Genomic DNA, 56,376 nt, shown 5'->3' with positions numbered 1-56,376 from the left:
GAAATGGGTATCAAGACGGTCGCCGTCCATTCGACGGCGGATGCCGACGCGATGCATGTGCGTCTCGCCAATGAGAGCGTCTGCATCGGCCCCGCGCCTGCAAGCGAAAGCTATCTGAACATTCCGGCGATCATCTCGGCTTGCGAGATCACCGGCGCCGACGCGGTGCATCCCGGCTATGGCTTCCTCTCCGAGAATGCGCGCTTCGCCGATATTCTCGCGGCCCATGGCATCACCTTCATCGGACCCACCGCCGATCACATCCGCCTCATGGGCGACAAGATCCAGGCGAAGGTCACGGCCCGCTCGCTCGGCATACCCTGCGTGCCGGGTTCCGACGGTGCCATCACGACCGACGAAGAAGCCTACAAGGTCGCCGAGGAGACGGGCTATCCCGTGCTCGTGAAGGCGGCGGCCGGCGGCGGCGGACGCGGCATGAAGGTCGCCCGCTCGCGCGACGAGCTTTCAGGCGCGCTCTCCACGGCCCGCGCCGAAGCAAAGGCCGCCTTCGGCGACGACGCCCTCTACATGGAAAAATATCTGGGCCAGCCGCGCCATATCGAGATGCAGGTCATTGCCGACGCGCATGGCAATGTCGCCCATCTCGGCGAACGCGATTGCTCGCTTCAGCGTCGCCACCAGAAGGTGCTGGAAGAGTGCCCCTCGCCCGCGCTCAACGCGGAGCAGCGTCAGAAGATCGGCGACATTGTTCGCAACGCCATCGCCAAGCTCGGTTATCTCGGCGTCGGCACGATCGAGTTCCTCTATGAAGACGGCGAGTTCTATTTCATCGAAATGAACACGCGCCTTCAGGTCGAACATCCGATCACCGAAGCCATCACCGGCATCGACATCGTGCGCGAGCAGATCCGCATCGCCGCCGGCCTCGAAATGAGCTTCACGCAGGACGACGTGACGTTCTCCGGCCACGCCATCGAGTGCCGCATCAATGCCGAAGATCCGGCAACCTTCACGCCCTCTCCGGGACGCATCACCGGCTTCCACACGCCGGGCGGCCTCGGCGTCCGCGTCGACTCCGCGGCCTATGCCGGCTATCGTATACCGCCCTATTACGACAGCCTCATCGGCAAGCTGGTCGTGCATGGGCGCAATCGCAACGAATGCCTGATGCGTCTGCGCCGCTCGCTGCATGAATTCGTGATCGACGGGATCAAGACGACGATCCCGCTCTTTCAGGACCTCGTAAACGAGCCTGACTTCATCAACGGCGACTATCACATCCATTGGCTTGAGAATTATCTCAAAGCGAAATCCTGACGTCTTGCATGCGTTCATTGGGCGCACACCTGCGAATGCGCGCCCAAGCGGAAAACCGGCATGAGTAATGTTGATGCGGATGTGCTGCTGCGTGCCTATGCCTATGGGGTCTTCCCCATGGCGGAGTCGCGCGACGATCCGGAGCTATACTGGATCGACCCGGAACGCCGCGGCATTCTCCCGCTCGACGGTTTCCACCTGCCACGCCGCCTGAAGCGCACTGTCCGCTCGGCCCCCTTCGAGGTCCGCATCGACACGAGTTTTCGCGGCGTCATGCTGGCTTGCGCGGAGTCCGCGCCCGACCGAGAAGGTACCTGGATCAACGACCGCATCCTCGACCTCTATGGCGAGCTTTTCGCGCGCGGCAACGCCCATTCCGTCGAATGCTGGCAGAGTGGCCGACTGGTCGGCGGTCTTTACGGCGTCTCTCTGGGCGCTGCCTTTTTCGGCGAAAGCATGTTCAGCAGGGAGACGGATGCGAGCAAGGTCGCCCTCGTCTATCTTATCGCGCGCCTCATCGCGGGCGGCTACAAGCTCCTCGACACGCAATTCGTGACGGAGCATCTGAAGCAGTTCGGGACGATTGAAATTCCGCGCGACATATATCGCGCGCGCCTGCATCTGGCGACGCTGGAAGAGGCCGACTTCTACCGGTTGCCGCTCGACGCAGGCCCGGAAGAAGTTTTGCAGGTGTTGAGCCACACGTCATAAACGGGGTGCTCGAGCGCGTTGAGGCCCGGGTTCTCCGCAAACATCCAGCCCTTGAAGATCGGGGCCTGAATGACCTCGTTCTTCTCCTCGTTGATCTGCCGGATCTCGACATAGGCCGTCGTGCGCGGCTGCTCCTCGGGGGGCTTCTTGTCGCAAGCCCTGACCGTCACTTCCAACGCCCCGAAGCGCGTGGGCTTGCCGATCTCGGCGCTGAACTTCGTCACCCGGGCCGTCGTCTTGTCGAGGCCGCTGAAAACCGCGACCGGATAGGGATCGGCAAGCGCGCCGCCAGCAAAACCGGCAACGAGCGAGGCCGCAACGATGATGCGAATGAACTTGCGCAAGGCCACGCCTATTTCGCGGGAGCGGCGCCGGACGACTTCTTGTCGCCCTCCTTGCCGCCAGTGGTCGAGAAGATCGCCTGGCTGATGAGGCCCATCAGGTCCACCGAGCCTTGCGTGAACTGAATCTCGCTACCGTCCTTGAGGTAATCCGGGCTGCCACCGGGCGTCACCGAAATATAGTTGGAGCCGAGAAGGCCCTCGCTGGTGATCTTCGCGCTCGAGTCGTCCGGAATCTTCACATCCGGCGCGAGGCTCAGCATCACGACCGCCTGATAGTTCGACGGGTCGATCTTCTGCCCCACCACGGTGCCGATCTTGATGCCGGACAGGCGCACGTCGCTGCCATTGGCGAGCCCGTCCACGCGGTCGAACTCGGCCTTGACGTGGTAGCCAGCCGTGCTGCGCATACCGGAGCTCGAATAGCCGTAGAACAGAAAGACGCCGGCGATGACGACCACGATAGCGCCGATCAGCGTCTCGACGAGATTGCTTTGCATGTCATCCTCTAATCCCGTCCGGGGTTCACTTCAGGAGTGCGTTCGAAACTTGCACGGCACCGCCGCTCACTCGGGGCGCCAGGGCTCGTAGTCGCCCGTCGCCTTGGGACGCTGACCGCCACGCATGATGCTGCCCTTCGGCCTGTAGGCGAGCGGCGTGCCCGTCATGTTGGGCCTGTGCGCCTGCTGCCAGGGTTTGGCCGTATATTCCTCGGCGGTCGGCGGCACGTCGACCGTGTTGTGCAGCCAGCCATGCCACTCCGGCGGTACGCGGGAGGCTTCGGCCAGACCGTTATAGAGCACCCAGCGGCGCGGATAGCCGCCGACGCGGGCGCCGTCCTTGGCCTCGAAATAGCGGTTGCCCTGACTGTCGGTCCCGACCAGACGGCCCTTCTTCCAGGTGTAGAAGCGCGTGCCCATCGTCTGGCCTTGCCACCAGATGAAGATTTCGGAGAAGAGACCCATGAAATCACCGTCACAGGACCGCGGCGGACGCGGTCAACCATCATTGTTTGCCCGCCGGAGACGGGCGATTCCGCTCGAGCAGAAAGCGGGCCGAATATGGCACCGGCCCGCGCGATGGTCCAGTCTTGTCGGGGATTTGCGGGTGTTTTAGGCCCCCTGGGCCTCAATCGACGGCCCAGACGGCTGAGGCGGGCCGAACCTCCGGGCTGGGCTTCGGCTTGCTTGCGCCGCCCAGCTGCATCTCTTGCCGCCAGATGTCACCGGCCTGCTCGAAAGGACGGTCATCCTCCAGCACCCAGCTGATCCGCTGCAACAGGTTGGCGGGCGTCACCGGCTTCACCAGAAGCTGCGTCGCCCCCTGGTTGAAGGCCTCCTCGATGATGTCGCGCGAGGCATGGGCCGTCAGCACGATCACGGGCACGAAGCAGGAGGGCTCACCCCCCACCCGCCGCAAGCGGCGCAGGAATTCGCCACCATTCATGGGGGCCATTTCCCAGTCCGAGATGATGAGCGTCGGCGCCCGCTCGGCGATTTGGGCCAGTCCCGCCGTACCGTCCCTCGCCTGCCTGATCTCGGCAATGCCGAAGCCGCGCAGAATTGTCCGCAGCAGGGTGTGCATCTGCGCGTTGTCGTCGACAATCAGGATATCGAGATCCCTCAGCGAGACGCCGAAGGCCGTGCTGATAGGTGATGCCATGACGATCCCGCGATCTCCCGCCTGTCCGCCCTTCCGTTTTAAACGCGGATCCTTACCAGCCGAATAACGGGTGTTGGCGTCCGGCTAGCCCGCCTATTCCACCAGCTTGGAGGAAGACTGGCCGATAGGCTTGACGCCCGTGCCGGTGCAACTGTTGTTGAGGGTCGCGCCTCCCTGAAATTCGAGACGCCAGGCCACAAGCTGCGTACAGGTGGCGGCGGTCTTCGCACCATTGTTCATGATGAGCTTTTGCGACGGGAAATAGAGCGCGCCGCTCAAGCTCATGGCCGCGCCGCCCTGAAGGATATTGCTGCCCGAATTGGGCGCATTACGATCCTGATAGAAGAGCAGGCCGGCCATGGTGCCGGAGGTCGGCGCGCTCAGTGTGACAGTGACGCCATTGCCGATATTCGCTGTGGCGTAATTGCTGCCGCTGCCGGTCAGCACGATCGTGACGCCGCTGCCCGTGATCTTGATGCCGCCGCCGAGCGTAAATGTGCCGCCTTTAATGATGTACACGCCCGGATTCATCACCACGTTCGGAATGCCGTTGGCGATGTTCATTCCACCGCAATAGACGCCGGGAGAGAGCGTCAGGCTGGTCGTCCAGCCCGGCTGATAGAGAGTGCATCCGGAATAGGTCGGAACATTGACACTGGCATAGGGGTCGGCCATCGCCGGCTGGTTGGTCTTGATTCCATTGGTGACGCTGATGTGGCCACCATTGTTGACGGTTGTGGTGCCGCTCACCGACACCGTGCTCGCCGTGAGCTTGGCACCGCCATTCACCGTTACCGCCGTGCTGCCCGTGGCGTTCGCCCCCAGCCCGCATTGGCTCATGTTGACGGACGCACCATTGCTGATGAGGACGCCTGTGGTGGAGCTTGTGTCGAGCTGGAGGGCGCAATAGCTTGCGCTGCTGCCGGAAAGCGCGACGGCCCGCGCGGCCGGGATCCAGGTGCCGCTATAGATCAGTGACGCGATTGGCAGGGTCTGCGGCTGCTTGACGATCACCTCCACGGCGCCGCTATTGGCCGTATGGGTGCCGGTGAGTGGCGGGTTGTTGACAGTGACAGTCGCGCCGTTCACGCCATTGGTAAAGCCGTTCGCGGCCGCGACCGCATCGGCCGCCAGCGTCACGTTCTCGCTGGCACCGAGCGCCGTCGCACCGGCCACGGCGGCCGAGTCGGCGGCCGTCTGCATCCTCCGCTGCGTCAGGAGCACCGATGTGACTTCCACGCCCAGGGAAACCATGCCGAGGATGACGACAATCGTCAGCGCCACCTGAAGCGCAACGCTTCCCCGCTCATCCGGCCATCTCAGGATCTTCCGCAAAAGCGCTCGTATGCCCGGCATCGCTTCATCACTCCGCTTGTTGCGCGATCGCAGATTGAACTCTCGCGCATACCAAGGCCCCCGAAGCATGGTTAGCCCCTCGAAGCCGCTTGTCCAGAAGGCTGGCTCACACGATGACAACGCGGGAATCCTCAAGATGCGGCCTCGGGCTTCCCGAGCCCGATTCGATGCGCGCGCGCCTCCGCCCCCTCCCCGCGCCTGCGCTATATGTCGCGTTCTATATGGCTTTCGCTACTATGCCTTGACGCCGGGGTTGGCTGGACTAGGATTTCCATCGGTTGAGGGGCGGCAAGCGAGGCCAAGGCAAGTTCACCAGCAAGCATAATGACCGGGCGGTCGAAAGTTTTTTGAATTCAGGGGTTTAGGGGCCCTGTTCAAAATGCGGTCGAACGCGGCGGAGGAGCCTTGCCCGATGAATGCCGGTCCGCTGGTCCCCGACCTGAACATGAGCTTAAGCCGCGCCCTGGCCACGGGGCGCGCATATGAGAGCCGGGGGTCAGATGCGTATCCAGCGTTGCTTCACCGTCGAGGGCCAATCGCCCTATGCAGGGATTTCCTTCCGCTCGGCCACGAGCGAAATCCGAAATCCCGACGGCTCGCTGGTTTTCCAGCTCGACGAGATCGACGTCCCCGCCGACTGGAGCCAGGTCGCCTGCGATATCCTCGCGCAGAAATATTTCCGCAAAGCCGGCGTCGCCGCCGTGCTTCGCCCCGTGCCCGAAGAGGGCGTGCCCGAATTCCTCTGGCGCCATGAGCCGGACATCGAGGCGCTGGAAGTGCTACGTCCCGACGATCGCTTCGGCCCGGAGCGCGACGCGCGCCAGGTCTTCGACCGCCTTGCCGGCACCTGGACCTATTGGGGCTGGAAGGGCGGCTATTTCGAAACGGAAGAAGACGCCGCCGCCTTCCGCGACGAGCTTGCCTATATGCTCGCCGCCCAGATCTCGGCGCCCAACTCTCCGCAATGGTTCAACACCGGCCTCCACTGGGCCTATGGCATCGACGGCCCCGCGCAGGGCCACTACTACGTCAACCACCGCACGGGAGAGACGGTCGGCGCGACCAGCGCCTATGAGCGCCCGCAGCCGCATGCCTGCTTCATCCAGAGCGTGAATGACGATCTCGTCAACGAGAACGGCATCATGGACCTCTGGGTCCGCGAGGCGCGCCTCTTCAAATATGGCTCGGGCACGGGCTCGAACTTCTCCAGCCTGCGCGGCGAAGAAGAGAAGCTTTCGGGCGGCGGCAAGTCGTCGGGCCTGATGAGCTTCCTCAAGATCGGCGACCGCGCGGCGGGCGCGATCAAGTCGGGCGGCACCACACGCCGCGCCGCCAAGATGGTCATCGTCGATGTGGACCATCCCGACATCGAGAATTTCATCAACTGGAAGGTCATCGAAGAGCAGAAGGTCGCCGCCCTCGTCACCGGCTCGAAGATCAACCAGAAGCATCTCAACGCGATCATGCGCGCCTGCGTGAATTGCGAAGGGCACAATGACGACTGCTACGACCCGAAGAAGAACCCTGCCCTGAAGCGCGAGATCGTCGCCGCGCGCCGCATGCAGGTGCCGGAGAACTACATTCAGCGCGTCATCCAGTTCGCGCGTCAGGGCTACACGGATATCGACTTCCGCACCTATGACACCGACTGGGATTCGGAAGCCTATCTGACCGTCTCCGGCCAGAACTCCAACAACACCGTCCGCGTCGAGGATGGTTTCCTCCGCGCCGTCGAAAACGATGGCGACTGGAACCTCGTCCGCCGCACCGATGGCCGCATCTCGAAAACGCTGAAGGCGCGCGAACTCTGGGAACAGATTGCCCATGCCGCATGGGCGTCCGCCGATCCGGGCATCCAGTTCCACACCACGATCAACGACTGGCACACCTGCCCCGCCAATGGCGATATCCGCGCCAGCAATCCGTGCTCGGAATATATGTTCCTCGACGACACGGCCTGCAACCTCGCCTCGCTGAACCTGATGACCTTCCGCGAACAGGGTGGCCGCTTCGACGTCGAAGCCTTCGAACATGCGGTCAAGCTCTGGACCATCGTGCTCGAAATCTCGGTGCTCATGGCCCAGTTCCCGAGCCGCGAGATTGCCGAACGCTCCTTCAGGTTCCGCACGCTCGGCCTCGGCTTCGCCAATATCGGCGGCCTCCTGATGTCGCTCGGCCTCGGCTACGATTCGAAGGAAGCCCGCGCGCTCACCGGCGCGATCAGCGCCATCATGACCGGCGTCGCCTATGCGACCTCGGCGCAGATGGCCCGCGAGCTCGGCGCCTTCCTCGGCTACCCGGAAAACCGCGAGCATATGCTGCGCGTCATGCGCAACCACGCCCGGGCCGCGCATGGCGCCGTGGACGGCTATGAAGCCCTCAGCATCGCGCCCGTGCCTCTCGACCACGAGAACTGCCCGCAGCGCGACCTGATCGACCATGCCCGTGCCGCCTGGGATCTTGCCGTCACCATGGGCGAGCGTTTCGGCTATCGCAACGCGCAGGCGACCGTCATCGCGCCCACGGGCACGATCGGCCTCGTCATGGATTGCGACACGACCGGCATCGAGCCCGACTTCGCGCTGGTGAAGTTCAAGAAGCTCGCAGGCGGCGGCTATTTCAAGATCATCAACCGCGCCGTGCCGCAGGCCCTTCGCACACTCGGCTATACCGAAGCCCAGATCGACGAGATGGTGAACTACGCCGTCGGCCTCGGTACGCTGGAACGCGCGCCCGGCGTCAATCATACGACGCTCGCCGCCAGGGGCTTCACCGACGGCAAGATCGCGGCGATCGAAGCCGCCCTCGGTACCGCCTTCGACATCCGCTTCGCCTTCAACAAGTGGTCGCTCGGCGAAGACTTCTGCACCGGCGTCCTCGGCCTCGATTCAGACGCGATGGACGATCTCGACTTCGATCTCCTCGCCGCCATCGGCTTCACCAAGGCCGAGATCGACGCCGCGAACCTTCACGTCTGCGGCACCATGACGCTCGAAGGCGCGCCGCATCTGAAGGACGAGCACCTGCCCGTCTTCGATTGCGCCAATCCCTGCGGCCGCACCGGCACGCGCTTCCTCTCGGTCGACAGCCACATCCTGATGATGGCCGCCGCCCAGCCCTTCATCTCTGGCGCGATCTCCAAGACGATCAACATGCCGAATGCGGCAAGTGTCGAGGATTGCAAGGCGAGCTACATGCTCTCCTGGAAACTCGCGCTGAAGGCCAATGCGCTCTACCGCGATGGCTCGAAGCTCTCCCAGCCGCTGAACTCCCAGATTTTCGAAGACGAACTTCTGGACGACGAAGAGCCCATTGCCGAGCGCCTCGCGCAGGCCCCGCAGCAGGAACGCGCCCGCGTCGTCGCCGAGAAGATCGTCGAGCGCGTGGTGGAACGCGCCAAGGAGCGCGCCAAGCTTCCCGACCGGCGCAAGGGCTACACGCAAAAGGCCCTTGTCGGCGGCCACAAGGTCTATCTTCGCACCGGCGAATATGAAGACGGCAAGATCGGCGAAATCTTCATCGACATGCACAAGGAAGGCGCTGCCTTCCGCTCGCTGATGAACAACTTCGCCATCGCCATCTCGCTCGGCCTGCAATATGGCGTGCCGCTCGAGGAATATGTGGATGCCTTCACCTTCACTCGCTTTGAGCCCGCCGGCCTCGTACAGGGCAATGATCGCATCAAGAACGCGACCTCGATTCTCGACTATGTGTTCCGCGAACTCGCCGTCTCCTATCTCGGCCGCTCCGACCTCGGCCATGTAGACCCCAAAGACATCGGCTTCGATGCCATGGGCAGCGGCTCCGACGAAGGCAAGCTTCCGGCATCGAGCGTCGTGAGCCCCGGCTTCACGCGCAACACACAAATGTCGAACCTCTATATCGTCCGCGGCGGTGCCGCGACGATGCGAGCCCAGGTCGCGGGCGCGACGGCCACGGCCGCCATCCTCGACGCCGCCGAACACGCCGAGGAAATGGCCGTGCAGGCGACGCTCCGCACCGAAAGCACCACCGTCTCCTTCTCCCGCGTCGCCGAAGCCCGCATGAAAGGCTATGAAGGCGAAGCCTGCAGCGAATGTGGCAACTTCACGATGGTGAGAAACGGAACATGCCTGAAATGCGACACCTGCGGCTCGACGAGCGGCTGTAGCTAAGCCATCATTCTCCGACGTCATGGCCCGGCTTGACCGGGCCATCCACGTTTTTAGTGAATATCAAGCGCGGGAGAGCCGCCATGCACGAACTCGTCACCTACGAAGACATCTCGCTCCCCGCCGATGCCGTATGGGCCGTGATCGGCGATTTCGTCCGTATCGACAAATGGGCGAAGCTCGTCACTGACGCAAAGCTTGAAGAGACGCCGGAGGGCAAGTTCCGTGTACTGACGCTTCAGAACGGCCAGAGCTTCCGCGAGCGGCTGGTTGACGAGGGCCCGCACCACTACACCTACACGCTGCCGCGCGCGGGGATGAAGACCTATCTTTCCACCGTCTCGGTGAGGCCGGTTTCAGACAGCTCCTCCCGCATCGAACTCATCATCCGGTTCGAGCTCGAAGACGAAGCCTCGCTCGACGAGCAGACCGCGCAGATGACTGCCTTCTGCCGGAGCAATCTCAAAGCCATGAAGCGCGCGCTCGGCGCGGCCTGACATCGCCCGCATCTATCGCAAGCGCGGCTGAATCTCGGTCAGCATCACTGTCTCATTATGGTCGAATTGCGCGGCTGGCTTGAAAGGCGTTAAATCAGGTGCGGCGATCCCTTTTCTCGCCGTCCTGCCGTCGCCCAGGTTCACCATGTTCATGAACAACAGACCCCGAGGCACAAGAAAAATGTCCGCCAAATTCAAGACGCTCCTTGCCGCCGCCGCCTTCCTCGTGGCGGGCGCCGCCCCTGCCTTCGCCGGCACAATCTATGACGCGCTGAAGGCCGATCCGCGGTTCTCGACGCTCATTCAGATCATCGACGCCAATGGCGTCAAATATCAGTACACGGCAAAAAGCCCGCGTACCGTTTTCGCGCCCACCAATGCCGCCTTCGATGCAATCAAGGGCGGCTATGACGATCTCATCCATCCGGCAGCGAGCGACCGCAACAATGTGCAGGCGCTGATGCTCTATGAGATCGTGCCCGGCCACATCACGCCCGCGAGCGTGGGCAGCGGCGTGACGATCAACACCTTCCAGAAAGATCCGGTGACCATCACCCCCATCGCCAATGGCCTGCATTTCGGCGGCGAGTTCGGTGCCGATCAGTCCGGCCCCGCCATCGAGGCCTCGAATGGCATCATCGTACCCGTAGGCACACTACCGACGCCGGTTTTCTCGCAGAGCGAGGATTCGAGCGCGCTTCCGCCCTCCGGCGAGACGCCTCCCGCCGGCGGCACCCTGAAGGCCCCGGGTCAGTAAAACGCCAGTCGCTTCGCTCCCTCACCGGAGGGGGCGAAGCGCCACGCCCTCTCCTTGAGCCCGCGGGCCCTGCGGCTCCATCCGCACGGTGCATGCCTTGACCGACAAAGACTTTGAGTCTGACCCCTGGTTCCGCTACCGGCGCGAGGGCGACGTCACCCTGATTGAATTGAAACTTCTCAGGGTCGAACAGCTCTTCAATTCGCTCGACCCGTCACCCTTTCACGAAAAAGACCTCGATCACGACGCCGAGGCCTATATCGTCGAGTCGCTGCGCGATCTTCAGCCAAGGACGCCGGTAAAGCTCGTCGTCTACCTGCCCGCCGAAGCCATGATCGAGCCGGAGGCCAAGGCGGCGCCGGATGCCATTCGCCACTATTTCGATTATTGCCACGACGCGACCATGAGGCGGCTGCGACTGCTGCTGCGCGAGGGCCGCACCACGCTCCTGCTCGGCCTTGTCTTCCTCTTTTCCTGCATCGCGCTTCGGCAGATATTTCTGCGGGTGCCCACGACCACCCTCGAGGACATCCTGTCCGAGGGCCTGCTCATCCTCGGCTGGGTCGCCATGTGGAAGCCGGTGGAAATGCTGCTTTACGACTGGTGGCCGCTGCGGCGCCTCGCGCACATCTATGCGCATCTCGCCTCGATCGATGTCGAGTTGCGTCCGCGCGAGCAGATGCCCGCGGCAAAGGGTCAGCGCCAGAGTTCCGCGGTCAGGTAAGCATGGAGTTCGACAGGCGTGAGCTTCGTCAGATCCTTGTGCAACTCCGCCTTCACCCGTTCCTTCGTCTTCTCGTCCAGTGCGTCGCGCAGATCGCCGAGCATTTTGGGCGGCGCGGCGATGATGAGTTCGTCAAAGGCGTCCTCGCGCGTCTTCCCATAGAGAAGCTCCGCGATTTCCTCCGCGAATGTCCGCTTTGCCTCGCGGTGCGGATCGACGCGCGGCTGAACGCTGTGCCTCAATTGTCCGACGCTTTCATGGCCACGTCCGGGCCTCTCCGTTCCCTGCTCGCGGGAAGGCGGATTGATCATCCTCAGCTCATAGGGAACGCCAGGGTCGAGCTTCGCGGTTCGTCCGTGAGCCGAGAAAAAGCGTGCCGTCTCACCGTCGGCGACAACGATCCAGATGTGCGGAGGTTTCATGCCGTCTTCCTTTGCAGGAGTACCCAGAAGCCGAACGGGCGATAGGCGCCCCGGTCATTTCCCGTCGAGGAGAAAGGAAATCTTCGCATTGATGCGATAGGTCACGATCTTGTTGTCTTTCACCGACGCTTCCATGTCCTGGATATAGATGGACTTGATGCCGTGAACGGTCTTGGCGGCCGCCTTCACGGCGCTCGCGGCTGCGTCTTCCCAGCTCTTGTCAGATTCAGCGAGAACTTCGATTACCTTGAGCATGGCCGGCTCCTTGTTTCTACTCAGATTGAGAGAACTGATGCCGCCGCCGTCTCCTGGCGACAGGAAAAGGCTCGCACGCCTTGCCGGTTGAAAACTTGATCGGGATCAAACAAGCCCGATCATGCAGTCTCGCGCCGACGAACGGGTCTCGCCCAGTCATACACAAGGTAGAAAACATAGGTGTAGACGAAGTAGACCGCCGTGAAGGCGAGGTCCGCCAGAAAGGCGACGAGCCAGCCCTTGCCGCTCATATAGGCGATGATCGGCACGGCGAAGATCGTGATCGTGGTCTCATAGAGCGAGGCATGAAGCAGGCGCAGGACGAGCGTCTTCTGATGCGCGGCAAGGCCCGTCCATTTGAGCAGCAGCCGGTCGAAGATCGTGTTGTAGATCGCCGACCAGACAACGACGACCGCCGAAATCCACGCCATCGTCACGAAGGAATTGTCGAGCGGCAGTCCGAGAGCGAAGCTGTAGGCAGGCGTCAGGATCGCGAGCCCTATGACCTCGTAAAGCGCGGCCTGAAAGAACCGTTCCTTGGTGCTCCGCAGCATCGTATTCCCCTTAAGAAAAAGGCCGGAGCTTGCGGCTCCGGCCCCTGTTCTTGTCCGTGAAGCCCTCAGCCCTTTTTCTCGAGCGGCGGCACCACGCGGATGGAAAGTTCCTTCAGCTGCTTCGGCGTCACTTCCGAAGGCGCCTGCATCAGCAGATCCTGCGCCTGCTGGTTCATCGGGAACATGGTCACCTCGCGCAGGTTCTCGACGCCGGCGAGCAGCATGACCATGCGGTCGATGCCCGGTGCGAGGCCGCCGTGAGGCGGCGCGCCATATTTGAAGGCATTGAGCATGCCGCCGAACTTCGTCTCCACCGTTTCCTTCTCGTAACCGGCAATGGCGAAGGCCTTGTACATGATCTCCGGCTTGTGGTTCCGGATGGCGCCCGAGGAGAGTTCCACGCCGTTGCAGACGATGTCGTACTGATAGGCGTTGATCGTCAGCGGGTCCTGATTTTCCAGCGCTTCGAGGCCACCCTGCGGCATGGAGAAGGGGTTGTGCGAGAAGTCGACGCGCTTTTCATCCTCGTTCCACTCGAACATCGGGAAGTCGACGATCCAGCAGAACTTGAAGATGCCTTCCTCAATGAGGTTCAGTTCCTTGCCGATGCGGGTACGCGCCGCGCCGGCAAAGGCGGTGAAGTTCTTCGGCAGGCCGGCGACGAAGAAGACGGCGTCGCCTTCCTTCAGGCCGAGGTCGACGCGAAGCTGTTCCGTTCTCTCAGGGCCGATGTTTTTCGCAAGCGGGCCAGCGCCTTCCAGCGTTCCGTTCTCGGAGCGGTAGAAGATGTAGCCGAGGCCCGGCTGGCCCTCGCCCTGCGCCCAGCCGTTCATGCGGTCGCAGAAAGCGCGGTTGCCGCCGCCCGGCGCCGGGATCGCCCAGACCTCGACCTTGAGGTCCTTTTCGATCATGCCGGCGAAGACCTTGAAGCCCGAACCGCGGAAGATATGCGTCGCATCCGACATCTCGATCGGGTTGCGAAGGTCCGGCTTGTCCGAACCGTATTTCCGCATCGAGGTCGCATAGGGAATGCGCGGGAACGGATAAGGCGTCACCACCTTGCCGTCGGCGAACTCTTCAAACAATCCATGAAGAATGGGCTCAATCGCAGCAAAAACATCATCCTGGCTGACGAAGCTCATCTCGACATCGAGCTGGTAGAACTCGCCCGGCGAGCGGTCAGCGCGGCCGTCCTCGTCGCGGAAGCAGGGCGCGATCTGGAAATAGCGGTCGAAGCCCGCGACCATGATGAGCTGCTTGAACTGCTGCGGCGCCTGCGGAAGCGCATAGAACTTGCCGGGATGGATGCGGCTCGGCACGAGGAAGTCGCGCGCGCCTTCCGGGCTCGACGCCGTCAGGATCGGCGTCTGGAATTCATTGAAGCCCGCTTCCGTCATCCGGCGGCGCGCCGAGGCGATGATCTTGGAGCGCAGCAGGATGTTCTTGTGCAGCGTTTCGCGGCGCAGGTCGAGGAAGCGGTAGGTGAGGCGGATGTCTTCGGGGTAGTCCGGCTCGCCGAAGATCGGCAGCGGCAGTTCCAACGCCTCGGAGAGAACTTCGAGAGAGGTCACCTGAACTTCGATCTCGCCGGTCGCAAGGCCAGGATTCACCGTCTCGTCCGAGCGGGCGACGACCTTGCCCTCGACCTTGATGACATATTCCGCGCGAACCTTCTCGGCCATGGCGAATGCCGCCGCGTGGTCGGGATCGAAAACGAGCTGGGTCAGCCCGTAATTGTCGCGCAGATCGATAAAGAGCAGCCCGCCATGATCGCGCTTTCGGTGGACCCAGCCGGAGAGGCGGACGCTCTCGCCGACATGAGACTTACGGAGCTCGCCAGCAGTGTGGCTGCGATAGAGGTTCATAGCTGCAAGGCCTTGATAATCAATAACGAATCTCCGCGACGCAACTCATGACCACGCCCGGATGGAGGGGAAAGTGCATGGAAGGCACCAACTTGTCAAAGTCGACAATGCGTTACACAGGCCTGAGGGGCCCCTAACGCTTCCCGCGCCCCCCGTCGCCGTCCAAATCGCGTCCGCCTGTTATGATCTCGAAGACCTTCTGCCGGGCGCTATCCCGTCTGCCGCCGCCGGTTGGAGCACTCGGCTCTTTGGACCTCACGTCCAGAAACCGCACGAGATGACTCCGCAACCTGTGGAGATGCGCCATCAATTCGGCATGGTCGGTCAGCCATTTTCTATCGACGAGGGAAATGAAGACATCCATCCGGGTAATCGCGGCGCCGAGCCCGTCGCTCTCGGCCTCGATCTCGAAAGCACGCCAGAGTAGGCAGCGCGCGGCAATCGTAAGCGCCATGTCCAGATCCCGTTCATGTTCGTCGTAGCATAGATTCGCTGCCGCAAACATCAGTTCGGCAAGCTTCACATCCCGCTCGACGGAACTGCACTCCACAGACGAGAGAATTGCGGCGCCGATGCGCCAGGCGAGCGGAGACTTCATGGTCAGCGTCTCGCGCTCGTCTGCCGTCGCCGCCGCCAGCACCCCGCGAATGGCGCGCAATGCCGGCTCTAGAACCGACAGCGGATTTTCGTGCGACGCGCCCACCCTTCGAACTCCTCAAATTAGCCCGATATCGGCATTGCCCCCGCGATTTCGATAAGATTTTCAGCAAAGGCGGGCTAAGTCCGAAACAGGCCATTTACCTTCGATTCCATTCCACGAACACAGCAAGGCTTTCCGTGCTAGGCTTCATCCCGTCGCGTCACAGTTCCTCAGTAATGGATCAAAGTTGATCCTTTTAGGATCACATAAGATGCGTTATTGGTAAACTCTATCGTTTACCATATGGGGGTCAAGGGATTTCGATCCGCAGGGATAGAGATTTCATCCGCAAGGATAGATGCCGGATCAAATGCTGACTCCAGAACACATTCGAGCCGCACGTGCTCTGCTTGGCTGGGGCCAGTCGGAGCTTGCCAAGGCTGCAGACCTTTCCGTCCCGACGATTAAAAGAGTCGAAGCGTCGCAGGATGTTATTCAGGCGACTTACGCCACCGTAATCGCAATTCAGACGGCGTTCGAAGCAGCCGGAATTCAGTTTACCAATGCCGCCGACGGCACCATTGGCGTGATGCTCAAGAAGGGCTGAGCTACGCTCATCGCCTCCCCCTCTTTACGGTTCTGCCCCTATTCCGATTTCGCGTCGAGACAGCGACTGTTTGAATCGGCTATAGAGGCTCTCCATGAACACCATTAAAGATACCGAAACCCTGGCGGCCGTCTGCGCTCGCCTCTCCACCGTCGGCTACGTGACGGTCGACACGGAATTCATGCGCGACTCGACCTTCTGGTCGAAGCTCTGCCTGATCCAGCTCGCCGGTCCCGATGACGATTTCATCATCGACCCGCTGGCGCCGGGCCTCGACCTTGCGCCCTTTTACGAGCTGATGCGCAACAAGCAGGTCGTGAAGGTCTTCCATGCCGCGCGGCAGGACATCGAAATCTTCTGGCATGAAGCCGAGACGATCCCCGACCCGCTCTTCGACACCCAGGTCGCGGCCATGGTCTGCGGCTTCGGCGACTCTGTGGGCTACGAGACGCTGGTGAAGCGCCTCACCGGCGGCAGCGTGGACAAGTCCTCCCGCTTCACCGACTGGGCGCGCCGCCCCCTTTCCGACAAACAGCTTCAATATGCGTCGGGCGACGTCACGCATCTGCGCAAGATCTACGAGGTTCTCGCCCGCCGCCTGACCCAGACGGGCCGCGCCCGCTGGGTGGCCGAGGAAATGGCGATCCTTCAGGATCCCGAGACCTACACGACCCGCCCCGAAGATGCCTGGAAGCGGCTCAAGGTGCGCTTCAAGGGCAGCAAGGGCCTTGCCGTGCTGGTGGAGGTCGCCGCCTGGCGCGAGCGTCAGGCGCAGGATCGGGACCTGCCCCGCTCCCGCGTTCTGAAAGACGACGCACTGGCCGAGATCGCGACACAGATTCCCCGCTCGCTCGAAGAGCTGGACCGGCTCCGCGCCGTGCCCAAGGGCCTGTCGAACAACCGCTCCGCCGCCGCCCTGATGGAAGCGATCGAGCGCGGTCTCAACATGCCGGAAGATCAGATCCCCGTGGTGAAGGATGCCGAGCCGCTGCCGCCAGGTATCGGGCCGCTGGTCGAGTTGCTGAAGGTGCTGCTCGCCATGCGCTGCGAGGAGCACGAAGTCGCCCAGAAGCTCATCGCCAAGGTCTCCGACCTCGAGCACATCGCCGCTCATGATGAAGCCGACGTCCCGGCTCTCAAGGGCTGGCGCCGCGAAGTCTTCGGTGCCGACGCACTGCGCCTCAAGCGCGGCGAACTCGCCATCGGCGCCAAGGGCAAACGCATCATCCTGATCGAGCCGGGGAAGAGCGCGAAATAGCCTCGCCCTTAGCGGCACGCTGCTGCCACAGGCGACGTCCTAATGCCATCATAGGCTTCTCGTACATCACAAAGGAGATGTACGAGACAGCCACAGTCAACCCGCTCAACCCGACAAACAGAACGGGCGGCGCGAGAAACGCAGCGTCGTGTTTAACGAAGACAGATTCAGCGACGGGCACCAGGCGTTTGCCCAAGACCCGAAATATCGGCATGTGCCAGACATAGAGCCCGTAGGAAATGCGCCCCAAAAATAGTGGCACGCTACGTGTGAGGAGCCAATCGAGCGGCTTCAATCCCGTTAGAATTGCAATGAGCAGCGTGGCAAAAACAAGATCGAGCACCGAGTAAAGCCATATCTCCGCATAGTGCCCATAGATGTTGACCCCGAAAGCGCCGCGGAGTCCGCCAAACCACGGAACAGCCAACAGAATGTAACATCCGAGGGCCGCAGTCGAAGCGAACGTGAGATACATCAAGCCACGGCTTGAAGCCCGAATGCGTGCCTCAAAAACGGCTACGAGTGCGCCGGCAGCAAAAGCGTCGAAATGTCCAAAAGAAAACTGATAAACGGCGTTACCGGCGCCTCTCGACATTTCATCGCTCGCCCCCCCCAAATCAGATGGCGCGCCTCCATACAACATGCTGACCAGAAGTCGAATGCAGGGTGATAAAATCAGTACAAAGATCAATGCCCTTGGCAATCGGCCAATTCCAAGCCCGATCAGAAGCACAGGATAAAAGAAATAGAATTGCTCCTCAATGCTCAGGCTCCAGAAATGCGAGAAAAATGAGGATGGAAGATAGGAGTCACTGATGCGGTAGAAATTGTAAGTGAATGTGAGCAAGTATGGAATATGCTCCGCATACGCCAAGCCGTTTCGTGAAAGAGCTATCTGACCGGGCTGATACCTAATGACAAAAAAGCAGGTCAGCGAGAAAAGCGCCACCGCAGCAAGGTAGAGAGGAAGAATGCGAAATGCCCGCTTCATGTAGAAATGCGCGAGCCTTTCTCTTACGCCAAGCCCTGCGTGACCGTCTGCCAAAAGCGATCTGGTAATTACAAATCCGGAAATGACAAAGAAAAGCCAGACGCCAATCCAGCCAGCACTGAACAAATTGGCGTGGAACAGCACGACACCAAATATTGCCAAAAACCGGAGCCCATCGACCCCCGGCACAAACGATGCGCCCGACATCAGCACTCACCTGCGGCTTATGAAGCTTTGTTTCAGGCTAGGCCGCAGATTTAACTAACGCAATGAGCAAAAACAAAATCGTCAGCCTGCGTTATACGCCCGCGCTGGATGCCGCCAGGCGGCTTTCTACCGCCCCACCCGCATCTCGCCCTTGCGGTCCACCGCGCGGGCAAACGCATCATCCTGATCGAGCCGGGGAAGAGCGGGCGCTGACGCCTCGCGCCCTACTTCGTTCCCGCGCGCTCAAGCGAGGGATCCCATATGACCGTCCGATTCCGCCCCCGCGCCTTGGCCGCATAGACGGCAAGGTCGGCGCGTTCGATGGAATCCATCACCGGCACATCGGGATCGAGTATGGCGATGCCGAATGACGCGCTGATGAAGAACGGCGCATAGCCGGGGCTGATAATTTCGATCTTCTCCAGCTCGCTTCGAATCCGCTCGATCATCCGCCGGACAGAAATCATATCCGTATGAGGGGCATAGAGCAGAAACTCCTCGCCCCCGTAACGAAAAAGCCGGTCAAACGGCCTCGTATTGCGCATGACATGATGCGCGAAAGTCGCCAGAGCCTGGTCGCCGATCGAATGACCGTATGTGTCGTTAACGTCCTTGAACTTGTCGATATCCATCATGACGATGGCGCAAGTCTCAAGCTTGCGCTTGACCAGTTCGTGTTGCTCCCGAAGCTTGGTGAGCATGCCGACCCTGGTGCTTGCGCCCGTCAGCTCGTCGACATTGTATATTTCATCTTCAAGCTCGCGCTTGAGCGTCTCGATCTGAAGGCGCAGTCGTTTCAGCTCATGCGTGAACTGCTCATAATCCGCCATCGGAATTTCCTGGCGGGAGGCCGAAAGCCCCAGCAGATGGGCGGCCCGTCGATGCACCTCGCGATGCGCCTCTTCCAGCTCTGTGAAATTTGGATTGGTCCGAACGACGCGCGTGTTCTCGTTGTAATACCATTGCCCGAGGCGGCATTCGCGGTGTGCGTTGGGGCTTAGATCCCGTTCATCGGGGCGCAGATGACAGATCAGCGTGATGTTGAGAGCATCGGTCCATTGCACGTGATTGAATAACGCTTGCTCGAGCACCGAGATGGCATCCCGGATCTCGCCATGCGAAATCGGCTCCTCGCGCTCCGTCGCGGCTGGACTCTTTTTCTTCGGCACGCCCCCCTCCATCGGGATATACGGCAACGCACGCGAAAACCCGGCGCCCGCGACGCCACGATGAGGTGAGGCCCGGGACAGCGCCGGAACCGGAACATAGTCCTCACTATGCGGCCTTTCGGACGGCATGAAAACCCTTAGAGGCAACAAACATACCGGGCAAGGCTATCCGGACTTCAATATTCGCCCTTTCGGGCAAAGCCTACCGCCCCACCCGCATCTCGCCCTTACGATCCACCGCGCGGGCAAGCGCCGCAAGACGGCGCTGCACGACTTCGCCGAGCAGCGGCTCGTAGCGACGAGGCACAACAAGCGTAACCGTGCTCTTCGTGACCTCGAGCTTCGTCTTGGGCAGCATGCCCGTCGTCGCCGCGCAAAGCGTGAAGGCAAGCCGGAGCGCGAGCCCCAGCACCATGGCGCGGTAATTTTCCGTCTCGGTCAGAATGCCCGCGAGATTGCCGATAAGTTCCGGCTCGCCCCTGCCCTCATGCCGGTGATAGCCGACCCGCGCGAGGAAAAGCCGCCCGGAGTGATCGACGCCCGAAAACGGTGCGAGCAAAATCTGCGTCAGCGAATGATGCGCCCTGTAGTCGGGGTGCACATACCAGCCGATATCGGCAAGGATGCAGGCGGCATGGCGCAACCGCGCCTGTTCCGTCGTTTCGCCCAGCACCTCGTCACGGAAAAGCGGCGCCGTCCAGGGCGTCAGCTCGTCTCCATGTTCTGGAAAGCGCGACAGCAGCTTTGCCATATCGCGGCAGCCCTCGATCAGCGGATCCTTCGCCTGCGTGCGCTTGTCCAGCCGGTCAAAAAGAATGCCCTCGCGAAGCCCATAGGCCGAAACCACGACCTCCTTCGCCTTCATCGCGGCAATGACGCGCTCCAGCACCAGCGCGCCGAAGGGCAGCGTGTCGATACGGCGCTCGGAAATGTCGGGGATCTGCGCGAGCGTCTTCGGCCCTAGCTTCTCGATAAGCTTGGCAAGGTCCGCCGCGTCGCGCGCCGGGATCACATATTGGTGGAGCACATGAATCGGATAGTGCCGCTGCGCCATATGAATGCGCGCGAGATTCCGCCAGGCGCCGCCCACGACATAGAGCCGCTTGCCCTGATTCTCCCTGAGAACGTCGAGCCCCTTCAGCGCCTTGTCGACAATGGCTTCCGCCGCGACCAGATTGTTCTTCGACTGGTCGATGATGCGCAAAGGCCCGATCGGCAGCGTCGAGCCGACGCCGAGCCGCTTGCCGCCCGACACGCCGACCAGTTCGAGACTCGCGCCGCCGAGATCGCCCACGACGCCATCCGCATCCGGAATGCCCGACAGTACGCCCTGCGCCGAAAGCCGCGCTTCCTCAACACCGGAAACGAGTTCGATCTTGAAGCCGCATATCTTTTCGACGCGGGCTATGAACTCGGGCCCGTCGGTCGCATCGCGCACAGCCGCCGTAGCTGCAACGATCAGCGTCTTGATACCGATCTGTTCGCGCAGCGCGATGAAGCGCCGGATTGCGTCGAGCGCGCGCTCGATGCCCTTCGGGTCGAGCTTGCCGGTGCTCGAAAGCGTGCGGCCAAGACCACACAGCACCTTTTCATTGAAAACGAGCACGGGACTGCGCGCGGCCGCCGCATAAACGACGAGACGCACGGAATTGGAACCGAGATCGACAATGCCGAACCGGCCGGTCGACTTCCTGCCGCCGTTCAAGATAACCCCACAGCTATTTGGCCTCTGAAGGGGAAACTAATGCTTGTCCGGCCCGCCGTCACCACTATTGACGGCAAAAGTCGGAGGAAGATCGCCGCGCAGGGATTTCCCGCGGCCCGAAAGGCTCGCATTGTTCATGAAATAGGCGTGCGCATTGAAGGGTTCGCCCCCTTCAGGCACGGTAATGCGCTCATATGACCCATCCGCCCTCAACTCCCAGCTCTGCTGATTGTCCCTCAGATTCGCAACCATGATCTGGTCGAGAACCTGGTCGTGGACGGTCGGATTGAGAATCGGGACCAGAACCTCGACCCGGCGGTCGAGGTTGCGCGGCATCCAGTCGGCCGAGGAAATATAGACCTTGGCCTTGTCGGAGGGCAGCCCGTGGCCCTTGCCGAAGCAGATGATGCGCGAATGTTCGAGGAAGCGGCCCACAATGCTCTTGACACGGATGTTTTCCGAAAGCCCCGGCACGCCCGGACGCAGGCAGCAGATGCCGCGAATGACGAGGTCGATCTTCACGCCCGCGCAGCTCGCCTCATAAAGCGCGTCGATAATCTCGGGATCGACCAGCGAGTTGAGCTTGACCCAGATCGCGCCGAGCCGCCCGGCCTTCGCGTGCTCCATCTCGTCACGAATATGGCCAAGAAGCCGCGCGCGCAGGTTGATCGGCGAAACCGCGAGCAGGTTCAGGTGCTTCGGCTCCGCATAGCCAGTGATGAAATTGAATATCTGCGAGACGTCCGCCGCCAGCAGCGGGTCGCAGGTGAACATGGAAAGATCGGTATAGATCTTCGCCGTCACCGGATGGTAGTTGCCCGTCCCGAAATGAACATAAGAGCGCAGCGCGCCCGCCTCGCGGCGCACCACAAGCGACAGTTTCGCATGCGTCTTCAGCTCGATGAAGCCGAAGACGACCTGCACGCCTGCGCGTTCGAGGTTCCGTGCCCAGACGATATTTGCCGCCTCGTCGAAACGCGCCTTGAGTTCCACGAGCGCCGTCACCGACTTGCCCGCTTCCGCCGCCTCGATCAGCGCCTGCACGATGGGGCTGTCTTTCGAAGTGCGATAAAGCGTCTGCTTGATCGCGACGACATCCGGGTCCGCCGCCGCCTGCCGCAGGAACTGCACCACCACGTCGAATGACTCATAGGGATGGTGGACGATGATGTCCTTCGAGCGGATGGCGGCAAGACAATCGCCGCCATGATCGCGAATGCGCTCCGGGAAGCGCGCATCATAGGGTGGGAATTTGAGATCGGGCCGGTCGTCGACGATGAGCTGGTTCGTCTGCGCCAGGCCGAGCAAACCGTCGACCCTGACGAGTTCTTTCTCCGTGACGCCGAGTTCGCTCACCACGACATCGCGCAGCTTCGCGGGCGTGGAGGCCTGAATCTTCAGCCGGATGACGCTGCCGCGGCGACGGCGCTTCAGCGCTGACTCGAAGTAGCGCACCAGATCTTCGGCTTCTTCCTCGATTTCGATATCGCTGTCGCGCAGCAGGCGGAAGGCGCCCTGCCCGATCACCTTGTAGCCGGGGAAAAGCCTGTCGAGGAAAAGGCCGATCATGTCTTCGAGCGTGACGAAATGGATCTGCCCCTGTGCCTCGCCCGTTTCACGGCCCGGCAAGCGGATGAAGCGCTCCACCTGCGTCGGGATGGGCAGCAGCGCATCCATGAGCTTGCCATCCGTCTCGCGTTGAAGCCTGAGCGCCAGCGCGAAGCCGAGATTGGGAATGAAGGGGAACGGATGCGCCGGGTCGATGGCGAGCGGCGTCAGCACCGGGAAGACCTGTTCGAGAAACCGGTTCTCGAGCCAGGCAAACTCCTCCTCCGTCACCTCATGCGGCGCGAGCACGAAGATGCCCGCGACCTCGCGCATTTCCTTGCTGATCAGCGACCACTGCCGCTGCTGCTCCTGCATCAGCTTGTTCGCCGCCTCGTTGACGAGGTCGAGCTGCTGCGCCGCGGTCAGCCCATCCTGGCTCAGCGTCTCGACGCCAGCACGCACCTGCCCGCGCAGACCCGCCACGCGGACCATGTAGAACTCGTCGAGGTTCGAGGCCGAGATCGAAAGGAAGCGCAGCCGCTCCAGCATCGGGTGGTTGGTGTTCGCTGTCTCTTCCAGCACGCGCATGTTGAAGGCGAGCCAGGAAAGTTCGCGATTGATGAAGCGTTCCGGTGGGCTGAGATCAACCGGCAGCGTCGCCCGCGGCTCCGCCAGCACCTCCGAAGCTGCAGCGTCGCTCGCCGTCGTACTCAGCGGCGGCAGCGGCGTCACGCTTGTCGGCTTGTTATCGTCGGTCGCTGCAGGGCGCGGCGTCGTTGTCATGGGGCGCTCGGTGCTATGGCTGGAAAAGCCTTTTCTCTCCGAAGATTACGTCAAACATATGACTGTGTCATGAATTGCCGGTCCAGGACCGCGCCGCTAAGGCAAGGCCCATGGACCGCAGCACCTCGGCGGCCAGCGGTACCGAAATCGGCCGCTTGCCCGAAAGCGACGCCCGGTCCAGCGCGTCGACGACATCCCGCGCCACCGCAATGGAGCGTTCGATGCGCGACGCGAGATAGGCGATGAGCGGTTCGGCTACGCGCAACTGGCGGTCGTCGAAAAGCTTCACCAAAACGCCCGCGAGCAGCGCGTCGTCGGGCGCGCCGAGTTCGGCATGGGGCAGCGCCCTGAGACGCGAGGCAAGATCGGGAAGCCGCGTCGGTAGCCGTGCCGGCGCCTCCCGTCCGGTGAGCAGCAGGAAGCCCCCCTCCTCCTTGGCAAGATTCAGCAGGTGAAAGAGCGCCCGCTCGCCCGCGTCCGGAAGCGTACCGATATCCTCGACAATGACGGCATGCGCCGCGATGAGCCCCGGCAGATCGGCAGTCGCAAGATCGCCCGCGTCGATCCGCGCTGCGCCGCTCGCCGCCCGCCAGACTTCGGCGAGGTGCGTCTTGCCGCTCCCCGAAGGGCCGGACAAAGCGATGCCATGCGATGGCCAGTTGGGCCACGCATCGACCAGCGCTACCGCCGCTTCGTTCGATGGCGCGACGAGGAAATCCTCGCGGCCCAGAGCCGTGCGATGGCCGAGTTCAAAGGCAAGTTGGCGCGGCATCTAATCCTCGGTGGGCGCATCGCCCGCCGGATTGATACCGACGACGGGATGCGGCGCATCGCCCCAATAAAGCTTGCTCCGCTCGTACTGCGCGACGCTGAAACGCGCCAGCACACCGATGGCCGCCGCAACCGGCAATGCGAGTAGCGCGCCAACAAAGCCGAACAGCGCACCGAAGGCAAACAAGGCGAACATCACCCAGAGTGGGTGAAGTCGCATCTTCCTGCCCACCACTCTTGGCTGCAGGAAATTTCCTTCGATGAACTGGCCGAGAACGAAAATGCCGACGACGAGGCCGATCGACATGTAATCCGGCCAGAACTGGAAGAAGGCGAGTGACACCGAGACGACGAAGCCCGTGATGGTGCCGAGATAGGGAATGAAGCTCAGAATGCCCGTCATGATGCCGACGACGAGGCCGAAGGTGAGCCCTGCCGCCGAAAGCCCCAGCGCATAAAAGGTGCCGAGGAAAAGACACACCAGCCCCTGCCCGCGCAGAAACCCCGCCAGCACTCCGTCCATCTCGCGCGCAAGGCCGCGGATCGTTTCGGCATGTTCGCGCGGAAGAAGCTCGTCGATGCGGGCGACCATGCGGTCCCAGTCGAGCAGCATGTAGAAGGTTACGACCGGCGTCACCACGACGAGCGAGATGAACTGGACAAGCGCCACGCCCTGCGAGCCGATCGAGGGCAGCAAGCTTAGCGCCCATGAGAGGCCGCCGCTCGCCACTTCGCGCACGGCCTTCTGCACGTCGGAATTGTTGCCGAGCACTCGCGCGAGCTTGCCATGGCTGATCTCGTTGAGCGCACTGCGCGCACCGCTCACAATATTTGGCAGCACGTCGATGAAGGCCACCGTCTGCTGATAGAGCAGAGGCAGGAAAAGGATCGCGACCGCCGCGACGATGAACGTAAAGATGATCGAAATGATGATCGTCGCGGCCATACGCGACAGGCCTTTTGCTTCGAGCTTGTCCGCAAAGGGGTCGAGGAAGTAGGAGATCGCGAGGCCCGCCACGAAGGGCAGCAGAATGCCCTTCAGCAGCCACAACATCAGCGCCGAAACGATAATGCCGCCGACCCATATGGCCGTCTGGCGCTGTAAGCTCATGAAAACCTCTCTGTCTCGGCCGTATCTATTTCAAATGGAGGGACCAGCCGTCCGCGTCCTGCGCAAGCGCGACGTTCGACTGGGCGAGCGACAACACAAGCGTGTCCGGCATACCGCGATATCTGATGTCCACCTCCGCGCCATTGGCCGCGATGCCCTCGATCTGCATGCTTTCCACAAGCGGCGTATTGCCAACAGCCTTGCGGATCGCCTCCCACTGGTCGAGCGTCGAGTAGAAGACCGAGGCCGTGAGCTGCGCTTGCTCGCCTGCGCGCACCACTGTCTCGCGCTTCCAGGGCTCGCCCAGCGCCAGCAGCATCGACGATGCGGCGCTTTTGGCCATGATCATGAAGGCATCGCCATTCTGCGCCGCGCCCGCTGCCTGAAAGGTGGCATGGATCGGCGTGCCGGGCCCCGATGGGTCATATCGCGTCACCGTCACATCGAGCTTGGTGCCCGCCGCGTCGGTCACGCCATGCGCGACCACCACCGAGTCCGCGCCATACCGTGCAGCAAGCGCCGCCAGTGCCGCCTTATCGCCGGCCACGGCCTGCGCGCCGGTCACAGTGGTGAATTCCTGAACGTCGCCCATGGGCATGACGAGCGGCGTCATCGCATCCGCAATGTCCACAGCCGCCCAGGCGTCGCGCCAGGGGTTCTGGTCTTCCCAGAGAATGCGCGCACCCCCCTTGTCGAGAACGGCGAGCAGCACGGCAGGCTTCGCCTGCGTCTCCCCGTAGGGAATGTTCCGCGCTCGCAGCATGCGGCGCACGGTTTCCGGCTGGAAGCTCACATTGAGGTCGGCGATATAGCGCGTGGAGCTCGTCTTTTCGCTCGCCACGGCGAAGCCCCGCACGGCGTCAGACGCGGTCCGCCCGTCCACCTGCGGCAGCGAAGGCCAGTCTTCAGGCAGCGTCAGCCGCTTCAGCAAATCGGCCAGAGCGAGGCTCTGGGCCTCGCCTTGCGCGATGGTGCGGGCCTCGGCCGAGCTTTTGGCCGTTTGGTCCACATGAACGCCCTTCACGGTGTAGAGATCGGCGGCCCTGGCGGGCGCGCCCGCGAAAAGCGCCACTGCAATGCTCGCCGCCATCGCCAGCCCGAAAGCCGTTCTCATCGCCTAGCCCCTTGATTCAAAACAGATTTATCACGCAGATCGCCGCCAGCTCGCGTCGCAGACTATAGTATCGCATGGCGCGCGCGAAGCGGAGATAGGCGCTTTTTCGCCGCTGCCCTTTTTGTTGTCACATCCCTTGCTTATGGGGGCGTTTTCGGGTGTTTTGTGCCCCATAGATTCCCCCGAACGGACCCGCTCGCAATGTCTCAAAGCTCCGACAAGGACCGCCCGAACAGCTACACCTATGCGCAGGCGGGCGTAGACATCGACGCGGGCAACGCCCTCGTCCGCGCCATTGCGCCTTTGGCGAAGTCCACGCGCCGCCCCGGCGCCGACGCGGAGCTTGGCGGCTTCGGCGGGCTTTTCGACCTCAAGGCCACCGGCATGAAGGACCCCGTCCTCGTCGCGGCCAATGACGGCGTCGGTACGAAGCTCAAGGTTGCCATCGAGGCAGGCATCCACAACACGGTCGGCATCGACCTCGTCGCCATGTCGGTGAACGATCTCGTCGTGCAGGGCGCGGAGCCGCTCTTCTTCCTCGACTATTTCGCCACCGGCAAGCTCAACGTCGAAGAGGCAACCGCCGTCGTCTCCGGCATCGCCGAAGGTTGCCGCCAGGCCAATTGTGCCCTGATCGGCGGCGAGACGGCGGAAATGCCGGGCATGTATGCGGCGGGCGATTACGACCTCGCGGGCTTCTCGGTCGGCGCCGTCGAGCGCGACCAGATCCTGCCACGCCGCGACGTCGGCGCGGGCGACGCCCTCATCGGCCTCGGCTCCACGGGCTTCCATTCCAACGGCTATTCGCTCGTCCGCCGCATCATCGCGGATCATGGACTGAGCTATGACGCGCCCTTCCCCCATGTCGAAGACGGCAGCGTCACCATCGGCGAGGCGCTGCTCGCGCCGACGCGCATCTATGTCCGCAGCGTGCTCCGCGCCATCCGCGAAACCGGCGCCGTGAAGGCGCTCGCGCACATCACCGGCGGCGGCTTCGTCGAGAACATTCCCCGCGTTCTGCCCGACGGCATTGTTGCGGAAATCGACGGTTCGTCCTGGCGCATGCTCGACGTCTTCCGCTGGATCATGAAGCTCGGCGGCATCGCGGAAGCCGAGATGGGCCGCACATTCAACTGCGGCATCGGCATGGTCGTCGTCGTCGCCGAAGAACATGCGGTCGAAGTGGCGCGCATCCTCGCGGAAGCGGGCGAGACCGTCTATCGCATCGGCCATCTGCGCGAGCGCCATGGCGACGAACCCCGCGTCGAGATCAAGGGCGCGCTCGGTAGCCTTGCATGAAGGTCGGCGTCCTCATCTCCGGCCGAGGCTCCAACCTCCGCTCGCTCATTGCCGCGACGAGGGAGCCGGGCTTTCCCGCCGAAATCGTCATCGTCATTTCGAACAAGCCCGACGCGCCGGGCCTCGAAGTCGCCCGCGCCGCGGGCATCCCGACCCAGGTGGTGAACCACAAGGACTATCCGACCCGCGAAGCCTTCGACGCGGAGCTCGACGCGGCGCTCCGCCGCGCGGGCATCGAGCTCATTTGCAGCGCCGGTTTCATGCGCATTCTGTCCGATGGGTTCGTGGAAAGCTGGCGCGACCGGCAGCTCAACATCCACCCCTCGCTCCTCCCCGCCTTCAAGGGCCTGCGTGTCCACGAGCGCGTCCTCGAAGCCGGCTGCCGCATCACCGGCTGCACGGTGCATTTCGTCCGCGCCGCCATGGATGAAGGCCCCATCGTCGCGCAGGTCGCCGTGCCCGTGCTCGAAGGCGACACGCCGGACATGCTTGCCGACCGCGTGCTCGAAGCCGAACACAAGCTCTATCCGCTGGCTCTGAAGCTCGTCGCCTCCGGTCGCGCCCGCGTCGTCAATGAGCGCGTTGAAATCTCGGGCGGCAGCGGCGCGATGCAGGCGCCCCTCTTCGTGCCGCCCGTTTCCTGATCCGGCTCCAGCCGCTCCTGTTTCGCCGCGACAAAGCCTCCGCAGCGGTCCAAAACGCAGAAAGCCCCGCCGTTGCCGGCGGGGCTTTCCATATCCAGCGTCGGGCTGAATTAGCCGACGATCTCGATACCGGCGAAGAAATAGGCGATTTCCTGCGCGGCGGTTTCCGGCGCATCGGAGCCGTGGACCGAGTTCGCTTCGATCGACTCGGCGAAATCCTTGCGGATCGTGCCTTCCGCGGCGTTGGCCGGGTTGGTCGCGCCCATGATTTCGCGGTTCTTGGCGATGGCGTTCTCGCCTTCGAGGACCTGCAGGACCACGGGGCCCGAGATCATGAAGCTCACGAGATCGTTGAAGAAGGGGCGCTCGCGGTGAACGGCATAGAAGCCTTCCGCCTGGGCCTTGGAGAGCCAGACGCGCTTCGAGGCGACGACGCGGAGGCCGGCGCTTTCGAACCGGTCGACGATCTTGCCGGTGAGGTTCCGGCGCGTCGCGTCCGGCTTAATGATCGAGAAGGTCCGTTCGAGGGCCATGCTCAGAGTTCCTAAAAATAAGGGTCAGGGATTTGGCGCGGGTTATAGCCGGGCTTAATGACTACGGCAACCTTCCGTGCTAAAGAGCCGCCCATGCTTCACATAAACGACCTGACTTTCCGCATGGAGGGGCGCCTCCTTCTCGATCATGTCACCGCGGCTGTGCCCCCGGGGCAGCGGGTGGGCTTTGTCGGCCGCAATGGCACCGGCAAATCCACCCTGCTCAAGATCATTACCGGCGAATACCAGACCGAAACGGGCGGCATCAGCTACCCGAAGAACTGGCGCGTCGGCATGGTCCGCCAGGAGGTTCTGGCCGGGCCGACCACGCTGCTCGATACGGTGCTCGCCGCCGATACCGAGCGCGCCGCCCTGCTGGACGAGGCCGAACACGCCTCCGACCCGCACCGTATCGCCGAAATTCATACGCGTCTGGCCGACATGGGCGCTCATGCCGCACCCTCCCGCGCCGCCGCGATCCTCGCCGGCCTCGGCTTCGACGAGGCGGCGCAGGCCCGCCCCTGCTCCGATTTCTCGGGCGGCTGGCGCATGCGCGTCGCGCTGGCGGCCGTGCTCTTTTCCGAGCCCGACCTCCTGCTGCTCGACGAACCGACCAACTATCTCGACCTCGAAGGCACGATCTGGCTCGAGGACTATCTGCGCTCCTATCCCTATACGGTCCTCATCGTCAGCCATGACCGCGACCTGCTGAACAATGTCGCCCAGGGCATCCTGCATCTCGAGCACAAGAAGCTCACCTACTACGCCGGCAATTACGACCGCTTCGACCGCACGCGTCGCGAAAAGCTGATGCTGCAGATGTCGATGAAGAAGAAGCAGGAAGACGCGCGCCGCCACATGGAGGAATTCGTCGAGCGCTTCAAGGCGAAGGCCTCGAAGGCCCGTCAGGCGCAGAGCCGCATGAAGGCGCTGGCCAAGATGGAGCCCATCGCCGACATTCTGAGCGAGCGCGTGATGCCGTTCCGTTTCCCCGCGCCGGAGAAGCCGCTCGCCTCGCCCATCATCCGCCTCGAACATGCGAGCGTGGGCTATGCCGCCGACAAGCCCGTACTGAAGGATCTCGACCTTCGCATCGACCATGACGACCGCATCGCGCTTCTCGGCGCGAACGGCAACGGCAAGTCGACCTTCGCCAAGCTCCTCTGCGACCGTCTGCAGGTCACGGGCGGCCATAAATACGACTCGAAAAAACTCCGCATCGCTTACTTCGCGCAGCACCAGCTCGACGAACTCAACATGGGCGAAACGCCCTATGAGCATTTCCGCGAGCTGATGCCGACGGCGACGCAGGCGCAGGTCCGCGCGACCGCTGGCTCCTATGGCTTCGGCGCTGACAAGGCGGACACGAAAGTCGAGAAGCTTTCAGGCGGCGAAAAGGCACGTCTGCTCTTCGCAGTGCAGACCTACAACAAGCCGCACCTCATCATCCTCGATGAACCGACGAACCATCTGGACGTCGATAGCCGCGAAGCGCTGGTCATGGCGATCAACGACTATGACGGCGCCTTCATCCTCATCAGCCATGACCGCCATCTGGTCGAGACTTGCGCCGACCGGCTCTGGCTCGTCGCTGACGGCACGGTGAAGCCCTATGACGGCGATCTCGACGATTACCGTAAATGGCTGCTCGATCCTGCGCGGCGCATCAAGCCGCTGACGGCAGAGGAACAGGCGGAAGCGGAAGCCCGCCCCGCCCCGCGCCCCCAGATCGACAAGAAAGAAGCCCGCCGCATCGCCGCGCAAAAGCGCGAGCAATTCGCGCCGCTGAAGAAAAAGGCGCAGGCCGCCGAAAAGGAAGTCGAACGCCTTCAGGCCGAAGTGGCGAAGCACGACGCCGACCTCGCCGCGAAGCCCGAAGAAGCCGCCCGCATCGCCAAGCTCCGCGCCGACACGCTCAAGGCGCTCGCCAAGGCCGAGGAAGACTGGCTCCATGCCTCTGCGGCTTACGACGAGGCGATGGCCGACTAGAGAGAAGATGGATCCCGGATCAAGTCCGGGATGACGGGCATTTTTTACTTCGACAAAACAACAAACGTCATGCCGGACTTGATCCGGCATCCATCTTGCGGCGTCCGTCAGGACTGAAGCGTCTCGTACAAATCATCCCATCCCGGATTGACGGACAAGATCAACTCAACCTTCCATTCGCGCGGCCAGTTCTTGATCTTCTTTTCGCGATCAATTGCCGCCTCGATTTCTTCATGCCTTTCCATGAACACGAGATGCTTCAAGCCGTAGCGTTTCGTGAATCCGTCGATCAGGCCCTCGCGGTGCTCATGTGCCCGCCGCCCGATATCCGCTGTCACCCCGACATAGATCGTCCCGCGTGGCTTGTTGGTCATGATGTAAACCCACCCGCCTTTCATCGATGCCCCCTGAAAAAGATGGATGCCGGATCGAGTCCGGCATGACGCTTGCGGGCATTCTGAGCCCCCTCAACAACACCCGTCACCCCGGCCTCGAGCCGGGGTCCACCTTCAAACCCCTCAGAACCCCGCCTTGATCACACCCGCCTTCTCCAGCGCCGCAACGGCAACGCCGTCATGCCCCGGCACGATGTTGAGTTTCGGCTCGGCCTCATGCAGCCGCTTGAGCGCGGTGAGCTCCGCGAAAACGGCCTCCCGGTCTTCCTTCAGCATGAACTGCGTTACCAGTCGCGCGCGCTCACGCACCAGGTCAATATTGCGGAACTGCCAAGCGACATCGCCGATGAACAGCACTTCCGTGCCGTCCGCCTTCTGCACATAGACCATCTGGCTGCCCGGCGAATGGCCCGGCGACTTGATGAGCACGACGCCCGGCGCGATCGCCACATAATGGTCGTAGACATGCGGCTTGTACCCGTCGAGCGTCCCGGCGGGAAAAGCAGCGGGTACGGAGCGTTCCGGATGATCGACCTGCTCCTGCGTCAACTTCGTCGAGGGCAGGATGTGCTTCACATCCGGATGTTCGGTGAGCCCGCCGATATGATCCATATGTTCGTGCGTTATGACGATCAGCGAAGCCTTGTCGAGCGCCGCGCTCATGCGGTCATAGGCGGCCTTGTCGAAGGAAGCGAGGTTCGACCCGCCAAGCTTGTCGTCAAGCGCCGTGTCGATGATCGCGGTCGCGCCGCCGGGAAAGACGACCCGGTAGGAAAAGACCGGCATCTCGACCTTCCTCCAGCCGTCGCCGGCGACGACAGCCGTCATCGGAAAGGAAAAGGCTGCGACCTTCTCCGCGTCGATTTCCACGGCCTTGTCTCCGGGCTGCGCATCGGCGAGGCGGCGGATTTCCTCCATGTCGAGCGCGAAATATCCGTCTGCGGGCGCATGGCTTTCGACCACGAACCAGTAATAGCCTCCGCCGCCGATCAGGATAAATGCGCCCAGAACGCCCAGCGCGATACGCTTCCACCCCATCGAAACCTCCCCCTCCTCGCCGGCTCCATTGCCGGTCCCGGACGATATGGGGTGGATCGTGGGCGGATCAATCGTGAAAATTTACTGGCGGCTATGCGAAATTTAATCCCCGCCCCTCAGGCCTTCTTTTCCCAGCGGCCGGAATCGCTCTGCTGCCAATAGGTCGCGTCGTGCCCCTCGGCCTTCAGCCGTTTCCAGTTTTCGCGCGCGCGGCCCAGCGCTTCCTCGTCGCGCCCGTCGAACATCAGCACGCAGCGCTCATAGCCCGAGATGTCATCCGGCTCCGCTCCGTCCACGAGGAAGATCACCTGCGCGCCATTCGGATTTTCATCCTCTGTGGTCATGAAGATCGGCTGCGCCTCCGCAGGCCCGTCTTCCTTCGTGCCATGCGGCAGGAAACTGTCCTCGCGATAGGTCCAGAGCGCATTCACCAGCGCGTCGAGCCGCTCGGCATTTCCCACCTTCACCACGCAGCGCCATGGCCGCGCCAGCGAGCGCTCGAGCAGTTGCGGCAACACCTGCTCGAGCGGCGCGTTCTGAAGGTGATAGAAGAGAACTTCCGTCATGCCTCGTAATAATCTTCAACGAGGCGGTTGAGGATGCGCACGCCCCAGCCCGAACCCCAGCTCTGATTGATCGAGGTCGGCGGCGAGGCCATGGCCGTTCCCGCGACATCGAGATGCGCCCAGGGCACATCATTGACAAAGCGCTTGATGAACTGCGCGGCACTGATCGAACCGCCGTCGCGCCCGCCCGTGTTCTTCATGTCAGCCTTGCGGGACTCGATCATCTTGTCATAGGCCGGGCCCATCGGCATGCGCCAGACCTTCTCGCCCTCGGCCTCGCCTGCCTCAATGAGCTGCGACGCGAGCTTGTCGTCGCTGGCGAAAAGCCCCGCATATTCCTTGCCGAGCGCCACCATGATCGCGCCGGTCAGCGTCGCGAGATCGACCATGAATTTCGGCTTGAAGCGCTTCTGCGTGTACCAGAGCGCATCGGCCAGAACGAGGCGGCCTTCCGCGTCCGTGTTGATGACTTCGATCGTCTGCCCCGACATCGAGGTCACGATGTCGCCGGGTCGCTGCGCATTGCCGTCGGGCATGTTCTCGACGAGGCCGAGAACGCCGATCGCATTGACCTTCGCCTTGCGCGCCGCGAGCGTATAGAGGAGACCGGCCACGGCAGCCGCGCCGCCCATGTCGCCCTTCATGTCTTCCATGCCCGCTGCGGGCTTGATCGAAATGCCGCCAGTATCGAAGCAGACGCCCTTGCCGACGAAGGCAACGGGCTTCTCCGTGGTCTTCCCACCGTTCCAGCGCATGATGACGAGTTGGCTGTCCTGCACACTGCCCTGACCGACGCCGAGCAGCGAACCCATGCCGAGCTTTCGCATCTGCGCTTCGCCGAGCACCTCGATCTTGAGACCGAGCCTGGAGAGTCCGCGAACGCGCTTGGCAAATTCAACGGGCGTCAACACATTCGCGGGCTCGTTGACGAGATCGCGCGCGAAATAGATCGCCTCTGTCATCTTGGCGAGCGGCGCATAGGCCTTGCGAGCCGCGGCCGCGGCCTTCGTCATGATGGTAAGGCTCTTCAGCGCGGCATCGGCAGCGTCCTTGTCCTTGGCGCGGGTCTTGTACTTGTCGAACTTGTAGCTGCGAAGCGCCGCGCCGAAAGCGACGCGGGCTGCCGCCTCGCCCGGCTCGATCTTCGCCGAATGGGCGCCGTCGACGACAATGGCCACTGCCTCCTTCGTCTTGCCGATGCGGCCATGCAGATCGCCGCCCGCATGTTCGAGAATCGTGGTCGTGAGTTCCGCCCGCTTGCCGATGCCGATGAGAATGGTCCGGTGAGCAGTAATGCCGGCCAGCGCGACGAGCTCGAGAATGCTGCCCGACTTGCCAGTGAAGCTGGATGCCTTGATCGCCCGCTTGATCGCCCCGTCGGCCTTCCGGTCGAGATCGGCGGCAAAGCCCGAAAGAACGCTGTCCTCGCACACAAGCAGCGCAAGAACGCCGGGCTTCGTCAGCGAAACATCGGCAAAGGAGATATTCATGAAGTTAACCTTTCCAGCTCTCAAGGCAGGCCCGCGCGGGGGGCAAAGCGAATCGATGGTTCGGCCGCATACGCCGTCGCCCCTCGCCAGCGCCCGAAAGGGGCTAGCGTCAGGGGCATTCCGGCGTCCGGCTTTTCCGGTCGGACAAAATGGGATAACCATTCATCTCGGCCAAGCGCGTATCCTAGCGGAAACCCTTGGGAGGAAAAGCAATTCGTCGATCCCCGGATCGCCCGCCTGCCCATAAACAAGCCCTGAAAGCCGGGACGGATGCCCTTAGCACTGACGAGATATATCTTCTGGCAGTCCGCCGGGCCCTTCGCCATCGCGACCTTCGTGTTGTCGGGCATCATCTGGCTGACTCAGGCGCTGAAGATGCTCGACGTGCTCATCACTCAGGGCCAGACCGTCGCCGCCTTCTTCGAGTTGAGCTTGCTCGCTCTGCCGACGGCGGTGAACACCATTCTGCCGATCGCGCTTTTCGTCGCCCTCATCTATGCGCTGAACAAGCTGATCACCGACAGCGAACTCGTGGTCATGTTTTCAGCCGGCGTCAGCCGCTGGACGGTAGCCGTTCCCGTGATGATGCTGACCGCCATCACCATCGCCGTCGTCGTTGTGCTCAATCTCTGGCTGATGCCGGCAGGCATGCGCACGCTTCGCGTCAAGCTCTTCGAAATTCGCGGCGACGTGGCAACCTCGCTCATTCGCGAAGGCGCTTTCACCAATCCGGTGTCGGGGCTCACCGTTTATGTCCGCTCGCGCACGCCCGAAGGCGGCATTCGCGGCATTCTGGTGCATGACGGGCGCAATCCCGACGAGCCAGTCACCTACATGGCAGAAACCGGCGAGATGGTCCGAACGCCGGAAGGCCCTCGCCTCGTCATGTATAACGGCAATATCGAGCGCGTCACCCGCACGGCGACCAAGACCGAAAGCCCTGTCACGCTGCTCTATTTCGACAAATACACCTACGACCTGTCGCAATATTCCTCGACCGAACAGATATCTCCGTGGGAAGTGCGCGAACGCTATCTGAACGAATTGTTCAATCCCGCCAGCAACGACCTTTATGGACAGCGCATGAGGGCGAGGCTCCGCGCCGAGGGGCACGACCGCATCGTGGCAGCACTCTATCCCATCATGTTCGCCTGCATTGCGCTGGCGGCGCTCTTGCCTGCCCCGTTCAACCGGCGCGGCTATGCGCTGCGAATCGGCGTGGCCGCGCTTGCCGCCATTGTTGCCCGCGTGATCGGCTTCGGCCTCATCAACGCGGCGGTCAACCAGCCGCTCTTCATTCCGGTCATCTATCTGATGCCGCTGCTGGTCTGCGCCGCCTCATGCGCCCTGATCGCCGGCTTCCGCTTCGAACGCTTCCGGCGCGGCGTCGAGACGTGGATGGGCCGCCTTCCGCTGAACGGCGGAGGGGCATGAGGGCATGAACATCTCCTGGACCCTGTCGCGCTATCTCGGCCGCCAATTCTTCGCCACGGTGATGATCACCTTCGCGGTCGTGCTCTGCCTCATCTACATGATCAGCATCGTCGAACTGATGCGGAAAGCGGCTGAGCACAGCGAAATCACCTTCGGCACCATCGCCTCAATGGCCCTTCTCAACCTGCCGACGCTCGGCTCCACCACGTTACCCTTCGCGGTGCTCTTCGGCGGCATGGCGTCCTTCCTGCGCCTGACGCGCAATCACGAGCTTGTCGTCGCTCGAGCGGCCGGCGTTTCCGCCTGGCAGTTTCTTGCGCCTGCGCTCGCAGTCGCGCTGACCATCGGCGTCGTGGTCATCACCGTCTACAATCCGATCGCCTCCGCCATGTCGGCGCGCTACACCCAGCTCGAGGCGACATATCTGCGCGGCAGGCCGAGCCTCATCGCGGTTTCCTCGAACGGGCTGTGGCTCCGCCAGGCGGACGCCAGCGGCCAGTCGGTGGTGCATGCGCTCCGCACCAGCGAGCGTGGGCTGCGGCTCGAAGACGTCATCATCTTTCTCTACGGTCAGGGCGACAACTTCACCGGCCGTATCGATGCCCGCAGCGCCGTGCTGGAAGACGGCTACTGGGACATGAAGGACGCCTGGGTCACTCACATCACGGACCAGCCCAAGCATTACGACACATATCGCCAGCCGACGACGCTGACGCTGACCCAGGTGCAGGAGAGCTTCGCGGACCCGGAAACGATTTCCTTCTGGGATCTGCCGCACTTCATCGACATGGCCGAAGCCGCCGGATTTTCCGCCCAGCGCTATCGGCTGCACCTTTATGACATCCTCTCGACGCCGGTCCTGCTCTGCACCATGGTCTTCCTGGGGGCCGTCTTTTCGCTTCGCGCCTCGCGACTTGGGGGCCTCTTCCAGCTCGTGATCGGGGGCGTTTTCTCAGGTTTCCTGCTCTATTTCCTGAGCGATCTTTCGCTCGCCCTCGGCCTTTCAGGGGTTCTTCCGCCCTTCCTGGCGGCCTGGGCCCCGGTTATCGTTGCCTTGCTTTTGGGGGTTGCGGTTCTCTTTCACCTCGAAGACGGTTAAACAACAAGCGAATCCAAGGTTGCAGGGGGTCATTTTGAGTGGATCGAGGATGGGGTCGGCCGGCCGACGGTCCGTGGCGTTTGCCGCGGTAGCCGCGCTGTGGGCGCTTGCTGGCTGGCCAATCGCCGCCTCCGCCCAGGACGCCCCCGCCGGCGAGCGCAAGTCGATCGCCCTGGACAACGGCGCAAAACCTTTCCCCGAATCGGGAGAGGTCCTCATGCAGTCCGACGATCTCAGCTATGACCGCGACGCCCAGATCGTGACCGCCACGGGTCATGTCGAAATCGCCTATGGCCAGCGCGTCCTGATGGCCGACAAGGTCACCTACAATCAGAAGACCGGCGTGGTGACCGCCGACGGCCATGTCTCCCTGCTTGAACCTCAGGGCGACGTCGTCTTTGCCGATCACGTCGTGCTGCGCAACGAGATGAAGGATGGCGTCATCCAGACGCTGCAGGTTCTCCTCACCGATAAATCGCGCCTTGCGGGCAGCGATGCCGTGCGCACCAACGGCGACGTGACCACGGTTCATCGCGGTGTCTACAGTCCTTGCGAAATCTGCGAAAAGCAGGGCCAGCACACGCCCGTCTGGCAGATCAAGGCGTTCCGCGTCGTACACAACAAGACGGAACATCGGATCATCTACGAAGACGCCTACATGGAAATGTTCGGCGTCCCGGTTTTCTACATCCCCTTCTTCTCGCATCCAGATCCGACGGTGAAGCGCAAGTCGGGCTTCCTGACGCCGAGCATCGCAAGCTCGACCGATCTCGGACAGGAAATCACGCTCCCCTATTACTGGGCGATCGCGCCGAACCTCGACGTGACGCTGGCGCCGCGCTTCACGACGAAGGAAGGCATCGTCTATCAGGGCGAGTTCCGCCATCGCCTTGAGTCAGGTTCCTACCAGTTCTACGCAACGGGCACCTGGCCGGACACACGCACGGCCGGTACGCCCGGCGACTCCGTCTTCCGTGGCAGCCTGTTCGGCAATGGCGAGTTCAACCTCGCCCCGAAATGGAGCTGGGGCTTCCAGACGGAACTGGTCACCGATAACACCTATCTGCGCAAATACGGCCTGTCCGACGCGACCGACCTCACGACCAATGTTCACCTGAACAATGTCGACGGACGCGACAGCTTCTCGGCCAACGCCTACTACTTCCGCAACCTCCTCGCCGGAACCAATCGCGACTACACACCCTGGGTCGCACCGACCGTCGATTACGACAAATATCTCGGCGATCTGCTCGGGATCGGGCGCCTGAAGTTCACAAGCAACGCGATGATGCTCGGCACACCGGCTGGCCTCGACTCGCGCCGCCTCTCGGCCGCTTTCGATTGGGACAAGCCCTACACATCGCGTGGCGGTCAGGTTTATCGCATCTTCGCGAACCTGCGCGCCGATGCCTATTCGACGGACAAGGCGCCCGACCCGGCCGCGCCGGGCACATTCTTCGGCCAGGAAACGATCATCCGCGCCCTGCCCACCGTCGGCGCGGAAGTGAGCTACCCCTTCGTGCGGCCAGACCCGGGCCTGAAGCAGGTCATCGAACCCATCGTGCAGGTGGTCTACGCGCCGAACATCGGGAACAATGAACGCATTCCGAACATGGATTCGATCAACGTCGAATTCGACGATACGAACCTGTTCTCGGAAAACCGCTTCCCCGGCCTCGACCGCTGGGAAACGGGCGGACGGGCCAATGTCGGCTTGCGCTATTCGATCTATGGCGCGGGCGGCGGACAGGCCAGCGTCCTTCTCGGCCAGAGCTATCGCCTGAAGGAGGACAAGAGCTTCTCCGACGCGACGGGCCTGCGCAATGAGGTTTCCGACTATGTGGGCGCAATCCAGATTGCACCGAACGACAATCTCGTCGCGGTCCACCGCTTCCGCATCAACCAGAACGACTTCAAATTCAGCCGCAACGAATTCGACGTGCTGGCCCGCACCGGCCCGCTGACGACCTCGCTCGGCTACGCTTATTTCGCCGCCGATCAGGCCGTGACCACGGCCACCGGCGCTCGTGAAGAGCTCTCCCTCGGCACGACACTGAAACTCAGCCGCTACTGGAGGCTTTTCGGCAGCACCGTGCAGGACCTTGCCAATAGCGGCTCGATCTCGAACCAGATCGGCATCGGCTATCAGGACGACTGCTTCGGTCTCGCATTTGGCTTCTACCAGTCGAACATCAGCTATCAGGACATCCAGAGGTCGAACACTTTCCTCCTCCAGATCACCTTCAAGAACCTTGGCTCCACGGGCGTCGGCAGCCAGTCGACCCTGTCCACGCGGACAGATTCAATGGGCATTGTTAACCCCGGGACCACGCTCTTCGGCGATCCCGATACATCCCTCTTTGGCGACCCGGCCGGCGTCATGATCAACGACAGCCGCCGCCCGGGCATCGGCTCCAACAGGTAAACTCAGCCCGAGGCGCGAAACCGCAGAAACTTGCGGCTTTTCGCCCGGGGTCCTCGGTTGATTAGGGCACCGATTGCAGTATTCTGTTCGCCTCAGGCCGGGGGCGTCCAGGCCAACACGGGAGGGGTCTTCGGCCCCCTTTGAAAAAATCATGAAGTCAATGAAGCTCGCGTGCTCTTTCACGCCTGCCGTAGCTACTGTGTCCCGGTTCCTGTCCACGCTCGCGGTGGTTTCGTGCGTGGGTCTGGCCAGCCCGATGTCCGTGCGCGCCGAGGAAGGCCTAGGCGCGCCGACACCCGATAGCCTGGGTCTCGATGCCGGGGCGGCGCCCGAAGCCGACAACACCGAGAGCATCGTTGCCATCGTCAACGACAAGATCATCTCGAAATACGACCTCGATCAGCGCGTCCGCCTCGTCATGGTGACGTCCGGCATTCCAAGTACGCCGGAAATGGTCAGCCGCATCCAGCGTCAGGTTCTCCGCAGCCTCATCGACGAACGGCTGGAGCTGCAGGAAGCCGCGCGCCTCGACCTCAAGGTCGATGAGAAGGAAATCGACCAGCAGCTCGCGCAGATCGCCGCGCGCGCGAACATGACGACGCAGGAGATCGAGAAATACCTGAAGGACAACGGCATCTCGCGCGACACGCTCGTTTCGCAGCTTTATGCCGATATCGCCTGGAACAAGGTGATCGAGCAACAGTTCGCGCCGCTGATCTCCGTCGGCGCGGATGAAGTGGACGAAGCGCTCAAGCAGCTCACCGAGCAAGCAGATCAGCCGCGCTATCTGCTTTCGGAAATCCTGCTCACCTTCGACAATCCCGAGCAGGAAGCCGAAGTCGTTTCCGGCGCGCAGCGCCTGGTCGAGCAGATGCGCCAGGGCGCACCCTTTGCTTCCGTCGCCCGGCAGTTCAGCAAGTCGGCCAGCTCCGCCAATGGCGGCGATATCGGTTGGGAACATGCGAGCCAGATGCCCGGTGACGTTGCCCCGATCGTGGAGAAAATGACGATTGGCGGCATTTCCGATCCGATCAAGACACTGAACGGCGTCTACATCGTCCAGCTTCGCAACAAGCAGACCGGCCTCGGCCCCGATCCCTTGCAGGACCGTTGGACCCTTGCGCATGTCCTGCTGCCGCTGACTCCGGATGCGCCGCAATCCATGGTCGCGCGCCGCGTCGGCGAAGCGCAAAAGCTCATGGCTGAGTTCAAGTCCTGCGAAGGTCTCGGCGATCAGGTCAAGCAGTTCGTCGGCGGCGTGTCCGAACCGCCGCGCGCGGTCATCTTCGGCCAGCTCGATCAGCGGCTGCGCGAGTCGCTTGGCGGCGCCAAACCCGGCCAGATGCTGAAGCCCATCCGCAGCCAGCAGGGCATCGAAATGATCGCGGTCTGCGACTATCAGGCCAATGCGGGCGGCGCTCCGACCCGCGACCAGATCGAGAACAATATCTTCTCGCAGCGGCTGGACATGATGGCTCGTCGGCATCTGCGCGACCTGCGGCGCGACGCCGTCGTCGACATCAGGTGATATAGTCCCGCGGCGCAAGCATCCGCAGGACGAGGATCTGCCATGACGAAAGCGGACAGGCCGCCACTCGCCCTCACCATGGGCGAGCCGGCGGGCATCGGCCCCGAAATCACGTTAAAGGCTTGGGCGGCGCGAAAGGACGAAGCGCTCCCGGCCTTTTTCGTCGTGGGCGCTCCTGCGCTTTACCATGAGGAGGCGCGGCGCCTCGGCGTCGAACTCGCGTTCCGCGAGATCGCGACGCCGGACGAGGCGAGCCGCTTCTTCGATGCGGCTCTCCCCATTCTGCCGGTATCGCTCGATGCCGCGGTGCAGCCCGGCCACCTCGCGCCAGCCAATGCCCGCGCCGTCATGCAGTCGATCGACATGGCCTGCGACCTCGCGCTGGCGGGCGAAGCCGCCGGAATGGTCACCAATCCGATCCACAAGCGCGCGCTCTACGAAGCCGGCCTGAAGGTTCCGGGGCACACGGAGTATCTGGCGGAGCGCACTGGCGGCGCGACACCCGTGATGATGCTCTCCTGCCCCGGCCTGCGCGTCGTGCCGGTGACCGTGCATCAACCGCTTGCGAGCGTCGCCACATCGCTCACCATCGCCATGATCGAGGAAAAGGGCATCATCCTCGCTCATGCGCTGCGCCGCGACCTCGGCATCGCGCAGCCCCGCATCGCCGTCGCCGGCCTTAACCCGCATGCGGGAGAGGAAGGCCATATCGGCCGCGAGGAAATCGACGTGATCATTCCCGCCCTCGCCGCCATCCGCGCGGCGGGCGCGGAAGTCTCCGGCCCTCTTCCGCCAGACACCATGTTCCATGCGGCCGCCCGCGCGCGCTACGACGCGGCGCTGTGCATGTATCACGATCAGGCGCTCATCCCGCTGAAGACCATCGACTTCGAGCGCGGCGTCAATACCACGCTTGGCCTACCCATTGTGCGGACCTCGCCCGACCACGGCACGGCGCTGGATATTGCCGGCCGCGGCCTCGCACACCCGGGCAGCCTCATCGAAGCGATCCGGCTTGCCGCCGAAATCGCCCGAAACCGGGCCGCCTCATGAGTGTCGACAATCTTCCGCCGCTGCGCGAGGTCATCTCGAAACACGGTCTCGGCGCGCTGAAGGCGCTCGGCCAGAACTTTCTGCTCGACCTCAATCTCACGGGCCGCATCGCTCGGGCCGCCGGTCCTCTGGAAGGCTATGAGGTGATCGAGGTTGGCCCCGGCCCTGGCGGTTTGACGCGCGCCCTGCTTGCCGAAGGCGCAACCCGCGTCATCGCCATCGAGCGCGACCGCCGCTGCCTCCCCGCGCTTCAGGAAATCTCCGCCGCGTATCCGGGCCGCCTAACCATCATCGAGGGCGACGCGCTGGAAACCGACATGGCGAGCCTCGTCAAAGGTCCCGCCCGCATCGTCGCAAACCTGCCCTACAACATTGCGACGCCACTCCTCGTCCGCTGGCTTCAGACGGAGCCCTGGCCGCCCTATTACGCGAGCCTGACGTTGATGTTCCAGAAGGAAGTCGCGGAGCGCATCGTCGCTCCCCCCGGCGGCAAGGCCTATGGCCGCCTGGGCGTGCTGGCGCAGTGGCGCTCGAAGCCCCGTATGCTTTTCGACGTCAATCGCAGCGCATTCACGCCGCCGCCCGCCGTCACTTCCACTGTTGTCGAACTCATTCCCCGCGCCGAACCGCTTGCGCCCGCCGACCCGGCCACCCTGGAGCGCGTGGTTGCCGCCGCCTTCGGCCAGCGCCGCAAGATGCTGCGCTCGAGCCTCAAATCGCTGCTGCCCGACCCGATCGCGATCATTGAGGAAGCGGGCATTAATCCGACGCAACGCGCCGAGGAACTTTCAGTCGAGGAATTCTGCGCGCTTGCCCGCGCCTATGTGGCATCGCGCTGACAAGGTTGTGGGCAAGCGTCCCGCATGCCAAATTGCCGGAAACGGGCGGCACAGACCGCCTTTTGTAGAGAGGACAGGAACACGCCATGAAATCTGAAGCCATTGTCGACTACGGCCAGCCGCTCAAGGAAATCATCAGCGAAACGCCGCAGCCCAAGGGCACGGAAGTGCTCCTCAAGGTGACCCATTGCGGCGTCTGCCATTCCGACGTCCATCTCCATGATGGCTATTTCGACCTCGGCGGCGGTAACAAGCTCGACGTCCGCGGCGGACGCAAGCTGCCTTTCACGCTCGGCCATGAAATCGAGGGCGAGGTCATCGCCATCGGCGAGGATGTGGAAGGCGTCACCGTCGGCCAGCGCCGCGTGGCCTTCCCCTGGATCGGCTGCGGCCAGTGCCCGACCTGCAAGCGCGGCGAGGAGCACCTCTGCAACAAGCCGGTCAATCTCGGCATTCAGGTCGCCGGCGGCTATGCAACGCATGTGATCGTGCCGCATCCGCGCTACCTCATCGACTATACCGGTGTGCCGCAGGGCCTCGCTGCAACCTACATGTGCTCGGGCCTCACGGCCTTCAGCGCGATGAAGAAGCTCGGCGACATCAGCCCCGAAGAACGTGTGCTCGTCGTCGGCCTCGGCGGCGTCGGCATGATGGGCCTGCAATTCGCCAAGGCGATGTTCGAAAACGCGCCGCTCGGCGCCGACGTGGACGAGCAGAAGCTTCAATCCGCAAAGGGCACAGGCGCCCATGAGGTTTACAATCCGAAGGATCCGGAAGCGCTGAAGAAGCTTCTCGCGGATACCAATGGCGGTGTGCCGGCAGCAGTCGATTTCGTCGGTTCAGAGGCCTCGCTGAAATTCGCGACGGGTGCCGTGCGCAAGGGCGGCCAGGTCGTCGTCGTCGGCCTGTTCGGCGGCGGGTTCTCCATGCCGATCCCGATGTTTCCGATGCGCGCCATCTCCATCGGCGGCTCCTATGTGGGTTCGCTCGCCGAGACGCTCGAAATGATGGAACTCGTGAAGGCGGGCAAGATCGATCCGATCCCCGTTCAGGAACGTCCGCTCTCCGAAGCCTCGAAGACACTCGACGATCTGCGCGCCGGCCATGTGCTCGGCCGCGTGGTGCTGAAGCCCTGAAATCGAATGCGGAGGCCGGGTTCGCGCCCGGCCACCCCTCGCCGCCAGAAGAGGCCCGTCAATGACCTCTCGCCCGGAACTCTCCGTCAGCTTCCACAATTTCTGGCCCGGCTTCGATCCGAAGACTTTCTTTCTGACGCGCGAATTGATGCGGCGGTTCAACCTCCGATTCGACTTGTGCGGCCGCGACCTGCAATTCTTCAGCGTCTTCGGCAAGGAACTCGTGCCCACAAGAGGCCGGGAGCGCGCGCTGCGTGTCTGGTTCAGCGGCGAGGTTTTTGAACCTTCCCGCATGATCTACGATCTGCATTTCGGCTCGCTGCCGGAATCGCTTTGGGGCAAACGCTGGGTGCGATGCCCCGTATGGTCCGCAGGAATCAATTGGTGGGATGACACCTCGCCCTACTCTCCTTCACATCTGCTCGCGGAACGACGGTTCGAGCCGCGCGAAAAGTTCTGCAACTTCATTTATTCGAACCGCACATCCTTCCGTACCGAATTCTTCGACCTCCTCGGCAAACGCCGCCGTGTCGATAGTTGCGGACGTGTACTGAACAATGTCGGTGACCCTTGCGTCGACAAGTTCAAGGCGGTGAGCGAATATCAATTCACCATCGCTTTCGAGAATGCGCTCTCGCCTGGCTATGTCGCCGAGAAGCTGATCGACCCGATCGTCGCCCGTTCCATCCCGATCTATTGGGGCGCCTCTGAAGCGAAGACCGACTTCAATTCCGACGCCTTCATCTTCGCGCGTGATTTCCAGAGCTTCGACGATCTCGCCGATCACGTCATCAAGGTGAGCGACAGCCGCGAAGCGATGGAGCGGCTCGTCACCGCGCCTGTCTTTCCGGACAACAGAATCCCGGAGCAATTCACCGCCTCTCACTATGTCAACCTGATCGTTGAGGCCCTTTCCACGCCGCAAACGACCATCGAACGCCACGCGCTGAATGACACTCTCATTGCCGACCAGCCCGGCTATTCCCGCAAGGGCAAGGGCCTGGAACGGCTGGGCAAGCGCATCGGAAAGCACGTCGCAAGGTTTGCCCGTATGCCGTTGCGCTGACGCCCGCTCACACGGGCATTGATCGGCCTCAATGCGACCTCCGGCAAGCCAACACAAAGTTGCGTGCGCTCCAAAAAAGGAGGCCAACATGAGTCTCCGTGCGTTCGTGTTCATTGGATTGCTTGCGCTCCCCGGCGCATCTGTCGCCATAGCCCAGGAAACGCCGTCGCCGCAGCAGGTCAGAACCTCTGCGACAATGGGCTCCAGCCCGGATTCGGGCATGATGATGGGGGGCTGCGACACGACGACCTACGGCGCGTCAGCTGCGGACAGCGCCAATTATGGCGACAGTCGCATTGCCTTGCTCAAATCCGGTCTGAAGATCACGGATGCTCAGGAGCCAGTCTGGAATGACTACGCCAATGCGTTGCGCGCTACTTCCGAGGTTATGGCCAGCATGCGCAAGCAGATGATCGGCACCTTCGAGCAGAACGATCGATCGAGCATGACGGTTCATGATCTGCATATCGACGCGATGAGTTCGAGGCTTCCCGCGCTTGAGGCACTCAGACCGGCGACCATCGCGCTTTACAAGGCGCTTTCCGACGAACAGAAGAAAAAGGCCGACGCGCTGCTTCCCGCCATGGAGTGCATATAACGGTACGCGGACAGGCAAGCCGAAATCCATTCACACGAATATTGATCGGCCTCAATGTAACCAGGGGCGGATGCGCATAGCCTGGCGCTCTCATTCAACAGAGGAGGCCACCATGAATCTCCGAACATGCGCACTCATCGGGCTGCTCGCGCTCTCCGGCACATCTGTCGCAATGGCACAGGAAGCACCGGCGCCACAGCCCGGCAGCGGGTCCACGATGATGGGTCAAGGCTGGGGCGGCGGAATGCGGGGCGGCGGCTGGGGCCAGGGCATGATGGGCTATGGCGGCGGACGTGGTTACGGCCAAGGCATGATGGGTGGCGGTTGGGGTGCCGGAATGATGGGCGGCGGCTGCGGCATGATGGGCTATGGCGCAGCGGGCGGCGACTTTGACACTTATGTCGAAGGCCGCATCGCCTTCCTCAAGGCCGAGCTCAAGATCACCAAGGAACAGGAAGCTGTGTGGCAGGAGTATGCAGACGCGTTGACGACGAATGCGCAAGTCATGGCCAGCATGCACAAGCAGATGGCCGAGGCATTCCAGAAAGGCGACAATTCGCCGATGCAGTTCTTCGATCTTCATATCAATGCGATGAAGTCGAGGCTCGCCGCGCTCGAAGCGCTAAAGCCGGCGACCGAAGCGCTCTATAAGGCGCTATCCGCCGATCAGCGCAAGAAGGCTGACGATGTGCTGCCGATGATGGGCGGCTGCATGTAAAGCGTTACAGCGTATCGCGCAGCCGCTTCACGAAGTCCGACAGGCCGGTCAAGCGCCGGCGGCGCAGGCGCTCGGCCTGAAGGATCGAGTGCAATTCGCCAAAGGCCCGCTCCACATCGTCATTGATGATGATGTAGTCGTATTCCTGATAATGGCTGATTTCGTCCGACGCTTTCGCCATGCGAGCCGCGACGACTTCGGCGGAATCCTGCGCGCGCACGTTGAGGCGCCGCTCCAGATCCTGAACCGATGGCGGCAACACGAAGACCTTCACGAGGTCTTCGTGCGCGACCTCGTCGAGCTGCTGCACACCCTGCCAGTCGATGTCGAAAAGAACGTCATGCCCCAGCGAAAGCGCGTTCTCGACCGGCGCGCGCGGTGTGCCGTAGTAGTTGTCGAAGACCTTGGCGCTTTCGAGAAATTCACCGCGATTGCGCATCAGCCCGAAATCCTCGGTGCTGACAAAATAATAGTCCCTGCCCTCGACCTCGCCGGGGCGTGGCTTCCGTGTCGTTGCGGAAACCGACATGGTGATCTGCGGATCGCTTTCGAGAAGCTTGCGCGACAACGTCGTCTTGCCCGCACCGGACGGCGAAGACAAAGCCAGCATCAGGCCCCTGCGGCCCACGAGTTCCTTATTCGACATTCTGGATCTGCTCGCGCAACTGATCGATCACGGCCTTGAGTTCGAGTCCGATACGCGTGAGGCTAACATCGGCGGCCTTGGAACAAAGCGTATTCGCCTCGCGGTTGAATTCCTGCGTCAGGAAGTCGAGCCTTCGGCCCGCAGGTTCACCGCCCGCGAAAAGCTCGCGCGCCTGCGCCACATGCGCGATGAGACGGTCGATCTCTTCGCGTACATCGGCCTTTGTAGCGAGCAGCGCGGCTTCCTGCGCGAGCCTTTCCTCGGAAAGCGCGGGCGATGCGCCGAGAAGCTCGGCCACCTGCGCCTTGAGCCGTGTACGGATCACCTCGATCCCGGTGGCGGGCGACGCCGCCGCCTGCCGCGTCAGCCTTTCGATCTCATCCACCTGGTCGCTCAGAATGCGTTCGAGCTTTCGTCCTTCCTCGCCCCGCGCACGGGCAAGCGAAGCGGCAGCTTCGGAGAAGGACACAAGCACGAGCTTTTCGAGCGCAGCATGGCCTTCCTCGTCCTCCTCGGTCTCGCATGTTTCGAGAACGCCCTTGAGCGCGAGAATGCCTTCCGGCCGCGGCGGCATCACCTCGATGCGCTGCTGAAGCGACGCAAGCGCCGCCAGCACCGCGTCGAGTGCATCCTGATTAACGCGAAGCGGCGCGGCGCCACGCACACGATCAACGGTCAGCGTCGCCTGCACATTGCCGCGCTTCAAATGCCGCGCCAGCTCTTCGCGCAAGCGCGCTTCCACGCCCTCGAAGCCGGACGGCAAGCGGAAGCGCACGTCGAGCCCCTTGCCGTTTACGCTGCGAAGCTCCCAATGCCAGCGCACAAGGCCGGCCTCGGTGCCACTCTCGCCATCGGCGCGGGCGAAGCCTGTCATGCTGGTCAACGGCATATTGCGGGCCTTCCTGGAATCACTGTGAAACGTTTTCAACTATAGCAGCGCACGGGGCGCGGACCGACTCAGCCGCCAACATGGCGCGCTGGCGCCTTGAGGGGGATTACCGGCTTGGTCCCGGCTGTCCTTTCCTCGGCTGCCTTGACGGGCACCTGCACGGCCTTTTTCTCGACCTGTCGCCAGCGAGCGACGTTGCGGCCATGATCGGCCAGCGAACTCGCAAACGCATGCCCGCCCGTTCCATCGGCGACGAAATAGAGGTCGTTGGTCTCGGGCGGATTCAGCACCGCCTCGATCGAGGCGCGGCCTGGATTGCAGATCGGCGTCGGCGGCAATCCGTCCACCTGATAGGTGTTGTAGGGCGTTACGCGGTCGAGTTCGCTCTGGCGGATCGGCCGTCCAAGCGGGCCCTTGCCGCCCGTGATGCCGTAAATGATCGTCGGATCTGACTGGAGGCGCATGGGCTTGCGCAGCCGGTTGACGAAGACAGCCGCAACCTTTGGACGTTCGGCGGCGAGCCCGGTTTCCTTCTCGACGATGGAAGCGAGAATGATCGCCTCCCTCTGCGTCTTGTAGGGAAGGTTCGCAGTGCGGTGCGGCCATGCTTCGTTGATGAGCGCGGATGCCGACTTCTGCATACGCTGGACGATCTGCGCTCGCGTCGTGCCGCGTGAGAAATTGTAGGTCTCCGGCAGAAGCGAACCTTCGGCGGGAACCGGTGGCATGTCGCCCGTAAGCACGGGGTCTGCTCTTACGATCTCCATCGCCTCCTGGCTCGTCAAACCCTCGGGTACCGTGATCCGGTGAACGATCGACTTGCCTTCCCTCAGGATACGGACGATGTCGGCCATGCTCGCATGGGCGGGAATTTCATATTCGCCCGCCTTGAGCGCACCCGCAGCACGATTGAGCTCAACGGCCAGCCGGAAAATGCCGGTCTCGTCGAGCACATGCGCCTCGCGCAGACGTTCGGCAATGGAGGAAAGCCCATGCCCCGGCGCGAGCCAGACGACAGTCGGCGCCGCGGCAGGCCCGGGGGCATTGAAACGCCATTTGCCATAAAGGAAAGCGCCACCCGCAATAAGGGCGGCGCTCATCGGGAGAACGACGATCAGGCCGAGAAGGAAGCGGCGGACGAGGCCTGGTCGCGCTTCGGTGCCAGGCTCGCCTGCCTCTCCGGTGTCTGCCCCGTCGGACAATCAATCAACCTTCTTCAGGACCAGCGACGCATTGGTTCCGCCGAACCCGAAGGAATTCGAAAGAGCGTAATTGACTTCCTTCCGGCGCGCCTTGTGCGGCACCAGGTCGAGTTCCGTCTCGACATCCGGATTGTCGAGATTAAGCGTCGGCGGCAAGATCCCGTCACGAATGGCGAGTGTGCAGAAGATCGCTTCGACGGCACCCGCGGCACCGAGCAGATGGCCGATCGACGACTTCGTCGAGGACATCGAAACCTTGTTCACCGCATTGCCGAGAAGGCGCGTCACGGCACCGAGTTCGATCGTGTCGGCCATGGTGGACGTGCCATGCGCGTTCACATAGTCGAGATCGGAAGCCGAGATGCCGGCACGCTTCAGCGCGGCCTGCATGGAGCGGAAACCACCATTGCCATCTTCCGGCGGCGCGGTGATGTGGTACGCATCGCCCGAAAGGCCGTAGCCGACAACTTCTGCATAGATCTTCGCGCCACGGGCCTTCGCATGCTCGTATTCTTCGAGCACGACGACGCCGGCGCCCTCGCCCATGACGAAGCCGTCGCGGTCCTTGTCATAGGGACGCGAGGCACGCGTGGGCTCATCATTGAAGCTGGTGGATAGCGCTCGGCAGGCGGCGAAGCCGGCGATGCCGATTCGGCTGATGGCAGATTCAGCACCGCCCGCGACCATGACGTCAGCATCGTCGAGCGCGATCAAACGCGCCGCATCGCCGATCGCATGCGCGCCGGTCGAGCAGGCTGTCACGACCGCATGGTTCGGCCCCTTGAGCCCATGCTGAATGGAGACATAGCCGGAGGCGAGATTGATGAGGCGTCCGGTGATGAAGAAGGGGCTCACGCGGCGCGGGCCCTTTTCCTGAAGAATGAGCGCCGTCTCGGCAATGCCCTGAAGACCGCCAATGCCCGAACCGATCATCGTGCCCGAGCGCCACTGTTCTTCGTCGGTCTTGGGGTGCCAGTTCGCGTCATCCAGCGCCTGCGTGGCGGCGGCGACAGCGAAGACGATGAAATCGTCGACGCGCTTCGATTCCTTGTGGTCCATCCAGTCGTCGGAGATGAACGCACCCTCGCCCTCGCGGGGGACAGGCATCGCAATTTTGCAAGGCAGGTCGGAGACGTCGAAATTCTCGATCCGGCGGGCCGCTGACTGGCCATCGAGAATACGCTTCCAGGTTACGTCGACGCCGCAGCCAAGCGGCGAAACCATGCCAAGTCCGGTAATGACGACCCGTCTCATATCGGTCCCTACTCCCCATCGCCCGCAGCGATCGAGCGCGGGGCTGCCCTACTTGATAATCGAAGAAGAGCCGGCGAGACCTGACCGGCGCGCCGGATCCGAAGACGCTGCAGAGCGCGGGACCGATAGCCCCGCGCTCCACAAGACCGAAGTCAGGACTTCGCGTTCGCCTTGACGAACTCGATCGCGTCTTTGACGGTCAGGATCTTCTCGGCCGCATCGTCCGGAATCTCGACGCCAAATTCTTCTTCGAACGCCATGACCAGCTCGACATTGTCGAGGCTGTCGGCGCCGAGATCATCGATGAAGCTCGCGTTCTCAGTCACCTTGTCGGCGTCGACGCCGAGGTGCTCGACCACGATCTTCTTCAAGCGTTCCGCGATATCACTCATTTTAAGTCCTCAGATTCCCTGTTTTGACCGGCTTCACGCCCCGTCCCCATTGCCTCAGGCTTCAGGGAAACAACGCGATTGAATTCGGCGGAAAGACTGCACCTCTTCTGGCCCATTTCAAGGCTAGATCGCAAGCCAAATCGAGGTGCCTAGGTAACACACTTTTCAGCATGGTGCCAGCAAAGGCACCCTACTGCCATAGGCAACTATCACACTGATTTCGTTTACCTTTTCGCCGCGAAAAAGATCAGATCATCGCCATGCCGCCATTGACATGGATGGTCTGACCGGTCACATAGGCCGCTTCGTCGCTGGCCAGATAGACCGCCGCGGCGGCAATCTCGGCCCCTTCGCCGAGCCGCCCGGCGGGAATCGTTCCCAGGATCTTGGCCTTCTGATCGTCGTTCAAAGCGTCCGTCATGGCGCTGCGTATGAAGCCCGGCGCGATGCAGTTCGCCGTGATATTGCGGCTCGCCACTTCCTGCGCCAGCGCCTTCGTCATGCCAATCATGCCGGCCTTCGAGGCGGCGTAATTGCCCTGCCCCGGATTGCCGGTGACGCCGACGACTGAAGTGATTCCGATGATGCGGCCGAAACGGCGTTTCATCATGCCGCGCAGGCTCGCCCGCGACAGACGGAAAGCTGCCGTGAGGTTGACGCGGATAACCTCGTCCCACTCCTCGTCCTTCATCCGCATGAAGAGATTGTCCCGCGTGAGGCCTGCATTGTTGACCAGAATGTCGAGCGAGCCCATGGCCTCTTCCGCCTGCTTCGGCAGCGCGTCGACAGCGGCGCTGTCCGAAAGATTGCAGGGGAGCACATGGGTGCGGGCCCCAAGCTCGGCGGCCAGCGCATCGAGCGCGTCCTTGCGCGTGCCGGAGAGAGCGACCGTCGCGCCCTGCTTGTGAAGGGCGCGGGCGATGTCTGAGCCGATGCCGCCTGAAGCGCCGGTGACCAGCGCGTTTTTACCTGTGAGGTCGAACATAGGGGCTCCCCGGATCAGATTGTTTTCAGAAAGGCTTCGACGTCGGCGGGCGTACCGACCGAAACGGTCTCGGGCTCCTGCGCGATGCGCTTGATCATGCCCGCAAGCGCCTTGCCGGCGCCGACTTCGACGTAACGCGAGACGCCCTGCGATTCCATATAGAGAACGCTTTCGCGCCAGCGAACCATGCCGGTCACCTGCTTGACCAGCAAGTCGCGAATGGTCGCGGGGTCCGCGACGCGCGAGGCGGTGACATTGGCAACGAGCGGAACGGAGGGCGTCTTGATCTCGACTTCTGCCAGCGCCTCGGCCATTTCAGCCGCGGCGGGCTGCATCAGCGCGCAATGGAACGGCGCACTCACCGGCAGCGCCATGCTGCGCTTCGCGCCCTTCGTTTTGGCGATCTCGATGGCGCGCTCGACCGCCGCCTTGTGGCCCGAGACCACGACCTGACCACCGCCATTGTCGTTCGCCGCTTCGCAGACCTCCCCCTGCGCCGCTTCCTTGGCGACATCCGACGCCGCATCGAAATCAAGACCGAGCAGAACGGCCATCGCGCCGACGCCGACGGGCACCGCACGCTGCATGGCCTGGCCGCGGCGCTTCAGAAGGCGCGCCGTATCGGCAATGGTGAAGCTGCCGGCTGCGGCAAGCGCGGAATATTCGCCGAGCGAATGCCCCGCTACGAAAGCGGCCTTGTCGGCAAGCTTGAAGCTGCCTTCCTTTTCAAGGGTACGCACGACCGCGAGGCTCACCGCCATAATCGCCGGCTGGGCGTTTTCGGTCAGCGTCAGGTCTTCCTGCGGGCCTTCCCACATCAGCTTGGAAAGCTTTTGGCCGAGGGCCTCGTCGACCTCCTCGAAAACCTCGCGGGCCGAGGCGAAAGCCTCTCCCAGCTCCCGGCCCATGCCGACCGCCTGCGATCCCTGCCCCGGAAAGGTGAAAGCCCTGCTCATCGACGCTCCCTGCATATCCAGCAAAACCCGGACTGCTCGCGGCCCGGCTGGTCCACAGAGATACAGGCTCAAAGAGGGGTGTCAAGACAACGAGGCCCCGACGACCCCGACGCGAAGGCAGGCAGGCCTTTCTCAGACCGGAACATTCTCGTCTCCCGCGCGCTTGCCTGATTCATTCGGCCGGTGCTGAAGTCCAGGCGAGCAAGAGGCGGAAGGGGATGTTTTGAGCGGACACAATCCCGTCATACCGGCCAACGCGGCAACGCATAGCGCAAGCCTCGATACACGGACCCAGCCGCTTCATGCCGTCGAAAACGCCGCCGCGCTCGTCCTTCCCTACGCCGCCTGCCTCTATGCCATCATCCGCTCGATCAAGGCGTTCGGGACATACAGCCACGACGATCACATGTATATCCCGGCGGCTTCGCTCTTCCCGCATCTGGCGCTCTATCGGGAAATTCCCTTTGTCCAGACACCTCTGAGCATTTTCATTTACGCGCTTCTGAAGTTGCTCGTCGGTCCGGCCTACCTCTACCTGGCCGCGAAACTCGCTTCTGTTTTGCTGGTGTTGGGGGTGACGGCGATCAGCGCAAAAACAGCGTACCGACTATTTCCAAGGCCCTATGTGCCGTGGACCGCCGCCACCCTGATTCTGCTGAATGCCCACATTTTCGCGAACATGTCCGAAGCGGCCAATTATGCGCTTCCTCTCTTCCTCTCTTCCTCTTCGCTCTTGCCTGTTATCTGCACATCGCCAAACCGGAAAGGCCGACCTGGGGAGCGTTGACCGGACTGCTCATGGGGCTGGCCGCCTCTGGCAAGATAAGCTTCCTGGTACTCGCGGGCGCAGTCGCTCTGCTGTTCCTTATCGATCGGCGACGGCGCCCGCTGACAGTTCATTATTTGGCCGGTTGCGCCGTCGGGATTCTGCCATGCGTCTACTATCTCGTGATCGACAGGTCGGATTTTCTGTTTCTGAATTTCGAATTCCATCTCCTCACCAACCAGTTCCGTGGCCTCACTTTCTTCGGTTCGGTGATATCGGTAATGGATGGCTGCCTTGATTTTGCAATATTCGCCATTCCGCTTCTGGCGCTGGTTGCTGCGGCCTTTATCCTTGCACGGAGGGACTGGCGGGAGTTCGATTGGCCGGCGTTCCCGCTTTCGGCGCGAGAAAAACTCAACATCGCGAAAGTAGCCATCATCTTTGTCGCTGCCGTGATCGCGGCGGTCCTGCCGATGATCTATTTCCTGCAATACTGGAGCACCCCCGCCCTCGTGCTCATCGTCCTTTCGGTTCCCGCCGCCGCGATGATCGCGGATCGCTCGTCCACATTCAGAACCACAATGATGGTGGGCTCGCTCATTCTGATCGGCCTGTCCTCCGCCCATGATCTTCGGGGCCTTGGCCGACAGGGGGCGGACAACTACCCTCCCGTCCTCGTCATGCGCGCCCAGGAGAGCATTTCGCGGCTCCTCGGCGATTCACTTGGCAAGCACCCCGGATGCGTCACCGAAATCCTGAGTGCCAGCGCGGTTCCGGCCCTCGGAAGCGGGGTGCCCCTTTCGCCGGGAAGCGCGGCGGGCGAATTCCTGTTCAGGATCGACGGCGTGCTTCAGGCAAAAAAGCCCGAATTCCGCAAATATTCCGACGTGACTCGCTATCTCGGCCCGGCGACCGGCCTTCTAACCGGATATTATGGTAATCGGGAATTCGAGCACCGGATGGTCGCCTATGCCGCCTCGCATGGCTTCATCCTCGCGGGCACCTTCAAATACCCCAAGGCGCCGCTTTCGCTTTACCTGCCGCCTGAATGCCGTAGCTAGGGCGCGCAAGCCCATCTCCGCTTGCTTTCAACCCCGCTTTCCTTATATTGCGCCGCTTCTGAAGGTCTCGGCTGGAGGCTGAACGGCGCACCGTGTCCCTTGAAGGGCGCGGCAGGGAGAAATCCCGGGCTCCGGTGTCTCCGCTTCTTTGGTGGTCCTTTCGAGCCTTTTGGGGCTCAAAGGGGGCTTTGCGCCGGGGCCGGATACATATGGGAAAAGGCTCAATGGCTCTTTACGAGCATATTTTCATTGCGCGTCAGGACGTGACGCAGCAACAGGTCGAGGCGCTCGTCGAGCAGTTCTCGAACATCCTCAAGGAAAACGGCGGTTCCGTCGCGAAGACCGAATACTGGGGTCTGCGTAACCTTGCCTACAAGGTGAAGAAGAACCGCAAGGGCCACTACGCCCTCCTCAACATCGACGCGCCGGCTGCCGCCGTCGCCGAAATGGAACGCCAGCAGGGCATCAACGAAGACGTTCTGCGCTTCATGACCACCCGCGTCGAAGAGCATGAAACCGGCCAGTCGGCCATGCTCCAGAGCCGTGGCAGCCGCGACGAGCGCGGCGGCGGTGGCCGTGGCGACCGCTTCGACCGTGGCGACCGTCCCCGTGGCGGCGACCGTGGCGACCGTCCCCGTTTCTCGCGCGATCGTGAAGAAGCCGCTTCGGAAGGGATTGAAGAATAATGAGCACCTCAGCAGCCCCCGCGCGCCGGCCCTTCTTCCGCCGCCGCAAGACCTGCCCGTTCTCCGGCGCCAACGCTCCGAAGATCGACCACAAGGACGTGAAGCTCCTGCAGCGCTACGTTTCGGAGCGCGGCAAGATCGTCCCGAGCCGCATCACGGCGGTCTCCGCCAAGAAGCAGCGTGAGCTCGCCCGTGCCATCAAGCGCGCGCGTTTCCTCGCCCTCCTGCCCTACGTCATCGGCTGAGCCCGGAAAAGGAGACAGACATGCAAGTCGTACTTCTGGAACGGGTCGAAAAGCTCGGTCAAATGGGCGATGTGGTTAAAGTGAAGGACGGCTTTGCCCGTAACTTCCTGCTGCCTCGCAAGAAGGCGCTCCGCGCCACCAAAGAGAACCTTGTGCGTTTCGAGGCGCAGCGTGCGCAGCTCGAAGCCCGCAATCTCGAACTCAAGTCGGAAGCCGAGCAGGTCAAGACCAGGCTCGACGGCCAGACCTTCGTCGTCCTCCGTCAGGCTGGCGAAACCGGTCACCTCTACGGTTCGGTCAACGGCCGCGATATCGCCGATGCGGCGACCGCGGGCGGTTTCTCGACCAACCGCAACCAGATCGCGCTCGAGCATCCGATCAAGACGATCGGCCTCCATCAGGTGCGCGTCGTCCTCCACCCCGAAGTGTCCGCGACGATTTCGATCAACGTCGCCCGCTCCGAGGAAGAGGCCAAGCGCCAGGCCGCCGGTGAAGACCTCACCCGCCGGACCGAGGAAGAGGACGAGATCGACGAAGCCGAATTCTTCGAATCCGAAGAAGCGGCCCCCGCCGAAGACGAGACGGAAGCTGAAGAAGCCTGATCCTCTCCGGTCCAGACCGAAAGAGACACGAAACGCCGCCCTTCGGGGCGGCGTTTTTTGTTGGCCGAGCGGCCTCTGCGTTGGCAACCTGTGTGTCGGGATCCAATGCCACCACGGTTTCAGGAAGGGGATCTGCGTGCCCATACGTCTGATTGAGGTTGTCGCCAAATCAGGACACGCCGACACGCTGGAGGCGATCGCGCGCCAGTTCAACGCGCTGGATTGCCGAATCGCCACGCCCGACGAAACGGGTATCCAGTCTGTCCGCATTCTGGCGCACTCCGACAAGCAACAGGAACTCGTGGATCAGTTGCAGGGCGCACTGGGTGCGGAAGCCGGCTGGCGCCTTATCATCCTGCCGGTCG

Annotated in this window: 57 protein-coding genes (2 of these 57 only partly in view); 27 read left to right on the top strand and 30 right to left on the bottom strand. The window is 62.5% G+C overall.

The annotated features are described in order from the left end of the window. Together accC and aat are read left to right on the top strand one after the other, a co-directional pair. A protein-coding gene (gene accC, locus F2P47_RS08305; protein ID WP_185681019.1) for an acetyl-CoA carboxylase biotin carboxylase subunit crosses the window boundary here: on the top strand, positions 1-1,278 show its 3' portion. The gene continues 66 nt to the left of window position 1, outside the view; only the last 1,278 of its 1,344 coding nucleotides appear in the window; the start codon falls outside the window, past its left edge; the stop codon is at positions 1,276-1,278. A 60-nt stretch (positions 1,279-1,338) separates the two neighbouring features. Next, on the top strand, positions 1,339-1,989 hold the full coding sequence (gene aat / locus F2P47_RS08300) for a leucyl/phenylalanyl-tRNA--protein transferase (RefSeq protein WP_152215884.1): 651 nt from the start codon (positions 1,339-1,341) through the stop codon (positions 1,987-1,989). Here aat and F2P47_RS08295 read toward each other — a convergent pair. The 5 genes from F2P47_RS08295 to F2P47_RS08275 form a co-directional block, all read right to left on the bottom strand. Then, entirely contained in the window at positions 1,926-2,339 is a 414-nt protein-coding gene (locus F2P47_RS08295; RefSeq protein WP_246176804.1) for a DUF2155 domain-containing protein, read from the bottom strand. The two genes, aat and F2P47_RS08295, sit on opposite strands and share 64 nt — an antisense overlap. A gap of 2 nt (positions 2,340-2,341) precedes the next feature. Beyond that, positions 2,342-2,830: an outer membrane lipid asymmetry maintenance protein MlaD gene (gene mlaD, locus F2P47_RS08290; protein ID WP_152215883.1), complete on the bottom strand. Its 489-nt coding sequence runs from the start codon at positions 2,828-2,830 to the stop codon at positions 2,342-2,344. A 66-nt stretch (positions 2,831-2,896) separates the two neighbouring features. Beyond that, positions 2,897-3,295 carry an NADH:ubiquinone oxidoreductase subunit NDUFA12 gene (locus F2P47_RS08285; RefSeq protein ID WP_152215882.1) on the bottom strand — a complete coding sequence of 133 codons (399 nt, stop codon included), beginning with the start codon at positions 3,293-3,295 and terminating at the stop codon, positions 2,897-2,899. Between the two features lie 163 nt (positions 3,296-3,458). Further along, positions 3,459-3,992: a response regulator gene (locus tag F2P47_RS08280; RefSeq protein WP_152215881.1), complete on the bottom strand. Its 534-nt coding sequence runs from the start codon at positions 3,990-3,992 to the stop codon at positions 3,459-3,461. A 93-nt stretch (positions 3,993-4,085) separates the two neighbouring features. Next, positions 4,086-5,348, bottom strand: a complete 1,263-nt coding sequence (locus F2P47_RS08275; protein ID WP_185681018.1) for a TadE/TadG family type IV pilus assembly protein — start codon at positions 5,346-5,348, stop codon at positions 4,086-4,088. Positions 5,349-5,848: 500 nt separating this feature from the next. Here F2P47_RS08275 and F2P47_RS08270 point away from each other — a divergent pair, with 500 nt between their 5' ends. Both F2P47_RS08270 and F2P47_RS08265 read left to right on the top strand, forming a co-directional pair. Beyond that, a complete protein-coding gene (locus tag F2P47_RS08270) occupies positions 5,849-9,502 on the top strand; it encodes a vitamin B12-dependent ribonucleotide reductase (protein ID WP_152215879.1) in 3,654 nt (1,217 codons plus the stop codon). 80 nt (positions 9,503-9,582) lie between these two features. Continuing rightward, positions 9,583-9,996, top strand: coding sequence for an SRPBCC family protein (locus F2P47_RS08265; protein WP_152215878.1), 414 nt, complete (start codon positions 9,583-9,585; stop codon positions 9,994-9,996). Positions 9,997-10,008: 12 nt separating this feature from the next. Here the strand turns inward: F2P47_RS08265 and F2P47_RS17665 are convergent, their stop codons facing one another. Then, positions 10,009-10,149, bottom strand: a complete 141-nt coding sequence (locus F2P47_RS17665) for a hypothetical protein (RefSeq protein ID WP_185681017.1) — start codon at positions 10,147-10,149, stop codon at positions 10,009-10,011. A 28-nt stretch (positions 10,150-10,177) separates the two neighbouring features. Here F2P47_RS17665 and F2P47_RS08260 point away from each other — a divergent pair, with 28 nt between their 5' ends. Then, positions 10,178-10,753 carry a fasciclin domain-containing protein gene (locus tag F2P47_RS08260; protein WP_185681016.1) on the top strand — a complete coding sequence of 192 codons (576 nt, stop codon included), beginning with the start codon at positions 10,178-10,180 and terminating at the stop codon, positions 10,751-10,753. Positions 10,754-10,850: 97 nt separating this feature from the next. Continuing rightward, the gene (locus F2P47_RS08255) at positions 10,851-11,477 is read left to right on the top strand and encodes a hypothetical protein (RefSeq protein ID WP_152215876.1); all 627 of its coding nucleotides are present in this window, start codon (positions 10,851-10,853) and stop codon (positions 11,475-11,477) included. Here F2P47_RS08255 and F2P47_RS08250 read toward each other — a convergent pair. From F2P47_RS08250 to F2P47_RS08230, 5 genes are all read right to left on the bottom strand, one after another. Further along, positions 11,450-11,899, bottom strand: a complete 450-nt coding sequence (locus F2P47_RS08250) for a host attachment protein (protein WP_152215875.1) — start codon at positions 11,897-11,899, stop codon at positions 11,450-11,452. The genes F2P47_RS08255 and F2P47_RS08250 overlap by 28 nt on opposite strands. Before the next feature lie 54 nt (positions 11,900-11,953). Beyond that, positions 11,954-12,154, bottom strand: coding sequence for a dodecin family protein (locus F2P47_RS08245; RefSeq protein ID WP_152215874.1), 201 nt, complete (start codon positions 12,152-12,154; stop codon positions 11,954-11,956). A 119-nt stretch (positions 12,155-12,273) separates the two neighbouring features. Continuing rightward, on the bottom strand, positions 12,274-12,708 hold the full coding sequence (locus F2P47_RS08240) for a PACE efflux transporter (RefSeq protein WP_152215873.1): 435 nt from the start codon (positions 12,706-12,708) through the stop codon (positions 12,274-12,276). A 65-nt stretch (positions 12,709-12,773) separates the two neighbouring features. Next, positions 12,774-14,573, bottom strand: coding sequence for an aspartate--tRNA ligase (aspS, locus tag F2P47_RS08235; RefSeq protein ID WP_152215872.1), 1,800 nt, complete (start codon positions 14,571-14,573; stop codon positions 12,774-12,776). A gap of 133 nt (positions 14,574-14,706) precedes the next feature. Then, positions 14,707-15,231: a hypothetical protein gene (locus F2P47_RS08230; protein ID WP_152215871.1), complete on the bottom strand. Its 525-nt coding sequence runs from the start codon at positions 15,229-15,231 to the stop codon at positions 14,707-14,709. A 352-nt stretch (positions 15,232-15,583) separates the two neighbouring features. On the opposite strand from F2P47_RS08230, the gene F2P47_RS08225 reads away from it, so the two are divergent. After that, positions 15,584-15,820 carry a helix-turn-helix domain-containing protein gene (locus F2P47_RS08225; protein ID WP_152215870.1) on the top strand — a complete coding sequence of 79 codons (237 nt, stop codon included), beginning with the start codon at positions 15,584-15,586 and terminating at the stop codon, positions 15,818-15,820. 94 nt (positions 15,821-15,914) lie between these two features. Next, entirely contained in the window at positions 15,915-17,078 is a 1,164-nt protein-coding gene (gene rnd, locus F2P47_RS08220; RefSeq protein WP_152215869.1) for a ribonuclease D, read from the top strand. On the opposite strand, the gene F2P47_RS08215 is transcribed toward rnd, so the two are convergent. The 7 genes from F2P47_RS08215 to F2P47_RS08185 form a co-directional block, all read right to left on the bottom strand. Further along, positions 17,044-18,276 (bottom strand): acyltransferase family protein, encoded by a 1,233-nt coding sequence (locus F2P47_RS08215; protein ID WP_152215868.1) that lies wholly within the window; start codon positions 18,274-18,276, stop codon positions 17,044-17,046. The two genes, rnd and F2P47_RS08215, sit on opposite strands and share 35 nt — an antisense overlap. A gap of 224 nt (positions 18,277-18,500) precedes the next feature. Next, positions 18,501-19,445, bottom strand: a complete 945-nt coding sequence (locus F2P47_RS08210; protein ID WP_185681015.1) for a diguanylate cyclase domain-containing protein — start codon at positions 19,443-19,445, stop codon at positions 18,501-18,503. Positions 19,446-19,647: 202 nt separating this feature from the next. Next, a complete protein-coding gene (locus F2P47_RS08205) occupies positions 19,648-21,150 on the bottom strand; it encodes a Ppx/GppA family phosphatase (protein ID WP_185681014.1) in 1,503 nt (500 codons plus the stop codon). Between the two features lie 36 nt (positions 21,151-21,186). Continuing rightward, complete coding sequence (locus tag F2P47_RS08200; protein WP_152215865.1) at positions 21,187-23,481, bottom strand: RNA degradosome polyphosphate kinase; 2,295 nt, start codon at positions 23,479-23,481, stop codon at positions 21,187-21,189. 67 nt (positions 23,482-23,548) lie between these two features. Further along, the gene (locus F2P47_RS08195) at positions 23,549-24,253 is read right to left on the bottom strand and encodes an HdaA/DnaA family protein (protein ID WP_152215864.1); all 705 of its coding nucleotides are present in this window, start codon (positions 24,251-24,253) and stop codon (positions 23,549-23,551) included. Then, positions 24,254-25,363, bottom strand: a complete 1,110-nt coding sequence (locus tag F2P47_RS08190; RefSeq protein ID WP_152215863.1) for an AI-2E family transporter — start codon at positions 25,361-25,363, stop codon at positions 24,254-24,256. A 25-nt stretch (positions 25,364-25,388) separates the two neighbouring features. Beyond that, a complete protein-coding gene (locus F2P47_RS08185) occupies positions 25,389-26,477 on the bottom strand; it encodes a DUF2066 domain-containing protein (RefSeq protein WP_152215862.1) in 1,089 nt (362 codons plus the stop codon). Positions 26,478-26,678: 201 nt separating this feature from the next. Between F2P47_RS08185 and purM the strand changes: the two genes are divergently transcribed. Both purM and purN read left to right on the top strand, forming a co-directional pair. After that, positions 26,679-27,776, top strand: a complete 1,098-nt coding sequence (gene purM / locus F2P47_RS08180; protein WP_152215861.1) for a phosphoribosylformylglycinamidine cyclo-ligase — start codon at positions 26,679-26,681, stop codon at positions 27,774-27,776. Continuing rightward, positions 27,773-28,420: a phosphoribosylglycinamide formyltransferase gene (purN, locus tag F2P47_RS08175; RefSeq protein ID WP_152215860.1), complete on the top strand. Its 648-nt coding sequence runs from the start codon at positions 27,773-27,775 to the stop codon at positions 28,418-28,420. Before purM ends, purN begins: the two co-directional genes overlap by 4 nt. Positions 28,421-28,530: 110 nt before the next feature. Here purN and ndk read toward each other — a convergent pair whose 3' ends face one another. Continuing rightward, a complete protein-coding gene (gene ndk / locus F2P47_RS08170) occupies positions 28,531-28,953 on the bottom strand; it encodes a nucleoside-diphosphate kinase (RefSeq protein ID WP_152215859.1) in 423 nt (140 codons plus the stop codon). 93 nt (positions 28,954-29,046) lie between these two features. Between ndk and F2P47_RS08165 the strand changes: the two genes are divergently transcribed. Next, positions 29,047-30,942 carry an ABC-F family ATP-binding cassette domain-containing protein gene (locus tag F2P47_RS08165; protein WP_152215858.1) on the top strand — a complete coding sequence of 632 codons (1,896 nt, stop codon included), beginning with the start codon at positions 29,047-29,049 and terminating at the stop codon, positions 30,940-30,942. 107 nt (positions 30,943-31,049) lie between these two features. Here F2P47_RS08165 and F2P47_RS08160 read toward each other — a convergent pair whose 3' ends face one another. The 4 genes from F2P47_RS08160 to F2P47_RS08145 form a co-directional block, all read right to left on the bottom strand. Continuing rightward, entirely contained in the window at positions 31,050-31,340 is a 291-nt protein-coding gene (locus F2P47_RS08160; protein ID WP_152215857.1) for a GIY-YIG nuclease family protein, read from the bottom strand. Positions 31,341-31,460: 120 nt separating this feature from the next. After that, a complete protein-coding gene (locus F2P47_RS08155; RefSeq protein WP_152215856.1) occupies positions 31,461-32,375 on the bottom strand; it encodes an MBL fold metallo-hydrolase in 915 nt (304 codons plus the stop codon). Between the two features lie 116 nt (positions 32,376-32,491). After that, on the bottom strand, positions 32,492-32,941 hold the full coding sequence (locus F2P47_RS08150) for a DNA polymerase III subunit chi (RefSeq protein ID WP_152215855.1): 450 nt from the start codon (positions 32,939-32,941) through the stop codon (positions 32,492-32,494). Next, a complete protein-coding gene (locus tag F2P47_RS08145) occupies positions 32,938-34,431 on the bottom strand; it encodes a leucyl aminopeptidase (RefSeq protein WP_152215854.1) in 1,494 nt (497 codons plus the stop codon). The genes F2P47_RS08150 and F2P47_RS08145 overlap by 4 nt, the downstream gene beginning before the upstream one ends. Positions 34,432-34,701: 270 nt before the next feature. Here F2P47_RS08145 and lptF point away from each other — a divergent pair, with 270 nt between their 5' ends. The 10 genes from lptF (at position 34,702) to F2P47_RS08095 (ending at position 46,327) form a co-directional block, all read left to right on the top strand. Beyond that, positions 34,702-35,865, top strand: coding sequence for an LPS export ABC transporter permease LptF (gene lptF, locus F2P47_RS08140; RefSeq protein ID WP_152215853.1), 1,164 nt, complete (start codon positions 34,702-34,704; stop codon positions 35,863-35,865). Between the two features lie 4 nt (positions 35,866-35,869). Beyond that, a complete protein-coding gene (gene lptG, locus F2P47_RS08135; RefSeq protein WP_152215852.1) occupies positions 35,870-36,964 on the top strand; it encodes an LPS export ABC transporter permease LptG in 1,095 nt (364 codons plus the stop codon). A 217-nt stretch (positions 36,965-37,181) separates the two neighbouring features. Then, on the top strand, positions 37,182-39,389 hold the full coding sequence (locus F2P47_RS08130; RefSeq protein WP_185681013.1) for an LPS-assembly protein LptD: 2,208 nt from the start codon (positions 37,182-37,184) through the stop codon (positions 39,387-39,389). 238 nt (positions 39,390-39,627) lie between these two features. Further along, positions 39,628-40,917, top strand: a complete 1,290-nt coding sequence (locus tag F2P47_RS08125; protein ID WP_185681012.1) for a peptidylprolyl isomerase — start codon at positions 39,628-39,630, stop codon at positions 40,915-40,917. A gap of 42 nt (positions 40,918-40,959) precedes the next feature. Further along, positions 40,960-41,970: a 4-hydroxythreonine-4-phosphate dehydrogenase PdxA gene (gene pdxA / locus F2P47_RS08120; protein WP_152215849.1), complete on the top strand. Its 1,011-nt coding sequence runs from the start codon at positions 40,960-40,962 to the stop codon at positions 41,968-41,970. Continuing rightward, on the top strand, positions 41,967-42,809 hold the full coding sequence (rsmA, locus tag F2P47_RS08115; RefSeq protein WP_152215848.1) for a 16S rRNA (adenine(1518)-N(6)/adenine(1519)-N(6))-dimethyltransferase RsmA: 843 nt from the start codon (positions 41,967-41,969) through the stop codon (positions 42,807-42,809). Before pdxA ends, rsmA begins: the two co-directional genes overlap by 4 nt. An 86-nt stretch (positions 42,810-42,895) precedes the next feature. Then, positions 42,896-43,945: an alcohol dehydrogenase gene (locus tag F2P47_RS08110; protein ID WP_152215847.1), complete on the top strand. Its 1,050-nt coding sequence runs from the start codon at positions 42,896-42,898 to the stop codon at positions 43,943-43,945. Between the two features lie 61 nt (positions 43,946-44,006). After that, positions 44,007-45,011: a glycosyltransferase family 10 domain-containing protein gene (locus F2P47_RS08105; RefSeq protein WP_152215846.1), complete on the top strand. Its 1,005-nt coding sequence runs from the start codon at positions 44,007-44,009 to the stop codon at positions 45,009-45,011. A gap of 88 nt (positions 45,012-45,099) precedes the next feature. Continuing rightward, positions 45,100-45,609 carry a Spy/CpxP family protein refolding chaperone gene (locus F2P47_RS08100; RefSeq protein WP_185681011.1) on the top strand — a complete coding sequence of 170 codons (510 nt, stop codon included), beginning with the start codon at positions 45,100-45,102 and terminating at the stop codon, positions 45,607-45,609. A 112-nt stretch (positions 45,610-45,721) separates the two neighbouring features. Further along, positions 45,722-46,327 carry a Spy/CpxP family protein refolding chaperone gene (locus F2P47_RS08095; protein WP_152215844.1) on the top strand — a complete coding sequence of 202 codons (606 nt, stop codon included), beginning with the start codon at positions 45,722-45,724 and terminating at the stop codon, positions 46,325-46,327. A 4-nt stretch (positions 46,328-46,331) separates the two neighbouring features. On the opposite strand, the gene gmk is transcribed toward F2P47_RS08095, so the two are convergent. From gmk to fabD, 7 genes are all read right to left on the bottom strand, one after another. Beyond that, positions 46,332-46,973, bottom strand: a complete 642-nt coding sequence (gene gmk / locus F2P47_RS08090) for a guanylate kinase (RefSeq protein WP_152215843.1) — start codon at positions 46,971-46,973, stop codon at positions 46,332-46,334. Beyond that, positions 46,963-47,862 carry a YicC/YloC family endoribonuclease gene (locus F2P47_RS08085; protein ID WP_152215842.1) on the bottom strand — a complete coding sequence of 300 codons (900 nt, stop codon included), beginning with the start codon at positions 47,860-47,862 and terminating at the stop codon, positions 46,963-46,965. Before F2P47_RS08085 ends, gmk begins: the two co-directional genes overlap by 11 nt. 68 nt (positions 47,863-47,930) lie before the next feature. Beyond that, the gene (gene mltG / locus F2P47_RS08080) at positions 47,931-49,064 is read right to left on the bottom strand and encodes an endolytic transglycosylase MltG (protein WP_152215841.1); all 1,134 of its coding nucleotides are present in this window, start codon (positions 49,062-49,064) and stop codon (positions 47,931-47,933) included. After that, positions 49,065-50,318, bottom strand: a complete 1,254-nt coding sequence (fabF, locus tag F2P47_RS08075) for a beta-ketoacyl-ACP synthase II (protein ID WP_152215840.1) — start codon at positions 50,316-50,318, stop codon at positions 49,065-49,067. Positions 50,319-50,470: 152 nt separating this feature from the next. Continuing rightward, positions 50,471-50,710: an acyl carrier protein gene (locus F2P47_RS08070; protein WP_012112293.1), complete on the bottom strand. Its 240-nt coding sequence runs from the start codon at positions 50,708-50,710 to the stop codon at positions 50,471-50,473. A 247-nt stretch (positions 50,711-50,957) separates the two neighbouring features. Then, complete coding sequence (fabG, locus tag F2P47_RS08065; RefSeq protein WP_152215839.1) at positions 50,958-51,695, bottom strand: 3-oxoacyl-[acyl-carrier-protein] reductase; 738 nt, start codon at positions 51,693-51,695, stop codon at positions 50,958-50,960. A 14-nt stretch (positions 51,696-51,709) separates the two neighbouring features. Further along, complete coding sequence (gene fabD / locus F2P47_RS08060) at positions 51,710-52,651, bottom strand: ACP S-malonyltransferase (RefSeq protein ID WP_152215838.1); 942 nt, start codon at positions 52,649-52,651, stop codon at positions 51,710-51,712. 223 nt (positions 52,652-52,874) lie between these two features. Between fabD and F2P47_RS08055 the strand changes: the two genes are divergently transcribed. From F2P47_RS08055 to F2P47_RS08030, 6 genes are all read left to right on the top strand, one after another. Then, positions 52,875-53,438 carry a hypothetical protein gene (locus F2P47_RS08055; protein WP_152215837.1) on the top strand — a complete coding sequence of 188 codons (564 nt, stop codon included), beginning with the start codon at positions 52,875-52,877 and terminating at the stop codon, positions 53,436-53,438. After that, the gene (locus tag F2P47_RS08050) at positions 53,435-54,478 is read left to right on the top strand and encodes a hypothetical protein (protein ID WP_152215836.1); all 1,044 of its coding nucleotides are present in this window, start codon (positions 53,435-53,437) and stop codon (positions 54,476-54,478) included. Before F2P47_RS08055 ends, F2P47_RS08050 begins: the two co-directional genes overlap by 4 nt. 224 nt (positions 54,479-54,702) lie before the next feature. Further along, complete coding sequence (gene rpsF / locus F2P47_RS08045; protein WP_152215835.1) at positions 54,703-55,164, top strand: 30S ribosomal protein S6; 462 nt, start codon at positions 54,703-54,705, stop codon at positions 55,162-55,164. Beyond that, positions 55,164-55,409, top strand: coding sequence for a 30S ribosomal protein S18 (rpsR, locus tag F2P47_RS08040; RefSeq protein ID WP_152215834.1), 246 nt, complete (start codon positions 55,164-55,166; stop codon positions 55,407-55,409). The genes rpsF and rpsR overlap by 1 nt, the downstream gene beginning before the upstream one ends. Before the next feature lie 20 nt (positions 55,410-55,429). Then, entirely contained in the window at positions 55,430-56,011 is a 582-nt protein-coding gene (rplI, locus tag F2P47_RS08035; protein ID WP_152215833.1) for a 50S ribosomal protein L9, read from the top strand. A 136-nt stretch (positions 56,012-56,147) separates the two neighbouring features. Beyond that, a protein-coding gene (locus tag F2P47_RS08030) for a TIGR00341 family protein (RefSeq protein WP_185681010.1) crosses the window boundary here: on the top strand, positions 56,148-56,376 show its 5' portion. 779 nt of this gene lie beyond the right edge of the window; the window shows 229 of its 1,008 coding nt (coding positions 1-229); its start codon is at positions 56,148-56,150; its stop codon lies beyond the right edge, outside the window.

The sequence above is a fragment of the Parvibaculum sedimenti genome, from assembly GCF_009184905.1.
In the GTDB taxonomy this organism is placed as follows: domain Bacteria; phylum Pseudomonadota; class Alphaproteobacteria; order Parvibaculales; family Parvibaculaceae; genus Parvibaculum; species Parvibaculum sedimenti.
Note: the sequence above shows the minus strand (reverse complement) of the source record. Positions and strands in the feature narration are given on the sequence as shown.

Coding starts and splice junctions, on each gene's coding strand:
- fabD (WP_152215838.1), bottom strand. CDS start 52,651: ATGAGCAGGGCTTTCACCTTTCCGGGGCAGGGATCGCAGGCGGTCGGC.
- F2P47_RS17665 (WP_185681017.1), bottom strand. CDS start 10,149: ATGAACATGGTGAACCTGGGCGACGGCAGGACGGCGAGAAAAGGGATC.
- ndk (WP_152215859.1), bottom strand. CDS start 28,953: ATGGCCCTCGAACGGACCTTCTCGATCATTAAGCCGGACGCGACGCGC.
- mlaD (WP_152215883.1), bottom strand. CDS start 2,830: ATGCAAAGCAATCTCGTCGAGACGCTGATCGGCGCTATCGTGGTCGTC.
- fabF (WP_152215840.1), bottom strand. CDS start 50,318: ATGAGACGGGTCGTCATTACCGGACTTGGCATGGTTTCGCCGCTTGGC.
- F2P47_RS08190 (WP_152215863.1), bottom strand. CDS start 25,363: ATGAGCTTACAGCGCCAGACGGCCATATGGGTCGGCGGCATTATCGTT.
- F2P47_RS08250 (WP_152215875.1), bottom strand. CDS start 11,899: ATGAAACCTCCGCACATCTGGATCGTTGTCGCCGACGGTGAGACGGCA.
- F2P47_RS08185 (WP_152215862.1), bottom strand. CDS start 26,477: ATGAGAACGGCTTTCGGGCTGGCGATGGCGGCGAGCATTGCAGTGGCG.
- gmk (WP_152215843.1), bottom strand. CDS start 46,973: ATGTCGAATAAGGAACTCGTGGGCCGCAGGGGCCTGATGCTGGCTTTG.
- aat (WP_152215884.1), top strand. CDS start 1,339: ATGAGTAATGTTGATGCGGATGTGCTGCTGCGTGCCTATGCCTATGGG.
- F2P47_RS08165 (WP_152215858.1), top strand. CDS start 29,047: ATGCTTCACATAAACGACCTGACTTTCCGCATGGAGGGGCGCCTCCTT.
- F2P47_RS08070 (WP_012112293.1), bottom strand. CDS start 50,710: ATGAGTGATATCGCGGAACGCTTGAAGAAGATCGTGGTCGAGCACCTC.
- purM (WP_152215861.1), top strand. CDS start 26,679: ATGTCTCAAAGCTCCGACAAGGACCGCCCGAACAGCTACACCTATGCG.
- F2P47_RS08215 (WP_152215868.1), bottom strand. CDS start 18,276: ATGTCGGGCGCATCGTTTGTGCCGGGGGTCGATGGGCTCCGGTTTTTG.
- lptG (WP_152215852.1), top strand. CDS start 35,870: ATGAACATCTCCTGGACCCTGTCGCGCTATCTCGGCCGCCAATTCTTC.
- rnd (WP_152215869.1), top strand. CDS start 15,915: ATGAACACCATTAAAGATACCGAAACCCTGGCGGCCGTCTGCGCTCGC.
- F2P47_RS08100 (WP_185681011.1), top strand. CDS start 45,100: ATGAGTCTCCGTGCGTTCGTGTTCATTGGATTGCTTGCGCTCCCCGGC.
- F2P47_RS08270 (WP_152215879.1), top strand. CDS start 5,849: ATGCGTATCCAGCGTTGCTTCACCGTCGAGGGCCAATCGCCCTATGCA.
- F2P47_RS08285 (WP_152215882.1), bottom strand. CDS start 3,295: ATGGGTCTCTTCTCCGAAATCTTCATCTGGTGGCAAGGCCAGACGATG.
- pdxA (WP_152215849.1), top strand. CDS start 40,960: ATGACGAAAGCGGACAGGCCGCCACTCGCCCTCACCATGGGCGAGCCG.
- F2P47_RS08275 (WP_185681018.1), bottom strand. CDS start 5,348: ATGCCGGGCATACGAGCGCTTTTGCGGAAGATCCTGAGATGGCCGGAT.
- F2P47_RS08160 (WP_152215857.1), bottom strand. CDS start 31,340: ATGAAAGGCGGGTGGGTTTACATCATGACCAACAAGCCACGCGGGACG.
- purN (WP_152215860.1), top strand. CDS start 27,773: ATGAAGGTCGGCGTCCTCATCTCCGGCCGAGGCTCCAACCTCCGCTCG.
- rsmA (WP_152215848.1), top strand. CDS start 41,967: ATGAGTGTCGACAATCTTCCGCCGCTGCGCGAGGTCATCTCGAAACAC.
- F2P47_RS08225 (WP_152215870.1), top strand. CDS start 15,584: ATGCTGACTCCAGAACACATTCGAGCCGCACGTGCTCTGCTTGGCTGG.
- F2P47_RS08105 (WP_152215846.1), top strand. CDS start 44,007: ATGACCTCTCGCCCGGAACTCTCCGTCAGCTTCCACAATTTCTGGCCC.
- F2P47_RS08245 (WP_152215874.1), bottom strand. CDS start 12,154: ATGCTCAAGGTAATCGAAGTTCTCGCTGAATCTGACAAGAGCTGGGAA.
- F2P47_RS08265 (WP_152215878.1), top strand. CDS start 9,583: ATGCACGAACTCGTCACCTACGAAGACATCTCGCTCCCCGCCGATGCC.
- fabG (WP_152215839.1), bottom strand. CDS start 51,695: ATGTTCGACCTCACAGGTAAAAACGCGCTGGTCACCGGCGCTTCAGGC.
- F2P47_RS08200 (WP_152215865.1), bottom strand. CDS start 23,481: ATGACAACGACGCCGCGCCCTGCAGCGACCGACGATAACAAGCCGACA.
- F2P47_RS08130 (WP_185681013.1), top strand. CDS start 37,182: ATGCAGTCCGACGATCTCAGCTATGACCGCGACGCCCAGATCGTGACC.
- rplI (WP_152215833.1), top strand. CDS start 55,430: ATGCAAGTCGTACTTCTGGAACGGGTCGAAAAGCTCGGTCAAATGGGC.
- F2P47_RS08150 (WP_152215855.1), bottom strand. CDS start 32,941: ATGACGGAAGTTCTCTTCTATCACCTTCAGAACGCGCCGCTCGAGCAG.
- rpsF (WP_152215835.1), top strand. CDS start 54,703: ATGGCTCTTTACGAGCATATTTTCATTGCGCGTCAGGACGTGACGCAG.
- F2P47_RS08260 (WP_185681016.1), top strand. CDS start 10,178: ATGTCCGCCAAATTCAAGACGCTCCTTGCCGCCGCCGCCTTCCTCGTG.
- aspS (WP_152215872.1), bottom strand. CDS start 14,573: ATGAACCTCTATCGCAGCCACACTGCTGGCGAGCTCCGTAAGTCTCAT.
- lptF (WP_152215853.1), top strand. CDS start 34,702: ATGCCCTTAGCACTGACGAGATATATCTTCTGGCAGTCCGCCGGGCCC.
- F2P47_RS08085 (WP_152215842.1), bottom strand. CDS start 47,862: ATGCCGTTGACCAGCATGACAGGCTTCGCCCGCGCCGATGGCGAGAGT.
- F2P47_RS08280 (WP_152215881.1), bottom strand. CDS start 3,992: ATGGCATCACCTATCAGCACGGCCTTCGGCGTCTCGCTGAGGGATCTC.
- F2P47_RS08240 (WP_152215873.1), bottom strand. CDS start 12,708: ATGCTGCGGAGCACCAAGGAACGGTTCTTTCAGGCCGCGCTTTACGAG.
- rpsR (WP_152215834.1), top strand. CDS start 55,164: ATGAGCACCTCAGCAGCCCCCGCGCGCCGGCCCTTCTTCCGCCGCCGC.
- F2P47_RS08095 (WP_152215844.1), top strand. CDS start 45,722: ATGAATCTCCGAACATGCGCACTCATCGGGCTGCTCGCGCTCTCCGGC.
- F2P47_RS08195 (WP_152215864.1), bottom strand. CDS start 24,253: ATGCCGCGCCAACTTGCCTTTGAACTCGGCCATCGCACGGCTCTGGGC.
- F2P47_RS08110 (WP_152215847.1), top strand. CDS start 42,896: ATGAAATCTGAAGCCATTGTCGACTACGGCCAGCCGCTCAAGGAAATC.
- F2P47_RS08145 (WP_152215854.1), bottom strand. CDS start 34,431: ATGAATATCTCCTTTGCCGATGTTTCGCTGACGAAGCCCGGCGTTCTT.
- F2P47_RS08155 (WP_152215856.1), bottom strand. CDS start 32,375: ATGGGGTGGAAGCGTATCGCGCTGGGCGTTCTGGGCGCATTTATCCTG.